We start from the raw sequence: 57,671 nt of genomic DNA, 5'->3' as shown, positions 1-57,671 counted from the left end.
AAAAACCAGCCGACATGTACGACGGTTAGCTCCAGAAAGACCAGCCACAGGCCACGCAGGATCAGGAACAACGATTGTCTGAATCGCGACTTGTTCTTTGACAGCCCCAGCGAGGCACCCACGCCGGCGAGCAGGATAAAGATCGAAGGGCAGAAGTGAGTGATCCAGCGAGTGAAAAACAGCGCGACGGTTGTTTCACCGAGATTGAGCGGGTTGACCTGCTCAGCCTGCAAGAATTCTCGAACGTGATCCAATGACATCAGGATGATGGCGATCCCGCGCAGCAGATCGACCACATCCAATCGTCGCGAATCTGTAGTCGGACTGATGACCAAGTCGGAATGGGGATCGACAGACATAGTCCTCACGTTAGATCAAAAGAGCGAATCGATTGGATTGGAGAAGTGCGAACCGACATGAAAAACATCGCCGTACAAGGTGCCTTGCACGGCGATGTGTAATGAGATTTCGACAACCTCCCTGTTGTGACAGGGGCACGAACATTGCGACCAGGCCTACTGACCTGCTCGCTACGCATTCATCAATGTGTCAGTTCAGGTTTGAAGCTCCGCTCGCTCGGCGGCGAATGCCTAGAATTCCCCAATGACTTCACTGCCATTTCGCGTTCCCAGGGCCTGATAGATTGGGGTGCTGATGCTGTAGTTCAGAAACCGAACCGCTCCATCCCCCATGAGGAAGTGCGATCCGCCCGAGTGATAGCTCCAGAATTTTTGATTTGATGCACCAGAATCTGGATTGTCCATCGCGTTTCCTTGCGAAAAGGTGTTCATTTCGAGGATGTGATCTTTTCGGGCCGAATACAGCGGGGGATAGCCACGTCCGCACAGTGGCCACCCGTAAGTCAGATCCTTATTAATTCCGCGTTCTCCCGCAATGCACGTGTTGGACGATCCATCGGTCATGTCCCGAATTCCAATTTTGCTGTTGTTGAAGAAAGTGCCTTCATAACCTGACAGATCGGTGCAAGGGCCGGACCAAAATGCCCCCTGAGTGCAGTCCCAGTTCAACGACTTTCCACACACGCCGAGATAGCTTCCGACAGCGACTTTCCCGTTCACGATCGAATTGGCCCCTGATCCTGTACTGCCGGTGAAGACGCTTCCGGATCTTGGGTCGGATGGACAACTGAACACAGCTTTGGGTGACTTCCAGGTGTAATCAATCGTTGGGTTAGCCGTTTCCTTCGAGGCGCAGAAACCATTGCAGCGGTCGCCGAACGCGAAGTCCAATTGGTTGTAGTCGTTGGCAAGATCGAGGTAGGGCAAACAATACGCCATCCAGGACCAACCGCTGCTTGAGCCTGGCGCAGAACTGACGAACAGATTTCCAAGTGGGAATTGGCCATGCACGTCATGGTAATTGTGTGTCGCCAGTCCAAGCTGTTTCAGATTGTTCTTGCACTGAGTTCGACGAGCGGCCTCGCGTGCTTGTTGGACGGCCGGGAGGAGCAGGGAAATCAAGACGGCGATAATGGCAATGACGACTAACAACTCAATGAGCGTGAATCCGAGGAGCGATCGTCGATTCCGTTTCATGGAGTATCCCCTTGTTATAAATTGTGGGAAAAACGAGAGTCCGCACTTCTTTAACGGCGAATGAAATTACTCGACGTCAATTTCCAGGTTTGTGGCTCCCTTGGCGGGAACCTCAATGGTGCCCTTCAGCTTCTGCGGCTGCTTGATGTCTTTCAGAGGCGTTCCTTCCGCGGGAATTCCGGGATAGGTCGTCACCAGCACTTTGTACTTCTTGCCAGGAGTCGGCCCTGATTCCTTGGGAATCGTAAACGCGCCGTCTTTCACTTCGGTCATGGTTCCCGTCGAAACTCCGTCATCCGCCTCGAGATAAAGCGTTGCTTTATCAAGTAGCGGGTCGCCTTTCTTGGTGATCTTTCCAGAGATTGCGGTGCGATCTCCATAATTTGGCTTGCCGCATCCTACCGAAGCGATCACGAGGGCGACTAACGACGTCGCGACAGTTCTCCACGATTTCAATCGTGACCGCTTGAAGGAAAGATCGCGAGGGGATGCGTTTTGTATTCTTGATTTTAAACTCAAATATGGAACCATCATGCAGATCATCCTAATAATCATAACTTGGCGATTCCTGGCTGTATCAAGTCCTGCATCTAATATCACCGGTTCACACAGGTTCGAATGTTGTTTTTATTCTGCGTAGCAGACAATGACGAGTCGGTTGCTGGCTCGAAATTGGGTGAGTCATCGAACCGGGTAGGCGGGGCAGCGTGTCGATGTGGCCGTCCTGTTTATTCCCTTGCCGTCTCTTGAGGGACGCTTGCCGTCGTTCGCTCCATGGACGGACGTGAACTGGAAAGCGCACAAGGTTGTGGATGCACGGAACCGTCAACCAACCAACGCAGGCCTGAGAAGTTTCGACCAATTGAGAAACAGACCCTGAAGTCGATCGTCATTCGGACGATAAAATCGATGAAGACTAAAGCAACGAACAACGATATTGGGTCAAATTGTTGCTTGGGCGAGAGCTATCGAGGACGCCACCGCCATCGCGAGCGAATTTGAGATCCAAATCGAACAGTCCAGGTCTCGCTGTTCGACAGATTTCCGGCCCGAAACCACGTTTTGCGAAGAATTTGCGAAGTCGCAGCGGAGGATAACAGTCAAAATTGATGCGTTCAAGTCGGCTCTTCAAAAAATCACCGTTCTTGAGCGAAGTGTTATGTTTGTCTCGCAATTCTGTCGCCGAAATGGGTTGGAGCACGGAAGTGTTCCGCGTTATTAACGCTCGCTATGATTGTCGATGGTGCCGCTCTCCGGTCGGAAATGACACGTCCTCGACTCACCGTGGGATCGTCTTTCAGCCTGTTGAAATAAGGGGGACAGGCACCTGGACCTTGACGGTATCATGGGGTATTGAATCCAGGCGGAGCCAGCCCCCGTTACTTCAGTAGGCTGTATGAGGGAGAGTCGCATGCGCCGCCGACTGAACGCCGTTGTGGTATTTGCCTTCGTTGTTGGAGTTGTTCTGGGCAGTTGGAAATGGTGGCAAGGTTCCCCGCGGCCGAACTTGCTCTTCGTTACGCTCGACACCACACGAGCAGATCGCTTGGGATGTTACGGCTATCGCTTGGCAAAGACGCCGTTCCTTGATCAGTTGGCGGCGCGCGGTGTTGTTTTCGAGAATGCGTACACCGCCGTACCAATCACGCTGCCATCGCACGCCACGATGTTCACGGGGCTGATGCCTCCTGAACACGGGTTGCGGATCAATGGCACAAACCAACTGCCCGAGGATGTGACGACTCTCGCCCAAGTTCTGCAGCGCCGGGGATATCGAACGGGTGGCTTCGTTTCGTCGTTAGTGCTCGAATCTCGCTTCGGTTTGTCGCGCGGTTTCGATTGTTATGACGATCGGCTCGGCTCGGGGGCTGGGGGCGTCGAGTCTGAACGCGTTGCCGAACAGACCGTTTCCGCCGCGCTTTCGTGGCTCGGGCTGGAATCAAGCAAGCCATTTTTCTGCTGGGTCCACCTGTATGACCCACATGAGCCCTATCGAGATCATGCAGAGGATTTTGGTGATGAATTCCGGTCGCGGCCGTATGATGCCGAGCTGGCGTATGTCGATCAGCACGTGGGGCGGATTCTCGAACGCCTGCGACACTCGCGACAGGATCATTCGACTGTCATCGTTGTCGCTGGGGATCACGGTGAAGGTCTGGGCGAACATCAGGAATCGACCCATGGCTATCTGGCTTACAATTCGACGATGCGTGTGCCGCTCATTGTCGTCGATCCACGAAGCTCCCAATCAGGTCAAAGTGTCACCGACCCCGTCTCGTTGGTGGATCTGTTGCCGACCGTCTTGCGGCAATTGAGGATCACGGCGCCGCCAGGGCTGACCGGACACGAACTGCCACTGTTTTCTTCCCTTGAACGGGCGGGGCGATTCGCCTGTTACGGTGAATCGGAAGCTCCCTACCTGGAAGGGGGGTGGACGCCGCTACGCACCTGGACGACTTCACGATGGAAGTTCATTCAGTCTAAACGCCCCGAGTTGTACGACTTGCTGAATGATCCGGGAGAACTGAGAAACGTTCTGGCCGATGAGCCCGATGAAGCGGCGCGTCTGGAGCAAGAATTGACCGATTGGGAGTCGCAGCGAACGCTTCGCGTTGGCCGCGCCGCCGTTCTCAGCCAGGACGAACAGCGCGCTTTGGCGACATTGGGCTATACCGCAGGAAAACCACCAGCGACACCGGCGAGTGACTCCCAGCGGGACATCAAAGATACGATCGTTTACGCCGAACAAGTTCATCAATGCATGCACCTGATTGACCGGAACGATCTGCAAAATGCCGAGAGAATTCTCGAGGCCGCGGTCAAAGCTCTTCCTGATTATCCGAAGGCATGGGGAACATTGGGGATCTGCTATGCCAGGCAAGAAAATTTCACTCGGGCAGAGGACTGTTATCGGAGAGCGTTGACGCTCGATCCGCACCAGAATTTTGCGAGGATCGCTTTGGGACGCACTTTGCTTGCGCAGGATCGCTTTGACGAGGCGAGGGAAGAACTTCGTGTGGCTGTTCGCCGAGAACCATCCGCCGTTGATGGACAGTTCTTTCTGGGTGAAGTGAGTCGCCAGTTGTCGCAGTGGGAGGAATCGATTGCCGCTTATACCGTCGCGATGAAGTTGGCTCCCGATCTTGTCGAAGCGCGACTCGGGTTCGCGGACGCACTGCGCGGCGAGGGGAAAACAGACGCTGCGGCGCAACAGTATCGTGCGATCCTGAAGCAGCATCCCAGGTATGTCGCGGCCGAAATCCATTTGGCAGAACTTTGGGTACAATCAGGACGTGACGACGAAGCCATTCGCGCCTATGAAGGCATTCTTGAACGAGATCCGCACCACATTCAGGTCCTTGTTCATTTCTCGCGGTTGTTGTCCACGAGTCCTCAGACGACTTTGAGAAATCCGTCGCGCGCCAAATCTCTTGCCGAACTGGCTTGCCGACTGACGGACCATCGCGAAGTGGAGACGCTGCTTGCTTTGGCTGCCGCGCAGGCCGCCATGGAACAGGTTTCGCAGGCTGTGTTAACGGCCCAGGCGGCGTTGGCCGTTGCCCAAGATGGCGGGCGGGCGATGATGATTCTCAAAGCGCAGCGGGAACTGGCTCAGTACGCAGCGGCATCTTCGAACGCGAACCACGGTGATCCCGCCCGTCCATGATTAGCGGTGGACTACGTTTGTTTCCATGGGTCGTTGACTCGACTTGATGTTCCATTCGTTCCCCCCGTCGAATGAATTTTGGTGCGGAAAGACGACGCGGTCTTCAGGTCCGTTCCCGGGCTGCTAGAATGCGACCTGTCGAACTGTTCGTGGAGTGTTGCTTTGCGCTGGATTCGTGTTGCTCCTGTCACGGCCGAGGTGGTCATCGTCTGCGTCGCTCTTTACTTGGGCTGCGTCGTTCAATCGATGTGGAGCCATGAGCGGCTGGATGACGCCCAACGCATTTGGGGGGCGATTCAGTCGCGAACATTCTTCGATCTTCATGATGGCATTCATCGAGTTCCGGAATTGGAACTCAATGGACCTTTTGATATTTGGGAAGGTGAGTGGTGGCGGATTCCTCTGTCGTCGTTTCACCACGACGATTTGTTCGTTCTGGTCCTGAATCTGGGGGTGACAGGTTTTCTCGGGCTGCGACTCGAAAAGTACTGGGGCCACTTCTCGTATGCGATGTTCCTGGTCGTCGCCGTTTGCCTTCCCACAATGGCCGAATTGGCCGTGGGGCATGCGAGCAATGGCTTATTTGGCGTCAATGCGGCGATGTTCGGTGCGTTTGTCGTATTGCGAGAATTCGATCGAAGTGTGGGCCAGCTATTTTCCCTACAGGCGGCCTATCTGGGGCTTTGTGGCATGCTGCTTGCCTTCGGCGTGCAAGTGATCGGCGGCCGAGATCTGCCGGTCCTCAGTCTTTTGGTCGGCTTGTGCTACGGTGCCGTCGTCGGGGTGGTATTCGGTGGCCCGCTTAAGCGGTTTGCGATGGCCCGAGTCGCGCTGGTCCTTCTGCACTTCTGTCTCGTGCCAGCAATGTGGAGTGTCGTGCATCCCACTTGGTCAGGGCGGTACTTTTGGTATCGCGCTGTGACGACTCGAGATTTGGAACAGAGTGAGCGGCGCCTGGAGCGGGCGATTCATTGCGATCCCTCTCTAACGGCGGTTTGGCTCCGTTGGTCTCAAAGTGCAGAGCTGCGACATGATCCGCTGGAAGCCTGGAGTCGTCTGGTTCGGGGACTTCTCGCGAATCCAAGCAGTTCCCCCCTGATGGAAGGAACGCGAAGGCTCTGGAGGAGACTTGGTGTGATTGAGCGTACCCGGGCGACTGAGATTCTCGATCAGTCCTTCGGCCAGTTGAGCGGCAGGTGGCTCGCGCAGATCCGGTCAGATGGTGTGTCTGTCGTCGCGAAAAAGGACGGCTTTTCGGAAGATGCCGGTCCGCCGGTGGACCTTCGCGAGTTCGCTTTGGATCAGAAGCTGGAGCTCCCTGACCTGGACGTATTTACAGGTTGCTTGAGCGGGGCCGGTTCTAAGGCACCGATTGAGCAGGATGAGGCCGTGGAAGGGAAAACGCTTTAACTCTTCGCCGCAACGAGACGATACGTTTGGTCTACCGGACAATGAACGATTTGCTTTCCGGGGTTTCAGTTCCAGAATTTGAGATTCCGGGAAAAAAAGTCGAATTTCAGAAAAATGTCGGTAGACTGATCTGCAAGAACGATCGAACGCAATCTGATCAATTCGCCACGTAGCGAAACTTTTTCAGCAGCGGAATGTTGCACACCGTTTCGTGTCCGGGAAGACGATTGAATTGGTCGAGTTCGAGGCGATACACTTAGTGGACTTTCAGGACGAGGGTTCCGACCGCGCACACAAGAGTTGTGCCACTCAGTAGTCTCAGCGGAATTTCCCCATATGAGTTATCATTTGTTGACCGGGGCCACCGGCCTGCTCGGCAACTACCTGTTACGTGACCTTCTGCTTCAAAACATACCGGTCGCCGTGCTGGTGCGACCCAATCGAAAACAGACGGCACGCCAGCGGATCGAAGCTGCGTTGTGTGCATGGGATGTGGAATTGGGTCGACCATTGCCGCGCCCCGTCGTGTTGGAAGGGGACATTGCGCTTCCCGACCTTGGACTGGATGCGGTGAACATCCGATGGGCTGCCGAATACTGTTCGGCCGTCATCCACAACGCCGCAAGTTTGACGTTCCACTCGACCAGCAAAGAGGGCGAGCCGTGGCGTTCCAACATCGGCGGTACGCGAAATGTGCTGGACTTCTGCCGTAATACCGGCATTCGTAAGTTCCATCATGTTTCGACGGCTTATGTCGCCGGATTGCGACAGGGGCGCGTACTTGAAACGGAGCTCGACGTCGGACAGAAGTTCTCGAACGACTACGAGTGCAGTAAGCTGCAAGCGGAGACGATGGTTCGCGAAGCCGACTTCCTGGACGAGCCGACCGTCTTCCGGCCCGGGATCATCATCGGTGATTCTCAAACCGGCATGACGACCACGTATCACGGTTACTATGCCGCGCTGCAGCTCGTTCATACGCTGGTTCGGGCCTTGCCAACGAACGAAACAGGCTTGGTCGGTGGCGAGAAAACCCGCTTAACCCTAACCGGCAACGAAACCAAGTATCTCGTTCCCGTCGATTGGGTTTCCGCCGTGATGGCACAGGTCATCACGCACGCGATGTGGCATGGGAAGACGTACCATCTGACGCCGAAGCACCCGGTAACGGTTCGCCTGATCCGCGACGTCCTGGAGCAGTCGGCCGGCTTCTACGGTGCCAGTTTCTGTGGAACGGATATGCAGCCCGACGATCCGTCGGAGTCGGAATTGTTGTTCTACGAACATATTCGCGTTTACAACTCGTATTGGAAGATGGACCCTGAGTTCGATCTCACCAATACTGAAATGGCCGCTCCGAATTTGCCCTGTCCGCACGTCAATCGTGACTTGCTGGTGAAGCTGTCACGTATTGCGATCGAAAGTGGATTTCCAACCCCCAGCAAGAAGCCGCTCGAGCCTCAATTCGATGCCGAAGGGCACTTGCAGCATCTCATCGAGCAGGCTGGAAACGTCTCGCTGGCTGAGTCGGACGAACGTTTGCTGGGGCTCGAAATCGTCGGACATGGTGGCGGCCAATGGCAATTGGTCGTCCGAGGCGACGAACTGATTGGCGTCGAAACGGGGATCCATGCCGATCGCCTGGCAACCTGCCAGCTCGACATCGATACGTATGCGGATCTTGCAGGCGGTCGAACGACATGGAAGCAGGCATTCAAGAACGGTTCGGCCCAATTGCATGGCAATGGGCGCAGCCTGAATGAGTATGCGACAATCCTTGATCAATTGGTGGCGCAGCCCGTGAAGTAGTCGTCGGTGCGATTGATCGGTTTCACGAGAGGGCTTCGTCCATCCATCCGTGCGTCGCGCGGCGGCGGTTTTCACGGTGAAGACCGTTGCTGCGAAGCGAAGATCCGTGACGCTGGCCGATAGCCTGCAGTGATTCCTGCCGAACTTGAGACAAGCGAGCCCCGATCCTGCGACGATCGGGACTCGCTTGTTGCTTTTATGCCCCGGGAATTCCGTTTCGAACGATTGTAACGATCGAGTTTGATTCGTCGGACAAGCGTGATTGAGCGTGCCGATGTTTTTTATGGGCGGATCGCCTGTCACAGCGAGGGATTCGTCATTGCCGTCGTGGCCTGATGAGTTGGCGTGCATTATTTTGATCCGTCAGGCAACGCATCGAAACACGATGCAGTGTCCACGCCATACGAGATCACGGCTTTGGTTCGAGCCGGAGACGCCAGTCGCGCGTCATTCCGACCCTCTGTCTCTAATTGAGACTTGGATGCATTTGACCAAGATTTGAGATGGAGCTGTCTATGCGTAAGAGTGGTCTATTCAAATGTGCAATCGTCGCCTTGGCGATTGCTGGTGTTGTCTTTCCGAAATCGCAAATGCTGGCGGCGGAACAGGCACGTGTGAACGCGATGAAGATTGTGCCTTCAAGCACGATCTTTGATGTGCGACTTGGAGCCGATGGAAAGTTCCAGGGACGCGTTGTGGATCATTCCGGCACCCCGATTGAGGGCGCCAAAGTGGAAGTCAAACGCGGTTCCACCGTTGTGGCGCAGACCGTGACGGACCGAGAAGGCGTCTACTCCGTGAAGAACCTAAGCTCGGGCCAATACCTCGTTCGCTCAGGTTCAACAGAAGGGGCATATCGGTTCTGGTCGGAAGAGACCGCACCACCCTCTGCGAAATCGCAGGGCCTGCTCGTGATGGGTGAGAACGGGGCTCGTGGGCAATACGGCGTGATGGATCTCAACGGTATCATCGTCGCGTCGTCGGTTGCTGTGGCACTGGCAGCCAGTATCACGGCTCTGGTCATCGCGACCAATGCGAAACGATCCGCCGACAATGCTTTCCATTCACCTTGATTGGTGAATGATGCGTCACGCGTCTGCCTGGTGATCACCCCCTCGGTCTCAGCAGTTCGTTTTTCCCGCGACGCATCATCGCGGCAGCAGACGTGAATGAATTTTCAAAACACTTCGCAATGGATGACACCCATTGCGAGGTGTTTTTTCGTCTTTGGCGTTCAATGTTTCCGGCCTTGAAGGGGCGATCCTGACGCGGATGACGTTCAGGCCAAGAGCTTCAAACAGCGGTTTCGGTGGAAATCATCGCGGCATCTGGCGGCAGTTTTCGCAGGTCGTGAAGGGGGAACTCACAGAATCGCCCTGTGCGATCCCCATTTTTGTGTCGATTCTCTCATTCCTCACTCGACGCATCTGTCGCGACGAGGAAAATCACGATCTGACCTCGTATCGACCACCCATGACGCGCGTGACTCGAACTCGATCCGCAAAATTGAATCGCGTTTGGGGGGGCTTGTCGCGACCGAGAAGGATCCGTTAATGAGACGCACATTCAACTTCCTGACGACAGCCGCTGTGGCCTTGGCGACGATTGGCATCGTGGTCCCACAAGTGAGCCTGCTGGGTGGTGAGACGACAGTTGCCCCGCGTGTTCGAGTGGTTGCACCGAATTCGATTCTTGACGTCAAGCTGTCTGCCGACGGGACGATCTCGGGCCGAGTGATCAACCCGAACGGCGAACGCGTTGTTGGCGCCGCCGTCACGGCGAAGCAAGGGGCCGTCGAAGCCGGTCAGTCGGTAACGGACGAGCAGGGACGCTTTGTACTGCGCAACTTGAAAACGGGAATCTACGAGGTCGGAACGGGAAATACGGTCGGACATTATCGCGTCTGGACCGAAAAATCGGCCCCTCCTTCGGCGATGCCTCATTGCCTGCTCGTCGTCGGTGAAAATGGGGCTCGCGGTCAGTACGGGCTGTCTCAAACAATCGTGGGCGAAAATCTTGGTTTGATCCTGTTGGCGTCCACAACCGGACTTGCACTCGCCAGTTTGATTGTAGCTTTGCATGCGGATCGGGTTGCGAGAGCGGCGGATGAGAACAGCAAAAAGTCTCCCTGAACCAGACGATTTGCGTCCCGATTCTCAGAAGACGCTTCGCAACGCGTTTTCGCAAATCACATCCGCGATTCATCGGCCTGATGGCTGTCCTCGTCGATAGGTAGGCGGAGTCATGCCCTCAAACGCAACGATCGATTGCTTCCAGCAACTTCTGTTCTGAGTCGGATTCAGATCAGTTGCACGGTGAACCTGGGTTCGCGCCGATCAAGTTTCAGGGCTGGGAGATCGACTCATCAGTGTCATCTGAGGCCATTGGATGCGCGTCGAGGACCGTTGATTGAGCTCGGGCGGTTTCCTTCGGATGGTGCCGCTGCGCTTCGCGTCGCCCCAAAATGTGACCGGGAATCGATCCGACCGCTGCCCCCAACGTGGTGGGTACCGTTGTGAACGAAACCAGGTCGCCGCCCAGGTGAGCCCCGTACGCCGGGTAAAGGAGCTGATATCCCTCTTCAACATATTCGTCGTGTTCATCACGCAGGTATTCGAGGGCATATTGCGTCGCGACGGTATCGTGCCACATGGAAATCAGCGGCAAGGAATTGACGGCCATATAAGTGCCAGGGTATTGGCGAGAATTCACATCACGTGCCCGACTGCCTTCTTTGATGGCAATGGCCGGGGCATCGGAGTAAATCGAGATGGTGTCCGTATACGGGTTGTAGTGATCCGTTCCAAACAAGCGGCCCGGTAAAATCGTTTCCTCTAGCCAGGTGAGTGTCCCCAGCGAATATCTCCACCCCCAGCCCACGGAATGATTGGCGGTCAGCCGTTTCCATTCATCGAGTGGCGCGTATTGGTTGATTCGGACTTTCGTGTGACTCAGTTCTTGGTCGTTGACGTACTGCGCAATCGCCTGTTCCGTATCGTCCGAGATACTGTGATTGTCAACGCGCGTGTCCCACAAGATGATTTTGGAGGGGATGCCGAACACCCAGCCGATGCCATCGACAAGTGGTCGTGGCTGCCCCCGTTCGATCTGTGGACGCACGCAAACTTCAGCTGAGGGGGACTTGCCCAGTCCTGACCACGACCCCAAGCCACTGGCGCACCCCATCGTGGAGATCAGGCAAGCCGTCAGCAGCAGGTATTGAGTGGAGGGGCGCATGTCCGGGTCTCGATTCGGTTGCTGTTTCGGTTGCTGGGGGGGCAAGGGCGTCAGAGGGATCGAGGCATTCGAAAAGCGGCATGGAGGCGATCAACATCGCGCCATTGATGTGTGGGGATGGTCAATTGACGATGTGGTAGGTCGCTCTGATCAATCATTCGTCCTCCAACCAGTTGGATTCGTGGTTGGTGAATTGGATGTTCCCCGTGGCTGGCCGTTTCTCGGGCGCGATCGGCCGAAGATCGACAAGTTCTGTTTCGTCGGTGAATTCCTCTGCTTCTTGCTTGGATTTACGCTCTGCAGATCGTTGTGAAATCGCGATCTGGCCGGTGGCGTGTCCACAAGTTGCTCCGGCGACAGAGACGAGCATTCCTTCCCAGAACGGCATCATTGTTCCCGTCCCTGTTGTTGTATGAACACCAATCTGGGGGTAGACGACCCGGTAGGTTTCATGCTCGATGGACCAGTCGTCATTCGTCTGCGCATAGCCGAGTACGTCGTTGACGCCGGTCGTATGACGCCAGAGGGACACAATGGGGAATTCGTTCAACACGGCATAGCTGCCGGGAAGCGGCCGCGCATGAATGTCTTTGGCGAACGCCGCTTCGTGAAGCGCAACGGCCGCCACGTCAGAATTGATCGAAAGCGTATTCGTGAATGGATTGTATTGGTCGCCACCCAGGACGCGCCCAGGCAGCAGCGTGTAGTGGGCCATGCTCAGCAGACCGACGGAATACCGCCAGCCGAAACCAATTCGATCGTTCTCACGCAGGCGGCGCCATTCGCCCTTCGGGTCATATTGATTGACCCGAACGAGAACGTCACCCAGATCGTTGTCGATCATGTAGGCGATGAGCTTTTCCTTGTTTTCCTCGGAAAGCTCGTGCTTATTCACGTTGGTGTTGAGTGACAGGGCTCGCGACCAGATTCCCGTGAACCAGGCGATGTTGTCCAGGCACTTTTGAGGTTTCCCATATTCGAAGGTGACCTCGGTGGACGAGTCTTCACTGGCGGCGTGAAAACAACCGCACTGATAAGGAACCGAGGCGCATCCGCTGCCGCCGATGCCGACCATCAGCGCGAACCACGTCAGAAGCGTTGTGGAAGTCGCCGAGAAGACATACGTCGTCGCATCAGCCACAGTCACTCTTTCAATTCGGACTTGACCACGTTTCGGAAACAGCCGGAGGGGCGAACGCCGCAATGCAACCGATGGCGGGACTGATACCGATTCCACGACGACTCGACAATTCTGACTTTCCCGTTGGGAAACGAACCACGACAGGGAACATGTCCCTCGTGACTGTATCGATTGTCCCTGTTGTCCTGGGCCATTCGTGATTTCTTTCATCGGCGAGACGGAGTACTCGACGAAAAACCAGTTGTCATGGGACCTGAAGAATGCCGTATTAGTACAGGATCAGAATTGAATCAGGCAGAACCTGCCACACTCGCGAGGAGATACCCCAAAAAATGCCATTGAAGTAAGTCCACACTCACTGAATGGTGGACTTGGCGAGCGGAAAATGAGAAATGCTCGCGAACTGTCAAAGCGACGGCTCGCGAGCATTGGATGTCGACGAAAAAAACAATTTGCGGGCGTTACCGTCGGGCGACCGGATGCTTCAGTGGCATCCAGGCACCGTTGTGAGCGCTGCTGGCGACACATTGCTGGATGAAATACATCCCTTCCACGCCATCGTAGACGTTCGGATAAATCGTGTTGAAACGCTCAAATGACTGACCCGCCGCCCGTTTGACCATATCGTCGTACGCAAAGCGGTAGATATTGGCGAATGCTTCGAAGAAGGCTTCGGGATGACCGCTCGGCAAACGGCAAGCGGCTTTCCCAGAAGCGTTCATGAATGGCGCATTCGGGTCGCGGGTATAGATTGCGTGTGGATGGCCGTTGCGCCGGAACGTCATTTCATTTGGGTTTTCCTGTCGCCAGGCGATCGCGCCCTTGGTTCCATCAACTTCGATGAACAGATCGTTCTCACGACCGTGCGAAATTTGACTGGCGGTGACCGATCCAAGTCCACCATTTTCGAATCGAACGACGGCATGACCGTAGTCGTCCAGTTTCCGGCCCGGTTCAAACGCTTTCAGATGGCAAGACACTTCGGCGGGTAACAGTCCCGTCATGTATCGGGCCAGATTGTACGCGTGTGTTCCGATATCGCCGAAGCAACCCGCCGCACCGGATTTTGACGGATCGGTACGCCAGGCGGCTTGCTTCTGGTCCGACGATTCCAGTCGAGTCCGCAGCCATCCCTGAATGTAGTTTGAGCGAATGGCTTGGATTTCGCCCAGCTCGCCACCCAGGATCATCTCACGTGCCTGACGCACCAAGGGATAGCCAGTGTAGTTGTGCGAGACCGCAAACACCGCCCCAGACTTTTCGACCAGCTTCGCAAGTTCTTCGGCTTGAGCCAGGTCGAACGTCATTGGCTTGTCGCAGATGACGTTGAATCCCGCTTGCAGGGCGGTCTTCGCGATCGCGAAGTGCGTGTGATTCGGTGTCGCGACCGTGACAAAATCGATTCGCTTGTCTGCGGGGAGTGCCGCTTCTTTCTGGCAAAGTTCATCAATGGAAATGTAGGCACGATCGTTGGCGATATCATACGCAGGAGCGGACGCCTTCGCGCGGGCGGGATCAGAGGAGAGAGCGCCGGCGACAAGCGCCGCACGATTATCCAGCACCGCCGCGGTGGCATGCACGCGGCCAATAAACGAGCCCTGTCCGCCGCCCACTAAAGCCATGCGAAGCTTGCGGTTGAGCGATCCGTTGGTCGTCTCCATGTCGTATTCCTCATTTTCGTCGAGTTGGTCGCTGGAGAGTCGCTCCAGCATCGGGATCGGCCTGACTTCAAACGCTTGGCGGTCACAACAGGCCGCCTCGCAGTGGAACGCCGCATCCACTACGAAGTTTCGTCACGGATGATTTTCGTGAATCTGGCGTCTGCCAGAGATCTTTGTCTTCCGTCTGCGGATTCGCAGCATATCGGCTTGATTCCGAGTTTTCCAACGAATGTCATGGACCATTCGATGCAGCAAGGGGCCTTGTTGAAACGATGGGGGCGGGCTTTGCGTGGATTTGAAAATAAGACACCCTTGGAATGACTAGGTGCCGATCCCCCTCGATTCCCTCGGCTGCTACGATGTTCGCGGACTGTTCCGTTTCCTGAAATTTTGTTGACTGCAGGGCTCGTCTGGTGCGCGTTTTTGTGTCCGAATATCTCGTTGGCGGCGGTGCGGACGTTGGCAGCGCGAGCGAATCGATGCAGCGCGAAGGGTTGGCGATGCTGACCGCTCTCGTCTCCGACTTTGCCCAGATGCCGGGTTTCCAGGTTGTTACGACGCTGCAACAGGGCGTGCGGGCAAATCTTGACGGCCAGGTGATTCACGTTCAGGGGCCTGCTGACGAATCGAACGTATTTGAGGAATTGCTGTCCGTGGTAGACGCCGTCCTCGTCATCGCACCAGAGACTGACGGGATTCTCGCGTCCCGCTGTCGACGAGTGGTCGAGGCGGGGGTGTCCTCGTGGAATTGTTCGCCTGCGGCGATAGGCCTGTGCGGCGACAAGTTGCGGTTGGCAGTGCATTTGCAGTCACGTGGCCTGCCGACAATTCCCACCGCGCTCGCGGATTGGGATCGAGGTTTTCCCAAGGATTCGCCGCCGCTAGTCCTGAAGCCCCGTGACGGCGCCGGTTCCAATCTGACGTTCCTGGTGAAGAGCACGCAAGATTGGCATTCTGCCGCAGAGCGATACCGGCAGGCCAATCTGGCAGATCGTGCACTGCGCCAACCGTTTGTGTCGGGCAGTGCCCTGTCGACCGTGGCTATCTTGGGCCTGGATGGACAGTGGCGTACTTGCCTACCGATTGGCACGCAGCGGCTCTCCAATGACGGTCGTTTTCGCTATTTGGGCGGAGCCATCCCCGCCATGATCTCCGCTGAACAAACCACTCGGATTGAGTCGTTGGTTCGTGCGACGTGTCAGACAATCCCCGGGCTCGTGGGATACGTTGGCATCGATTTCTTGCTGACAGAGCAGGGGGATGTCTCGATTGTTGAGATCAATCCACGCCTGACGACGTCCTACGTGGGGTATCGGCAACTGATTTCGAATCGATTGCCCGAGCTTTGGTTGTCCACGGACCCTCAGGTGGCATTTGTTCACTCTTGTGGGCCGATCGAATTTGGCATCGGCTGAGATCACGAAAAAATCAGCGAACACGACAGGGGCCGCCCGAGAAATGGGCTATTGTTTGGTAGTGGAAGTCTTGTCCTCGTCGAGCGATGCGTGTATCCGCTTCAACTTCCGCGAACCGATGGAAAAGCGGTGAAACCGCCGGAACAAACACGGTACTGAATTGTTTAGAAAGACAAGGACAACGTGAGAGACCTGAATGGCTCGGCGGGAATGTCAGTCCATGGTACAGCTACGTAACTTGTTGATTGTGATTGTCGCGGTCGAAGTGATTGGAATGTCTTCGATCGATCGCGGGATATCGTTCGTGGCGTCGCAGCTCCAAGCCGCTCAGCCGAAGACCGTCCCCGGGAATCGGAAACCAAAACAAAAAAAGAAAGCCGAACCCGCGGTTCACGCGCCACTACGCTCACAACAGATTGCAAAGATCGATGCTTCGACCCGCAAAGCCGCGTTGGCGTCAGCGGCGAGGATCGATGAACTGATCGATGCCAATCTGCTGAAGCATCAGGTTTCACCGAATACGCCGACGAGCGACGAACAATTCTTGCGTCGCATCTATCTAGAGATTGTCGGCACGATCCCGACGCTTCAGCAAACGAGAGCGTTTCTGACGAGTCCTGATCACGAGAAACGCTCCCGGTTGATCGATTCGCTTCTCAGTCAAGAAGGGTATTCGAGCAACTTCTACAACTACTGGGCAGATATTCTGCGACTCAAAGATGGCCAGATCGCCAACAATGTTCCAGGCCGTCCCTACTGCGAATGGGTGAAAGTCAGCCTTGAGATGAACATGCCGTATGACAAGTTCGTGTACGAGATGCTGACGGCAGAGGGAAAGATCTGGGATGACCCCGCGGCAGGATACATTCTCCGTGATTCCGGGATGCCGCTCGATGCAATGAATAACACGGTCCGAGTCTTCCTTGGGACCCAGATCGGATGCGCGCAATGTCATAACCATCCGTTCGATCGATGGACTCAGAAAGAGTTCTACGAAATGGCCGCATTCACGTTCGGCACCACAACCCGACGGGGTGCGGGGGATAAGAAGTTTGGTGGCGGCAACGTCGTCAACAAACTGAGAACGGACCTTAAGAAGGTCGATCCGAAGTTCGATGGCGGTGGAAAATACAATCGACTGCTGGTCAGCAATCTGGCGGAGGTCTATGACCGTCCTGCGAAGCTGCAGTTGCCCCATGACTATCAGTACGATGACGCGAAGCCCAAGCAGGCCGTCGATCCGAAGACCATTTTCGAACCTCAGGCGAAGCTGGAGAAAGACGAGCCGCCACGAATCGCGTTCGCTCGCTGGCTGACTTCGGCCGAGAATCCACGATTTGGCAAGACGATCGCCAATCGTCTTTGGAAGAAATCTTTTGGTGTTGGGCTGATCGAACCGATTGATGACATCAAAGATGACAGCCAGCCCGAGAATCCGGAATTAATGGAGTTTCTCACCGCAGAAATGGTCAGAGTCAAGTTTGATCTGAAGGAGTATTTGCGGATCATCTACAACACCAAGGCGTATCAGCGCGAAGCGGCGCACGCCGAGGTGAATCCCGGCGACGAGTTCCATTTCCCCGGCCCAATTCTGCGACGAATGACGGCAGAACAGGTCTGGGACAGCTTTATCACGCTGGCTGCCTACAAGCCGAACGAGTATCAGGCCGAGCCTGCTTCCGTCGAGGCGAAGCTCGTGAATATTGATCTGGCAACGGCAACTGCCGATCTAGTTTACAAACGCGATCAGCAACTACGATCTGCTGAACTGAGGAAAACGCGTGAAGCGCGTGATAAGGATCATTCCTATAAGGGCACGCTGCTGGTGCGTGCCTCCGAATTGCCCTCGCCCCGGCCGCCCGGACACTTTCTGCGACAATTCGGTCAGTCAGATCGTGAATCAATCGAGGCCTCATCCGTCGATGGTTCGGTTCCTCAAGTCCTGCAAATGTTCAATGGTCCGATCACGCACATGCTGCTCGAACCAACCTCTGTGCTTTGCAAGAACGTCTTCGTCGACAAGTCACCCGAGGCGCGGGTCGACATTGTGTTTCTCTCGATCCTGGCCAGAAAGCCCTCGGCCGAAGAACGTCAGGCGGCTTTGGGCGAAGTGAAGGCGCATGGTGACGCTGGTTATGGAAATGTGGTCTGGGCACTGGTGAATACGCGTGAGTTCCTGTTCATCCAGTGATCGTACGGATGGTGGGACAATCGTCCTAATGTGTCGTGTCTTGGCGGTCCGTCCAATGTCGTGAGTCATGAATGATGTTCAGCGAATTTCAGTCGTATGTGTCACGTCGATTGTTTATGGAGCAAGCTGCCCGCACGTTTCTGGGGGTGTCGCTGCTTCCCGGTGCGGCCCTGAGCGCCGCCGTGAAAAAGGATGCCGAGCCATCACCGCCTGCGCATGATGGCAAAAAAGGGGGAACGGCAAAGCACGTGATCTTCCTCTGCATGAACGGCGCGATGACGCACTTGGACACCTTTGACCTGAAGCCAGGCCGCGAAACTCAGGGCGAGACGAAGGGGATCGCGACGAATGTTCCCGGAATGCAATTTGGCGAGACGCTGCCCGAACTGGCCAAAGTCGCCAACGAATTGGCGGTGATTCGTACGCTGCACACCGAAACCGGCGATCACGACGGCGGGCGCTATCTCCTGCGTACCAGTTACAAGAACATCGCCACGATCCGGCACCCGGGGATGGGAGCTTGGGCACTCAAAATTCTCGGACGACAGAACAAAACACTTCCAGACAATGTGTTGATCTCGGGCGATGCCCGCCATCCGGGGGCCGGCTTTCTCGAGCCCGCGTACACGCCGATTCCCATTGGCGATCCCAACGCGGGACTTCAGAACACCGTAACGCCGAAGTATCTGACCGAAGCGTCATTTGAGAAGCGGCTCGAACTAATCAACAAGTTCGATAGCGGCTTCCGTAAGAAATACCCACAGAAGCAAGTCGACGCGTATACCGAATTCTATCGCCAGGCGAATCAACTCGTTCACAGCGAAGAACTGAAGGCGTTTGACCTCAATCAAGAGAAGCCCGATGTCCGCGACAAATACGGTCGTGACCAATTCGGCCAGGGATGTCTGCTGGCACGGCGGCTGGTGGAGCACGACGTGCGTTACATCGAAATCGGCTTGGGTGGTTGGGACATGCATACCGACATCTACCAGAACGACAAATTGCCAGCGCATGCCGCGAATCTTGATCGAGCCGCCTCTGTCTTGATTCAAGACCTGAAGTCCAAAGGTCTACTCGAGAAAACATTGGTGGTTTTGGGAACCGAATTCGGGCGCAGTCCGCAAATCAATGCGAACGGAGGTCGCGATCATCACCCGGGTGTCTTCTCGGGATTCTTCGCAGGCGGCGGAATTCGCGGGGGCTGCTTCTATGGCCGCTCGGACCAGGACGGCTTACGGCCAGAAGAAGATGGCGTCACGATGTCCGATTTCAACGCGACGATTGCCCACGCACTGGGGCTGCCTCTTAAGGAAGAGTTTCATTCGAAATCAGGCCGCCCGTTTAAAGTGGCACACGACGGCGACCCCTTGCTGAAGCTCTTCGCCTGACAACGCGCCAGGCGAGCCGAGAAACGTTCAAACAAAGGGGGCTGGCTCCGCCAGGCGCCTGTTTCCTTTGTTTGAACCCAGGCCACTTTCCTGCTCGACAGAAACCGGGATCGTATGAGGCACTACCAATGCGGAAGCTTGGTAGCGAGGAACGAGGAAATGCATCTTCGAGAAACGAAGACTAGAAGATCTGAGAGCGAACGTTTCCCAACTCGCCTGGATTGGGTGTGTGTGTCTGGTTTGCGTTCATGAATGCATGCGGAATTTCACCTCGCAAATCGATGTTGATGAGTTGGCACACAAAACTCACTCGGATTTGAGTTTCGCCAGCGCCTCTGATGCCACACGCGCGACTTCACTGTCTTCGTCCATGCGGGCTGTTTCCAATCCCGCAAGAATCAAATCGCTTTTGATTCCCGACTGCCCCAGCGCAATCGCGATCTTTTCGCGGACAACCGGCTCGCTGTCTTCGAGCAGGGGAATCAACCGGTCGACGCACTGAACCGACATTGCGGGCCATTTCGCGAAGGCACTCGCCACCGCTTCGCGAACTTCGCCGCGATCATGTTCCAACCAAGCCGTCACGCGTGGGCGGAATTCACGTTCGATTGTTTGCTGGTCCAAGTCGGCCTCGGTCAGCGTACTAATGACGGCAGCCAGCATCAGTGCGGGGGTTTCTGCTTCATCCAGACGGGCAAACAGGGAAGGAAATGCCAGTTCCGCTCGACTCGACTTTTTCCGGATCAGCGTCCGGGCGGATTCGAATTGAACGTCAGGGTCATCGTCGCCAAGCAAATTAACAAGTTTGGCTTGTGTTTCGTTCGATGTCTCGATTCCTTCACGACCCAGCAGCCGGGCGGCCATCGCTCGCACCATCGAATCAGCGTCATCTAATGCGTTATGGGCGATTCGGTTCGTTTCATCCGTTTGGGCGAGCAGGCTGATGGCCTGCAAGGCGCGCAGACGGTCTTCGGCGGCCGGGGACTGCTGAAGTTGTACCGTCCATTCACTGACGGATTGATTGGAAAAAGGAAGTGGCAGTTTGGCCATCCGGGGGCTTTCGTTGTGGAATTCTGATGCGACTGGTGTCGCGAAGGTTCTGTTGTTCACCGCGATCGATGCCGTGTAACACCTGGAAAATGGCGTCTGTCGGGTGTTCCAGCGAATTTGGCCGGAATCTAGACCTCGACAATCGTGGTTTTGAATGACACTCTACCCAATCGCGCGGGGGCTCGCATAGAATCCCCGGTCCGACAACTTGCGTTTCCCGTTCAGCACGGATGCGACCTTGGCCAAAAAGTCTACGAAAAAAAACGCCGAAACCGATGTCTCGAATCCGGAGGTCTCAAGCCCTCCGACTCGGAAGAAAGTGGCACCTGAAACCGTGGCAGTCCAGACGCCGACGGAATGGGATGCTGCGCGGGTTGAGGCTGAAACTCAGCGTGTGGGAACTGACATCTGGGAACATCTCTCGCGGCGGCGGCCGTCGATGTTCGAGCGGCGCTGGTGGGATGACCGCATTCTCGGCGCTGCCATGGCCGACGAATCGCTCAAAGTGCAGATGTTTCGCTTCGTCGATGTGCTTCCTCGCTTGAAGACACATCGCGATGTCACGCGGCACCTGCAAGAATACTTTCTGGAAGTCAAAGAACACCTGCCACTTGCGATCGAGATGGTTCGGTTCGGGGTCGAACACCTGTCTCCCGATTCCGTGCTGTCGCGAGCCTTGGCCTACAACGCTCGCGGAAACGCGGCCCGAATGGCTCGGCGGTTTATTGCGGGTTCAAATGTCAGCGAAGTCTTGACCGGTGTCACTTCGCTCCGCAAGCAGGGTTTTGCGTTCACGCTCGATCTCCTGGGCGAAGCCGTCATTTCCGAGGCCGAGGCCGAAGCGTATCAGCGGTCGTACCTGGAGCTGATCGACGGTCTGGCGCCAGTGGTCAATGCGTGGCCGGAAAATGCGCAGACCGACTACGATCACGAACGTGCGATTCCCCGCGTGAATGTTTCCATCAAGCTGTCGGCACTCGTCAGTCACTTCCGTCCCATGGACGTTCTCGGGACTGCGGCGGCCGTCAAAGAGCGATTGCGGCCACTGCTGCGCAAGGCTCGGGAAAGCCACGCATACGTCCATGTGGATATGGAACAGTATGCCTACAAAGATCTGACGATCGACATCTTCAAGCAGACATTGCTGGAAGACGAATTTCGTGATTGGGCGGATGTTGGAATCGTCATTCAGGCATATCTTCCCGAGGCTGAACGCGATGTGATGGGACTATTGGAATGGGCCCAGGAACGCGGTACGCCGGTTTGGATCAGACTGGTGAAGGGGGCCTACTGGGACTACGAAACCGTCATCGCCCAAAGCCGGAACTGGCCGTCGCCCGTCTTCGAAGAAAAGTGGCAATCGGATGACAATTACGAGCGTTTGACTCGACTGCTGCTCGAAAATTACACCGTGTTGCAGCCGGCGTTCGGCAGCCACAACCTACGCAGTTTGTCGTACGTCATTGCGACCGCAAAGGAGCTGAATGTCCCCGACAGCGCCTTCGAATTGCAGATGCTGTATGGGATGGCCGGTGAGCAGGCCCGGGCATTCAGCGAATTGGGCTACCGCGTTCGAATTTACACACCGTTCGGCCAGTTGATGCCGGGAATGGCCTATCTCGTAAGGCGATTACTCGAGAACACGTCGAACGATTCCTTTTTGCGACATAGCTATGACGAGAACGTCAAGATCGAGGATTTACTGATGAAGCCGGCCAGACTCGCGAGTAGCACCCCGAAGAAGCAACCTGTGCGACCGGAATTCGTCAACGAAGCGATTGCGGACTTCTCTCGTGAAGACGTCCGCGAGGCCATGCTGTCGGCGCTCGATACCGTCAGCGACGATCTGGGCAAGGAGTATCCGATTGTCATCGGGGGAAAAGCGATTCACGCGCGCTCGATGATGGTTTCGCTGAACCCTTCGAAGAAGTCTCAAGTCATTGGCCGGATCGCATCGGCGACCGCCGACGATGTCGTGTTGGCCATCGATACCGCCCGACGTGCTCAGCCCGCCTGGGCAAAGACCGAAGTGCAGTATCGCGCCGAGTATCTCGAGCTGATGGCCAAGGAAATGCGCGAACGTCGGTACGAACTGGCGGCCTGGCAGGTCTATGAGTGTGGAAAGCCCTGGGCGGAAGCCGATGCCGAAGTCTGTGAGGCGATCGATTTTTGCGTCTACTATTCGCAGCAGATGCGGTATCTCGACGCGCCGCTGCGGACGGACTTGCCCGGCGAAGAAAATTGCTATTTCTATCGTGCCCGTGGCGTGGTCGCCGTGATCGCTCCGTGGAATTTTCCGCTGGCAATTCTGACGGGCATGACCGCAGCGGCACTCGTCACGGGGAATACCGTGGTGATGAAGCCGTCTGAGCAGTCCTCTGTGGTTGCGACGAAACTGCTGGAAATCATTCAGACCGTTGGTATTCCCGATGGCGTTGTCAGTTTCGTGCCCGGTGTCGGCGAAGAGATCGGTCCCGAACTGGTGGGCAGTCCCAACGTCGATATGATCGCCTTCACCGGATCGCGGCCCGTTGGCCTCGCCATCAATGAACAGGCTGCTGCGTCGCACATTTCGCAACTGGGCGTCAAGCACGTCATTGCCGAGATGGGCGGCAAGAACGCCATCATCGTCGATAGCGATGCCGACTTGGACGAAGCCGTCGTGGGGGTTGCTCAAAGCGCCTTTGGGTATGCCGGTCAAAAATGCTCGGCCTGCTCGCGCGTGATCGTGCTGGAAGACGCCTACGATGAATTTCTCTCACGATTGGTGGAAGCTGCCAAGTCGTTGAAAGTGGGGCCCGCGGACGATCCCGCCACCGATATCGGCCCTGTCATCGACGAAGACTCGTACAACCGAATTCTGAAATATATCGAACACGGTCAGACCGAGGGCCAACTTCTCTACGGCGAAGTCGATGCGAAGCTGGCTTCGAAGGGGTACTACGTTGGCCCCCATATTTTCGTCGAAGTTCCACCAGATGCGAAATTGGCTCAACAAGAGATCTTCGGACCGGTCCTGGTTGTGTTCAAGGCAAAAGACTTCAACGAGGCTCTCACGATCGCCAATGGAACCGACTATGCACTGACGGGTGGCTGCTACAGTCGCAGTCCCGCGAACCTGCGACGGGTCCGTCAAGAGTTTGTCGTGGGCAACTTGTATCTGAATCGCCCGATCACGGGTGCTCTGGTGGCGCGGCAGCCGTTCGGTGGTTTCAAGCTGAGCGGTATCGGAAGCAAGGCGGGCGGACCAGACTACTTGAAGCACTTCTTGATTCCGATCAACGTGACCGAGAATACGCTGCGTCGTGGTTTTGCTCCTCCGACGAGCGAAAGTGAATCGGGCGCGGACGAAGCCTGATGACCGGCTCGTCGGGTCGCACGCGGGACGGCTCAGGCCGGTTGTCGGAGAGGGATCGAATTGACGATCTCTAACGCCTGGACAAATTCAGACAGGCGTCCGATCGGATTGAGTCCCCCGAGTGCGCGACGACAAAACTGATCGATCAGAATTTCGGTTTCTGTCCGCTCGTCGGTCAACGATTCGTCCGCGGATTCCGCAGCCGTTTCCCAGCGAATTTGTGCGCGGTTCGGCAGAGTCGCGGTACCGCGTTCGCATTGAACACGAATCAATGCGTTGTCCGCGGGTAAGTGCCGTAGCGTGGCTGTTCGAGGTGTCGGCATTGCCCGTCCATTGGAACTCGTACGAGCGGCAAACGTGAAATCAATCCCTGCTGTTGATTCGCCCGAAGGGGCGGGCGAGATCGTCGGAGCCTGTCCCATCAAGTCAAGGCACCAGTCAACGAGCGAAGCGGTCTCTGTGGCGGGGTGTGACAGGTCGGCTTCTATCGCGATTTTGACAACAGGGCCAAGCCGCGTTGCAATCAGTTCGCGCAGCCGACACGAAGCCGGGGTGAATCGCTGGCAGAGTTCGGGGATCAGTTGTTCCGCCGCATTGGTCCGTAGCCCAGCAGCGTCCCCGTGATTGACTGAGTTTCCGAGTGCCGCGACAGCATTGGCCGCATGACTGAGCACCTGGCTAGATAAGAACGCAGGTTTGTTGCCCCGAATCACCAGATTCAAAAAGCCTGTGGTACACCAACCGGGATCAAGGATGATCAGTCCCTGCAGTGTTGGGCGGCGAAGAACCTGTGTCAGGCTATGAGCGACTTCTGCACCATAGTCGCTGGCAATCGATTTGGAGCGACCTTCAACCGGGTCGTAGACCATTCGAATGGTCAGTCGATTTCGCAATCGACTCAACGGCTCGCGGTAGTGCTGCTCCCAAATCGGCCCCAGGCCGATCAGTCCCAGTCCAACTCGATCACGCCGCGACGTCTCAGACATTCGTTGTGTTCGCCGTGGTGAGAGTGGATACGAGCCCGGAACAAAACGTCGATTTTAGGACGATGTGCCCGGTATTGACAGTGCGCCACGTTGTTTCTTCGGCGTTCATCTCGTGGCGTCGGACGATCACAGCCTCAGGTCTTTCCTGATGCGGCGCGAGGCCATCTCGACTCAGGTGATGGTAGCTCCTAGAATAGGGTTCTGCCTGCCACTCACATTCGGAACGGCCGATTGATGGATATCGACACCGATTTTTCTTGTGATCCCGAGTTTTGCAAATTGCTTGCACGGCGGGAAGATGTCAATCTGATCGGTGCGGCACTTGAGCTGGCACGCGATGCTCAGCCGAAGCTTGATTTTGAACACACACTCGGCTGGATTGCGAAACGTTCTGTGGAACTGCGCACCCATATTCATCGCATGCGCAGTGACCGCGAAATGCTAAGTGAACTCGTGCGATGTCTTGCGGGAACGCACGGTCTGCACGGTGATAAATACGCCTTTCAGCGTGCGGAATGCAGCTACATCAATCGCGTGGTGGAAACAGGCGTCGGCATTCCCATCAGTCTCTCGATCGTCTACGTGGCCGTGGCGCAGGGCGCCGGACTCGATCTCGTCGGTGTCGCCGCCCCCATGCATTTCCTGACTCGCTTCGACACGATCGAAGGGCCGCTTTTCGTCGACACATTTCACGCGGGGCAAATCCTCAACTACGACGATTGCGTCGAATGGCTCGAAACACTCAGCGGTCTTTCTAGCGAAGAAATCGACCAGGCGCTCGAACCGGCGACACCGCGTGAGATTATCATTCGCATGCTGAATAATTTGAAAGCTTTGCATGTGACTCAGGAAAGCTGGGAGCAAGCGTGGCTGGTTCAAAGGCGTCTGCTCGCGCTCCATTCCATGGCGTTCGATCATCGCCGTGACCTGGCATTGATTGCCATCAAATCGAATCGACCAGGGGTCGCGATCGATCTGCTGGAAACGTGTCTCAAGGATTGCTCGCCCAAAGATCGCCCGATGATCGAAAACCACCTGCAGATCGCCGAGCACCAGTTGTCGAAATGGAATTGATCTTCGCCGCCAGTCTGACGGGGTAACCGTTCACAGGCTGGGGACTGGCTCATTTTTCTGCGGCAAAGGGATCGGTTGCTCTGGTCGAAGCACTGTGGATTCCAATCAATCGGGAAGATGTGCCTGTCCCCCTCACTTCGGACAGCGAACGGCGACGTCTGACGGACCCCGCGCGCAGGTTCTTTGCAAAGCGCAAGATGCTGGGCGGCTGTGAAACGCACCTTGACTCCTTTGCCGGTCTTTTCGGCATCCACTGCGCATCTTCGCGAAGAATTCCGCCGGATCTTGGACGATGGTTGTTGCTGCGTGGAACAGTGGTCACAATCTGCGAGCATGATCCAGATTCAGGTTCACGTTCAATAAAGGGTTGTCGGTTTGAGCGCGCTGATTGCGATTGAAGGAATTGACGGTTCGGGGAAGGGCACCCAGGCGGCGCGATTGCAGGCGCACTATGTCTCCCAGGGGTTGCGTGCGGCACTGCTCAGTTTTCCACAATATCAACAGACCCGGTTCGGGGCCAAAATCGGCGACTTTCTGAATGGGCGGTTCGGCAGTCTGGATGTTGTGCATCCGCTGCTCGTGTCCCTGCTGTTCGCCGGAGACCGTTTTGAATCCAAGGATCTGATCGAACGTTCGCTCGCGACAAACGATGTCGTGATTTGTGATCGATACATGGCGTCCAATATCGCGCATCAGGGGGCGAAGGTCTCCGATTCAGAACGCGCGGACCTTATCGACTGGATTCAGCACCTCGAGTCGTCGATCTACAAGCTTCCCCAGGCGCAATTGACGCTGTTTCTCGACGTACCTGTGCCCCAGGCACAACGGTTGATCGCCGCCAAGTCACAGCGGACGTACACCGACAAGGCAGCTGATCTTCAGGAAGCGGATGCGCAATATCTGCAAAATGTGCGGAATGTCTACACCCAGCTCGCGACCAGCCCCGACTGGATCACGATCCCATGCGTCGCGAATCAGGACGTCCGCTCAATGGACGCCATCACCGCGGACATCGTCGCCGCAGTCAGCGCCAGTGGAATTCTGCAGACGTGACGATCGCTCTGATCAACCGTAAAGGCCGGGGGGACTCGCGCGTCGTCGCTTTGGAACTGTTTTCCAGGCGTTGATAGGATATGCTGATCGTTCCCGTCTCTCTTGCATCGTTTCTCGCGACAGGAGTTCATCGTGAATCAGATCGAAAAGCATTGGCGCGGATCTCGCTTCGTCGCGGCATTGGCGCTGCTCGTCGTCTGCGGACCAACCCTCTTTGCAGAGGATACAAAGTCTGGTCCGGCGGCACAGACGGTGGCGCGATGCGGCAAGGGTTGGCTGGAGACGATCGAAGGATATCCCGTCCTGCATCTCAAGGGCACTCCGTACGAGATGGGGTATCAGCATGGCGCCCTACTGCGCGATCACTGTCGACAAAACATGAAATCGATTTTGGTCGATAAGGCCGGCAGCCTGAATCTAGTCGAGGTCGGTCCGCTGAAAGTCACGCCACGGACGGCGATCGACATGATCGTGGCGATCCAGCAGCCACACGTTGCCGGGCGTTATTTCGAAGAAATGGAAGGATTGGCCGCGGGGTCAGGTCAGTCCGTCGCCGATGTCCGTGCGGGTAATTTTGTTCCAGAGCTCTTTCATTGCAGCGGCTTCGCATTGGCCAAAACGGCCACAAAGAACGGCAACATGCTACATGGTCGCGTACTCGACTACGCGATTGATTGGGGTCTGCAAGATCACGCTGTCGTGATCGTCTATGAACCGGAGGGCCGCTTACCTTGGGTGAATGTCAGTTACGCCGGGTTCATCGGCTCGGTCACCGGCATGAACGCCGAACACATTTCCGTCGGTGAGATGGGGGGGAAGGGGCTTGGCCATTGGAATGGGCGTCCCATGGCGCTGTTGGTACGCGATGCACTCGAGACCGCCAAGTCGCTCGACGAAGCGATTGCGACATTCCGTGATGGTCCGCGGACATGTCAGTACTATTACGTGCTCGCTGACGGCGAAACGAATAATGCGGTCGGGATGGAAGCGTCTTGGGACGTGTTCACGTTGATCCTGCCGGGCGAATCCCATCCGATGCTGTCGAATCCCGTCAAAGACTGCGTTCTGATGTCGGCCGGCGATCGTTATCAGGAATTGTCCCGGCAGACGACCGCCGGACACGGCAAGTTCACGATTGAAAGCGCACTGCACCTGATGGATCGCCCCATCGCGATGGAGTCGAATCTCCACAACGTGCTGTTCGAACCCGCGACGACACGGTTTTGGGTTGCAAACGCCTCGTCTGACAAGAAACCGGCTGCGGAGCAGAAGTATTCCTCGTTTCAGCTTTCAGAATTGCTGAACCGGAAACCAGACTCAAACAGTCCCGAGCTTCTGCTGCCTCAACGAACCGCGGGATTGCCCTCCGAAAAGGGCACGCGGTCCGTCAAAGGCGGAAACTGAGAACAAGAGACTTGTTTCAGCATGGCGTCCCATCATCGTGACAAGACGCCCGAGCGATCATTTCTTCTTCGCGGACTTAGGAGCTTCTTTCTTTTCAGGCTCTTTCGTTCCGCCCGGTGATGGCAATTCCTCGGCGTCATCACCTTCGTCGATCATCTTCGAGCTCAGTGTTCCATCTTCGTGGAAGACGAGTTGATACTTGGATTTGCCGATTGCCACGTCAATCACGTAGTCGGCGCGCTTGCCGGCGGCGACGCGCGTGATGTGCTCGACTTTGGCTCCCTTGGCTTCTTCTTTTAAGGCTTTCTGGACGGCCGGGGGGCAGTCTTCCAGTTTGGCTTCCGTGCGAATCGCGTTCAGGACCTTTTCGAGAACCTGGCCGTCTTCTGCGACGGAAATGTCATAATCATTGCCAGCCACGCCGACGATGGCGCGGAAGAACAGGGGGCCGTTCAGACTCTTCCCCAGAAGCTCGATCTTGGAGCCCTTGGTTTCTTCCTTGAACGTCTTCTGCACGGCGGCCGGTGCGGTTTCGAACTTGATCACCCCGGGCTGTTGTTCTGCGGGGGCGGCTTTTGCCTTACCTTTTTCATCCGCGGCCCGCAGCGCGACCAGCGTTGTCGCCAACACGGCGAAGCAGACGAGCGGCGTCCGCAGAGTTTGGAACTTCATCGCAAATCCTTTCGTGATTCCATGAGCGGGACCAGGCGGCGACGCGATCTGTGCGAGCCATCGCACACGTCGCACAGTCCCATTTCAGCCGATTATTTATCCGATGACGCCCTGGCTGCAAAGAGAATTGTTCGGCTGGATGCGATGCGAATGTTCAGGTGTCGCGGGCTGGGTTTCCGTCGTAACGGCGTTTGCGATGACTGTGAGCCGGTTCCCGTCGCTGGCCGAGTCGTTTGGAACGAGTGTTTCGCGCACCCTTCCCAAACAGAAAAAGGGCTTCCGCCAAGGACGGAAGCCCCTCAAATTCACGCGAGTCCGTTATGACGTCGCCATGCGCCGACCCAAACGAGTCAAAGTCTGCCGACTTCGTTTGTGGTCAACGCATCGCGGCACGCCATTCTTCAATCGGCACACCGTTCTTCAATTTTGTGCGTCACAGGCTATCAGCCTGTTGAAGTAACGGGGACTGGCCTCGGCCCGCTTAAGAAACGCCATGACATCGTCAACGCCAAGGTGCCTGTCCCCCCTTACTTCAACAGGCTGCTATGCCGGTGGATTTCAGGCTGCAGAAGACCGTCAGTTGGAAATCGTACGGCGTTCCGTCTTCACAGGCTGTCCCTGCCAAATCGTCGTAGCGGCTGCAAAAGAACGTTCAGCTCTTGGCGGCAGCCAAAACGGCTTCGTAGTTCGGGTGATCGGCGATTTCCGGTACGTATTCGACATACGTGACCTTACCAGCCCCGTTCACGACGAAGATCGCGCGGGACAGACAGCGATCAAGCGGTCCACCCGAAATCAACACGCCATAATCACTCCCGAAATCGGTGCAGCGATGAGCGCTCAGCGTTTTGACCGTTTCCACGCCTTCCGCTCCGCACCAGCGCTTGGCACCGAACGGCAGGTCCATGCTGACGACCAGGACTTCCACGTTCGACAGCTTCTTCGCTTCGTCGTTGAATCGCTTGGTTTCTGCGTGGCAGGTGCTGGTATCCAGCGAAGGAATCGTGGCAATGATTCGCGTCTTGCCCGCGCTCGATGCGAGCGTAATGTCCGCCAGGCTATTGTCTTGCAGCTTGAATTCCGGCGCTTCATCGCCAACTTTCAGGGCACGGCCCTTGAGGTCGACCGGATTTCCCTTAAGAGTCGTTGCTCCAACTCGTTTCATTGTCTAGTCCTTATTTTGTCAGTCACGAGAAGACACGTCGCACTGGCAGCAGTATCTCAGCTACCCCCAGACTTTCAAGCAGCCCAAGTCACTCATCCCAGTCACACGATCCGGTGGTCGCCACGTAACCCCTTCATCAACCAAACCGGAATTCGTCTCACGGCTTATGAATTGCCGCATCAGGCCGCTTGCGACCCAGGATTTTGCGACCGAACTTGTTTTCATCACGAAATCGTCGATAATCAACCAAAGATTCCGCATCTCCACAGAAAACGAGTTTCAACGAGCTCACCTCCAAGGTGTAACTCATTGTCTCTCATCAGTTTCTGTTCCACGATCGGTTTCAATCGTTCTCGTAGCTCAATTGGATAGAGCGTCGGCCTCCGAAGCCGAAGGTTGCTGGTTCGACTCCAGCCGGGGACATTTTTTTGTCCGCGTCGCATGCTGGGCTTCGAATAGGTTCGTCGTTCTCGCGATGCTTTCTGCGCCAACAATTGAAGCCGCATCAGCTTACGCCGAACGCTGTCGGTGGCGGTTCAGAGACGAGGCGTTATCGCTTCAATTGATGCCACATCTTTCAAGTGATGGGCAATTCAAGCTCGTCAGCACCTGCCAAATCTTGTTCGGACTCTCGCGATGACGATTAAGGCGAGAGAAATGCAGAGCCTTAGTATCTTTTCGTCTCTTGTTGTGAAGAGTTGGAAACCAATTTTCTCTCTTTCATGAGCGATTCCACATTCTGCCTAAATCGCCACGCATGATGGGCTATGAGGTAAGCGCGATCCGAGTCGAAAACGCCTTTTTTTGCGACAATTGCATCAAACCATGCGAGAGTGTGTTGGCGTCCCGTTCAGCACATTTCAAAAATCTTATTGGGACGATTGTTCTTTTTCAGATGATGCCCTGTTTTACGGAGGGCATGGTCGGCGACTGTGGCTAAATTGCGATCCATATTTGCGGGAAAGCATGATTTCGAAATTTGACACGTAACGTTTGCGGAGATTCAGGGATGGGAACTTGGAGTGTAGATTCGTTTGGCAACGACGTGGCATGTGACTGGGCCTATAGCTTGGAAGATGTCGACGATCTCAGTTTGATTCGGCAAACCCTCGAAACTGTGCTCAATGGATCCGATGATTACTTGGACGCCGATGTCGCATGCGAAGGACTTGCGGCATGTGAAGTCATTGCCCGTTTGAAAGGAAATTGGGGCGTTCGTGACCCATACACTGAAACGATCGATAATTGGGTTGCATCACACAAGGTGAAGCCACCGGAGAATCTTATCCAAATCGCACTTACAGTCATTGAGCGTGTACTCGCTCCGCAGTCCGAATTGCTCGAGCTTTGGGAGGAAGGAGATGCAAGTGAGTGGCACGTCGCTGTCAATGATCTGCGAGAGCGTGTGCGGAATTAAGGTACAGCTCAGAGGTTGCACGTGGGCGCTTGAACCCGGCCCATTTTTAAAGGGATGGCGGCGTATTTGGGCTCCCTGTATTGAGTCATTCATTAATGCTGCAGGCGACACTTAACAGCAATTGGTTGTGGTCTGTGATGGCTCGGGCTATGCAATTTGCGTTAGTCACATCGGCCGATGCGGCGTAGGTGCTAACTTGGAGCTGCGGCAGAGATGTCCTCTTCGACAAGCGGTGGCCACTGTCAGCCCGTGCGTTTAGGTTCTCGATTCGTAAGCCGCGTATGCGCGCGCAATTGCCCACACTTCACACGCTCCGAGATGAGGATCGTCTGGTTCCAATTGTCGCATTTTGTCCCGAACATCGATTGCTGTTGCGTAATCGGAGATCAGGCCGAACTCAGTTACAATTGACGGATCGAACGCCTCGGGGATTTGTCCGCAGTTGGTCAGGGTGCTGTTGCCGAGGTATGAGTCCATGATGTCGTAACCGCAATGTTTGAAGCCTGAAGGAATGACTTCTGAACCATTCGGACTCTCTAAGATGGCGAGGATCTGGTGTCGTGATGAATCGATTGGCTGTCGTGTCATCAGATACTCCGCATCACGAAAAAACATGATCCGGAAGTCCGCATGCACGTTGTAAGTCCAATCCTCGTCACGGAGGTTTGTGATGACCTGCGGGCACACACCCAAATCGAGAGTCACCATCTCAACGATGTCCCGAAAGCCCGAGAAGGCGAGATAGTCTTTCCAGCCGGGTGCGACTTCGGGCCTGAAACGTTCTCGCAAGGTGTAAAGCCATTCATGCGTCATTTCGTGACAATCGCAAACGGCGAGAAACGCTCCATGGCCACCGAAACGCCCCCCATCAAAGGCGAATGAACATTTTCTGGCGTTCGAAGTAGCGGACGCAGGCGTAGATCATTCCGAAATAGAGGACGAAGGCCAGCAGGCAGTACCACAGTGGCGCGTCGCCGGGCAGAAGGTTTTTGAAGCGAGAATGCGCGAGCTCGTTAATGCAATAGGCCAGAAGTGGGTTGGTGCCGAACGTTCGAAAGATTCCGATCTCAAAGTGTCGGATGTCAGAGAACCACACGAATGCGGCGTAAAGGAGGAAGGACAGGCCTGTCGCGCAGAGGATGTACGACAGCGTCGGAAACTTCTTGCTCATCATCCAATAGTTTTCCAGTCGTTCATCGCCTGGGGGCGGGGCGATGAAGGGGGGCTCTGCCAGCAGGCTGAGCGGGCTGCGATGGTTCACACCGGACAGTGACGGGACCATGGGGGATTCGGCAAACTTGATGTCCGTGATGTTCGATCGTTGAGGCGTGCCTCCGTCGACGATGTCGTACAGGCGGGTTCCACACGAAAAGATGTACCCCAAAACGGTGAAGAAGACGCCGTATCTCAGCAGTCGCACAATGACGGCCCAGCGTGTCCCGTCCGTCATCACCACATCGTAGGCGATCGTCCCGCCCAGCATGACGACGCCCCAACACAACGGTCCGAAAAAGCCACCATCCCAACTGCGACTTGTGCCCGTCTTCCAGATTTGGACCATCCAGTTGTCTTCGAAGCCCAGGACGAATCCCCAATTGAACCAGTAGCACAGTAGCGCATGGACGAGCGCCAGGCCGAACATCGCGGCGAGGCGAATGTGCATTCCCAGGGGGACCAGAGGCAGGATCACCAGTTGAGACATTCCGATGATGGCAAACGTCTCCCACAAGTTGCTTTTGAGGTGGCGGGCCAGTGAGACTCGCCAGTTTGCAAAGAATGATTTCCGGAATTCGGGGTGGAATAAGGATGTTTTTGCGGGGTCGGCCGGCTTGGCGTTGCTTCGTTCTTTCTCACGCTCGGCGCGGCGTCGAAGTCGCTCGTCGTGAATCGCGACGTCCTGCTCTTCAGGCGTCATCTGCTTGAGCTCATCCCGGAACTCTTGCGCGGGATCACGAGGCCGGCCTCGCCGCCGACCTCGTGGTTGTGATTCCGATTCACTCGGTGGTGGGTCCGAGGGATCGCGGAGCGTCTCGGGAATCTGTTGGAACTGGCTCCAACTCTTGTAGTCCCCGGCGATTCCATACAGCAGTGTCGAGACGAATACGAGCAGCAGGCTCCGTCGCACATACGACCAGCAGGTTGCGAGCCAGCTCATCCGCTTGAGTCTTCGCAGCATTGTCAGCCGGAACGAGAACCCCACCATGAACATGAAGTTCGCCATGATGGTGTCGGCATAGCTGAGATAGTTGTCATTGTGTTTGAAGACAGAATGGACGACCCCGAATCCACCCACGAAGTTGACGAAAATCATGGCCGCGACTGCATAGCCGCGAAATTGATCCATGGAAATGACGCGATCAGGGGAATCAGTCGTCAGCGGCGCGTCGTGTGCCATCGTGTTTTGGTTCTGTAATTGGGGAAGGGCGTTTCTGGAATACGATTGCCAGCAACGGCAATCATTTTCGAGTCAGAGAAGGGAAGACCCGGTTTCATCGGAAACTAGCGTCATGGTTGCGAAAACCTCGCACGGTGTCACGCGTCTTCGGCGCTGAAAATGCATTAGTTCCCAATCCGAGAACGCTGGCCAATGACGGCATCCGCGATGCAGGGCAGAGCGAACGGAAGGTGCAGGGGGCTCGAACGAGTCTGTTCCCCAAGCGTGCTTCGGACGGGGTGATTCACGTCAAGTGGCGAATGATAGGAGTCGGATTCCGAGAGATCATCTCTCGGTCGACATCGATCCGTCAACGAATCGGCCGTTCGGAATTCAGGATCAATCTGCGTTGATCGGAGGACGAGTCTGACGTCGATCGTCGATGGGCACATCATCCAACTTTGTACCGACTGGCAAATCTTCGTCCATGTGTTGCTCGAGCCATCGTGCGACCGGGTTGTCATGGCGGCGGAAAAGTTGACTTGATCGCGATCTTCGAACGACTCGCTCTCGTCGTGCGGAGGTGATCCCCGGATCTCTGGTGTCGGATTCGATCCACCTGGTCAATGTCGTCTCATTTCAGACGCATTCGTAAATGCGCGAGACTCTCGGAGGATTGGCAAAGTCTGTCTCGTCGCCAACAGACCGCTGGAATTCCGCGCAAGTTCCACCTGATGCGTTTGCTCACTGCGATTTGCGGATTTCGTGGCCGATGGTTTTGGTGCAATTCAACGATCGTCGTGTGACGTGTGATTTCAACGGTGATTGCTCTCATTTCAGAACGAGGAGGGAACCTGCATGACTGTGACGCGTGTTCAATTAACTGTGTTCATGTTGCTGACGATGGCGAGGATCGGTGCAGCGGACGAGTCCACAGTTCCTGTTTTTAACCTGACGTCGATCAACACCACAGCGCCGGTGTCGCCTGAGTCCTCGGCCGTCCCGTTGACGAGTGGTAGTCCCAAGTTGTTTGGATTGATTGCGCAAAGTGATCATGGGTTCTCCGACTTCATCAGTCCGATGACGAATCCCGTGTATTTTGAAGATCCGCGAACATTGACTGAAGTGCGGCCGATCTTTGTGAACCACACGATTCCGAACGCCCTGGGCGGTGGTAGTGCGCAATTGATTGCGATGCAGGCCCGAGCGGCGTTGACCGAAAATCTGTCGATCATCGCGACGAAGGATGGTTTCTTCTTCTCACAGAACGGCCTCATGAGTGACGGGTTCGCCGACGTCAACGCCGGGCTGAAGTACAACATCTACAAGGACTATTGCAGCCAGACGATTGTGAGCACCGGCTTTACGTATGGGATTCCACTCGGCAGCCATCAGGCTCTGCAGGGAAAAGGAAACGGAGAATTCAATCTGTTCCTGACAGGAGGCCAGCAGCTTGGTGACAACTGGCATCTCGTTTCCACGTTCGGAGCGCGGCTGCCAGCCAATACGGATGTTCAAACGCAAAGCACATACTTGTCGAGTCACCTCGACCGAAAGTTAGGAAACAGCGGTTTCTACCTGTTTACGGAAGCGAATTGGTACCACTGGCTCTCCTCGTCCAATTCTTTTGCCGCGCCTGTTGAAGGGCTGGATCTGTTCAACCTGGGCTCCGTCGGGGTGGCAGGCAATGACATCGTGACCGGCGGCTACGGCGTGAAATACAAGCCAAACAAGAACCTGGAACTGGGTGTCGCCTATGAGATTCCCTATACCGATCGTCGCGACATTATTCAGAATCGTCTGACTGTGGATCTCATTTTGCGGTACTAATGGTGAACCCGATAGACGTTGACAGGTTCGATTTTCACTGTTGATTGCATCTGATCACCAGAGAGTTCCAAGCGGGCTCTCTGGTGTTCTGCCATCTCCCCGTTTGATTCGCAGTTGCTCGTTGAATCGGCAGTACAATTTCGACCTCGCATGTCGGTAGCGACATTGCGAGGTCGTGTTTTTTCCTGTGTTCATTTCCTTTGCGGAACAGGCGAACGGTTCCCAAATCCCTATGGAGTCTTGACAAGCGTGCTCTTGTTAAATAACTTTGCAATGCAAAGCGGCGTGTTTTTGAATTGTTGAAGTGATCTTGATTAATCGAGTTTCAAGATACTGTATTGCAAAGTCGATCGCCTGAATCGGGGGACGTCATGCCAGCGAATCTTCCTATTGCACTGCGTTCTGCGAAGCCCGCGATGCTGGTGGTGGTGCATGATTTTTCGTCCGTGTTTCTTTCCGAGCTCGGTGAGATCGTAGACGGTCTGGTGCCACTTGTAGGCCGACAGATCACCGCGGCGATCGTTCCTCGTTGGCGAGGAAGTCGTGCATGTCTTCACAATCCGGCATATCGTGAGCTCTTGACGCGTTGTTCCGAACATTTGCTTCATGGATGGACACATCAAAGCGCCGCACGGCTGCGGCCCGTGTCGCTGCTGACCGATTCCGCCGACGAATTTCGGGGGCTCGATGAATCGACGATTCTTGAGCGACTCGAGTTTGCCCAGGCCGATTTTCGAGAGCAGACTGGCCAACGGGCCCAGGGGTTGCTGCCTCCTGCGTGGCAACTTCCCATCGCCGCGTCGCGAATCTCGTCACTGAAATTTGTGGTGCGTTTTGATCGCCTCGAATCGTGCGAGCGCGGCGTGATCGCGCCTCTGGCCACCTGGTCGTGGGACTGGGGTCAAATTGGCTGTCTTGGTTATGGAGGCGAATGTCTGGGGCATCTCATGAGGCGCGTCCGCCGCGCGTCAATTCCCTGCATTGCCATTCATCCGGTCGACGTTCGTCGCGGATATTTTGTGCGTGCCTTGCGACTCATTGAGTCCTTCGTTCGAAGTGGATATCGCCCAATGACGGCCTCCGAAATCCTGTCTCACGCGGAGGGCGCGTCATGAGGTGGATCGCCGACGTCGTGATGAAGCACCGAGCGCGCGCCCTGTATCGCCGAATCTCTCCACATCTGCCCATGGTGGGGATCATCGCCGATCTTGGGTCTGGGACCGGGCACAATGCGGAACTGATCCGGCAGCGAACAGCGTTGCGAGTCACTGAGTATGATGTCGCTGATCTGCACTGGGTTGGTCCTGGGCCGACTCTTCTCGCAAACAACTCGGTTCCTACGCACGATCATCATTTTGCGTCATTGCTGTTGCTGTATGTGTTGCAGTACCCGGAATCCGTTGCGCCCCTCTTAAGTGAGGCTCAGCGGATTACTGAAGGACCTGTGATCGTGGTGCAATCGACGTATACGGGCAGGTTGGGGCGGTTTGTGCTCAGGTGCCGCGAGTTCTGTTGGGGCAGGGCGGCATTCCACATTGCGGCGTTCTTACGGATTGTTGAGTGCCACGACTGTCCGCTTGTTCCTTGTCGCTATTGGACGCGTGAGGAATTGCTCGATGAGTTCCGTCGCTCAGGTTTCGTCGTACGAGCACTCATTCCCTCGAATTGGCCCGGCTTAAGCGTGAGTCGGGATTTGTTTGTCCTGGAGGCCCATCGATCATGAGCAACTCGACAGTGTCGGTCATCGTCCCGGCTCGCAACGAGCAGCGTCTCATTGGCGAGACGCTCGAACGCATTCTGGATGCGGCGCGACAATTCAATCCAACAGCCGTCGAGGTGATCGTTGTCGATAACGCCAGTACCGATGGTACCTGGGAGACTCTTCAGCAGTTCTCTGTGCGCGATGGCGTAGTTGCCGTCTGCCATCAGGCGTTGGGTGCCGCACGTGCACGAAATCATGGTCGAGGAAACGCGACGGGCGAGATCTTAGTCTTCGTCGACGCCGATACCTGGATCGAGTCGGATTGCTTGCGTCGGATTGTTGATCATTGCCACCGCGACGGAAAAGAAGCCGGAATCATCCGACTGGCGGGTTCTGACGGAGGGCTCAGAGCACGAGTGTGGTGGTTCTTCTGGGAGCATGTGCGCCGCCTGCCACTTCCTCGGGCGAAAGCGATGCCTGCCGTGATGTTCTGCACGGCCACCGTGTTTGACGAGTACGGTCCCTTTGACGAAGAGGTCGCGATTGGCGAGGAATGGCCGATCCTGGCAGGCCTGTACCGCCACCGACCGGATCGGTTCATCTACGATCGTTCGATGACGGCGTTCAGTTCCAGTCGCCGCATGGAGGCTCTGCCGTTTGGCTATCTGCGCACATTCGTCAAGTACGTTTGGGCCATCCTGCACAAGAGTGGCCGTATCTACTATTCCGATGCGATTCGCTGAATGGTTCACCAACGTTTGATGCAAATGCGTCATGAATGCCGCCGCCTGCTTGGGATGATGTTAGGGAAGGTTCGCCTGCATCGAATCGAGTTTCTTTCCGTTAGTGGCGTCGACGTCGTTCGAAAGCAGCGTCGGTTCCTGGCGTGCCTGATCATCCCCTGGGGGAACGCGTTTCAATGGCTGACGGGAAGCCCTCATTTCGCGCTGCCGGTCAGGCAGTGGCTTGCTTGGGAACGAGCCATTGACGCATCCACGCGTCAGGGTCTCGTGCTGATCGAGTCCAGCGGCGCAATTGAGCGAGGTTCGGTGCTGGTCTGTCGGCATGTCCCGGGTGACTCACTCAGCCGAATTCTGGCGGACTGTCGGTACTCACCAGCACAGAAGCTCGACGCGATCCGATTGGCGCTGACCGCGCTTCGTCGATTGCACGCCGTCGATGCCGACTGGGGGAACGGAACGTATCGATCGATCAGTCACGGTGATGCCACCGCCTGCAATGTGATCGTGGACATGAGGGCGAACTCCGCCTGTTGGATCGATTTTGAGACCCGGCATGATCCGCAGCTCGCGGAGGTCGATCGTCAGACGGACGACCTCCGTTCATTGGTTTACACTTCTGCTGCACATCTGCCTGTTTCTAGTTTCTGCGAACTCGCCGACGTTCTGCTCCAAGTGGACATTGATCGCGAGACACACCAGCGTTTGAAGCAACGACTGACGACGGAATGGATTCATCTGACGCCATTCCAGTTGGCGCAGTCTCCGTTGAGATGGTCCGTCGCGATGGCGCTGCGTACGGCGCTGCTTGAGGTCTGCTGAAATATTGGGGACTGGCTCCACTCAGACTCGAAAACGCCATCACATCATAAACGCCACGGTGCCGGTCTCCGTTATTTCAACAGGCTGCTTGGGGCGTTGTCTCGCACGTGGTCGATCGACGATGCTTGTCTGGGGTGCCCCACGTGGCAATTGGCTTAACTCGCCGATTCTTGCGGCAAATTCATGATTTTCTCCGTCGACAATTCGCTATGCTCATCGTGTTGAACACGTGCTGGTCACTGTGTCTCCGGTGTGAGTCGTGCGAATGCGAGTTCGGGATTGTGTTGTCGTCGCTTCGTTGCTGGTGAACGTGTCGTATGTTTCCGCGGCACCTGTGGATGTGGAATTCACGTCCGCGAAGCAAACCTTCGTGAAAGAAATGAAGAAGCCCGCTGCCAACACACGTGCGGCGGCTGTTGCGACGTTCGCCAAAATTCCGCGTCCAGGTACCGCCGAACTCTTGTTGAAACGAGGTTTGTTCGATTCGGAATTGAAGGTCAGGCTCGCGACCCGCGCGGGACTACGGCAACTGGCCGATGACGCAACGGTCAGTGGCTACTTGATCAACGAATTAAAAAAGTCTATCAAGAAGTCGATCGCCAATGAAATGACACTGGAAATGCTTCGCGCGCTCGTGGCGAGTGATATTCCCGAGCGGCAAGTGGAACTCATCAAGTTCATTGACGAATTTCTGGCGACGCCCAAAGGCAATCTGCTGGTGCCGATCACCCTGATCGACGAATTCGCTGATCAGAGCGAAGATGACTACACCGAGCAGCGTGAGCAGGACCCCGCCCGCGCCGTTGCGATTCTGTCCAGGGCGAAGGTGTTTGAATCCCATTTCGGTTACCGCCGGACCATCGTACAGGCGATGTCGAAGATTCGAAAACTCGAGGCAGTCGACTTCCTGATCGAACTGCTGCCCAAGACCGAAGGGCTGATTCAGGCAGATATTGTCAGCTATTTGACGGCTGTTACGAAGCAACGGCTTCGTGCGGATGCTGCCGGTTGGGCCGAGTGGTGGGAAAAGAATCGAGACACGTTCGAGTTTCCCGACGGTGAAATCGAGCCGGATGACGACGACATTGCGAGTGATCAACTGACATACTACCGGATTCCGATTTGCGCGAAGCGGATCGTATTCGTGCTGGATTCGTCAGGCAGCATGCACGGCACTCCGATCCTGGCGGCAAAGCAGGCGTTGATCAACGCCATCGACGCGCTGCCTGAGGTCGTCCATTTCGGTGTGGTGATGTTCGATCGGCAGGCCGATGCGTGGCAACCCCGGCTTGTTTCGGCGACGGCTGATGCAAAGAAAAATGCGGCTCGAGCGATCGTCGCGCGGCCGTTGGCGCCTTTGACTGCATCAGGGGCCGCATTGAGTGTCGCGTTCAAGCTCGAGCCAGAAGCCATCTACTTTCTGTCCGATGGTGAGCCTACCGACGATCAGCCCGGTTCGATCGTGAATGCCTGCAGCGAACTGAATCGCGTCCGCCGCATCTCGATCCACACAATCGGCGTCACGACCGCTGGCGGCCACGGCGGCCTCTCGATGTTCATGAAGCCACTGTCGAGTCGAAACTATGGCAAGTTTGTGCTGATCGATTGACAGGGGCATGAAAGAACGTCTGCTACTTTCGTTTCAATTTCGTCCCCAAGCCGAAATTTTGAAGTTGCGTTCTTTGCTTGATTTCCCCTCGTTCCCAAGCTCCCGCGGTGGGGATGCTTCGTACTCATTAGAAATGTCTACGTCGGTTCGTGTTCAATTTCGTGCTCGACAGAAAATGAAATCGCAAAAGGCGTTACCAAGCGGGAGCTTGGTAACGAGGGTATCCATGCGAGGAAATCCCCTCTCGCGGTGCCATCTATGAAAATAGAAGATCTCTTGTAGGAATGACTTGCTTGCTCTATCTTCTATTGAAATCGAAGTTTTGTCTGGATTGGGAATGAGGGCAATCATGGTGCGGCCGAAGACGACTCATCCCACGGAACTGGAACTGCAAATCCTCAAAATCCTCTGGGGCCGATCACCGCTTGCTGTGCGTGACGTGCGCGAAGCACTCGAGGCCGGGGGCCGTCCGCTCGCGCATACGTCCGTCATCACGACGCTGAATGTGATGGTCAGCAAGCGATATCTGAAGCGGACGATGCAGGGGAATGCATGTTCTTTCACACCGATTGTCGCACGCGAAGAGGTCACGGGACGAATGCTCGGAGATGTCGTGGAACGCGTCTTCGATGGTTCCGCCAAAGCCGTGATGCTCAGTCTGTTCGAATCGTCGGATCTGGATGACGACGAGTTGAAAGAGTTGCGGCGGATCCTGAATCAAAAAGCGAAGGAGCGTTTAAAATGAGTGGCGACTCGATGTTCAATTCGTTGGCTTCGCAACTGCCGTGGCTCTCCAGCTCCGTTTGTCTGTACCTAACGATGACGCTTCTGCATTCGTTGTGGCAGGCGAGCTTGATTGGGGGGCTGTTTGTTGTGGTCGATTTTGGGCTTCGGCGAAGGTCGGCAAATGCACGCTATTGGTCCGGTGTGGGCGCGTTGGGACTGATCGTCCTCTGTTCGCTGGTCACGTTTGGATTGCTTGCATCTGTCAACGAGGTGAGCGTGGCAGACGGCGTTCCCGGGTCACAAGTTCCAGGGCAGACGTCTTCAACGATCTCCAAGATGGATGGATTGGTGCCTTCCGAGAGTTTCGCATCGATGCTCGCGGCCGACGCCATCTCTATTAACAGGGGGCCTGCTCGACAGGGGCTGACATTCGTGGGCTTTGCTCCGTGGATCACCGCCATGTACCTGTCCGGCGTCGCGGCCATGTTGTTAAGATTAGTTGTTGCTGTGGCCGCCAGTTGGCGTATGCGTTGGAACGCGGTCGAAGTGATCGACGATCGCCTGCGTGAAATTGTTTGCCGGACAGCCGAGCGATGGGGAATTCGGGTGGTGCCCATCGTGGCACATTGCCATCGCATCTCGGTCCCGGTGGTGACCGGAACACTCCGTCCGCTGATTCTGATCCCGCCCGCGCTGATGTCGGGACTGACTGTCGCGCAGGTCGAATTGGTCCTGGCCCACGAGTTGGCGCATCTTCGTCGCGGTGACTTACTGATCAATTGGCTGCAGCGCGTGGTTGAAGCGATCTTCTTCTTTCATCCGGCGGTCTGGTACATCAGTCATCGAGTCAGCATTGAACGCGAATGCACGTGCGATGACCTGGTTGTGGCGTCTGGCTGTTCTGCCCTTGAATATGGCGAGGCCCTGATTCATCTCGCGGATGTTTGTGGCTCGCGGAAAATGCCGGGTGGTGAGAGTGCGGCGTTGCTGGCTGCGACAGGAAAACGTCCCTCTCAACTGAAATACCGGCTGCTTCGATTGCTGGGTGAACCCGCACCGCGTCTGAATCGGGTGAGCGTCGGGGGGCTCACGATGACCGCCCTGTTGTTTGGATTGGGGTTGGCCGGATTGCTGCATCCGCTGGAAGGTCAGTCTTCAGACCGCAGAAAGGAATCTGTCGAAGTCGCACAGTCGGATGATCCCACGCAAGTTGCTGAGAGTTCGACGACGTCCGTGACACCTGCCCCCGATCCTGAACGCTTCGAACGATCAGTCGAAACGGAGTTCTCGGACGGACTGTCCTGGTACGAAGTCGGCCCGATCTCGAAAATCGTGGTCGAAGGAAATATCACAATTCCTGAATCCGCGATCACCAAGCAAATCAAAAGTCGGCCCGATCATCCGATAAATTTTGAGAAAATCAAAGACGACGTTGATGTACTGATTCGGACTCGCTGGTTCTCCAGCGTCGAACCAATGCTGCGCCCATGTGAGCGAGGGACCGCTCTCGTCTTCCGTGTGATTGAGCGGCCCATCGTGCGTCGTGTGGAATACAAGGGCCTGAAAAAGGTGAAGCAGAAAGTCTTCGACGCGATGACACAACTGAAGCCGGGGAGTCCTTTCGATGTCCGTTCCAACCGCGAATGCGCACGGCGGATCGAAGAGTATTACCACGAGAAAGGCTTTGCGTTCGCGACCGTGACCCTCGAGAAGGGCAGTGACCGTGACAATCGTGAAGTCATATTCGCCATCAATGAAGGGCCGAAAGTCCACGTTTCGACCGTCAAGTTCGATGGAAAGCACGAAGTTGTCGACGGAATCGAGCAGACGAAGCCGCAATCCAAGACGCGGATTTTGCAGCTTTTCAGCGGAAAATATGATCTGTCGACCATGAAAGAGGACATGGATGGTATCAAGCGGTACTACCACAGCCTGGGTTATCTTGATGTGTTGATTGAACCCGGTTTAAAGTTCTCCGAAGACGAATCGAATCTCGAAATTCACTATGACGTCAACGGGGGACTGCGATACAAGATTCGCGAGATCGAAATTGAAGGAAACAAAGTCATGTCCAAGCAAGAGCTTCGAAACATGATGAAGGTCAATGTCGGTGATCACTTCGACACGCGCGACATTGACCAGGATGCGGAAAATGTGAGGCGCAATTACCTCGAACAGGGACGCTGGTTCTGTCGCGTCGATGCTGTGCCCAAGCGAGCCGAAGAAAAAGGTGTCGTCGATCTTGTGTTTAAGATTCACGAGGATCGAGTCTATCGCGTACGGAACTTCAAATATCCTATTCTGGGAGATCGTTCCGCCGCCCCGACCAATCTTGCGAGTGAAATCCCGCCGATGCAACCTGCGCTGCTCAGTTTCTTTCGCGCATTGTTGGAACGTCAAGATCAGGATTCTGGTAGGACCCGCACGGCTCCATTTCCAGGCCCGCGCCCGACGTTGATCGAGTGGGCCAACGAAAAGTCGAAGCGATAGTTGGAACAATTTCGTGCGGGCGGCCGGGGAGTCCGTCCGACCTGCCGGGGAATCTCGTCCACCAACCGAGAATTCCCGGAGATCGTCACCGAATCGGATAAGTTCCGAACCCCTAGATTCCAATGCTGGCCAGGGTATCCATGAAGCGATAGGCCAGACCGGTGGCAATGGGGGCTTCCGTCTCCGCCGTAATGGCCGCTTCTTTCAATCGTGTGCGAGCGGAATCGAAGGATTCCACCGACTGTTGTTCATCCAAAGCACGCGCGACGTCGCTGACGGCTTCTGCCAAGCGCGCAGTCTTTTCACTGCTCAGTCCCGTCGTACCGAGTTCTCGGCCAATTTCATCCAGCAAGCTGGCCAACGCCGTTTGGGCGTCGGGCGTCAAATGGCTGGCTTCCCGAAGTGACGCGGCAAGCTGTCGCAAATTGGCATGCGTCTGCGCTTCAAAGGTCATTTCCGCGGTCGACTGTACGGTCATGATTCGACTCCTCTCAGTAAAATTGATTCGAAGCGATAAAGACCTCCGGCACCGTTCGACGCTTCTGCGATGCGCCTCGCATTCCGTCAAGAGATGGTCGCACAATCAGTCTGTATGAGAGGCGGATGGGCGACGCTTGATGAGGGGAAAGCGTCTTCGGGACGTGCACACGGCATTATAGCAACTGTCGGACCGATTCACGCAAGCTTCAACATCTTGCCAACTGTGCTACAACATGAAAAAGAAGTTACCGTTCACGAGTCAGAGAGGGGCACCGATCCGATATTCATCGGCAACGGGTATCTCGGTTGCGAAAACCTCGCCTGGTATCACGCGTCTTCTGGGATGAAAATGCGTCAGCCCCCAACCCGTGAACGGTGACAAAAAAGGAGGCGCCCGATGTCTGAAGTTTTCCCCGTCAACGATTATGGCCCTATTATGCCGGGGTTGGTCATGGCGGGTGTTGCGATTGTCCATGTCTTTCTCGCCCAGTTTGCGGTGGGTGGCGGAATTTTGCTCTGCTATTTCCAGTGGCTGGCGATGACCGGACGCGAAATCCATGCCCGACCATTCGTCAAAGGCTATTTCAAGCTGCTAGTACTGATCAGCTTTGTGGTTGGTGCTCTGACGGGGGTTGGAATCTGGTTTACGGCGATTCAGGTCAGTCCCGCGACAATCGGTTCGATGGTCGACCACTTTCACTGGTTGTGGGCCACGGAATGGACATTCTTTTGCCTGGAAATCGTCGCGGGATACTGCTTCTATCGGTATCACCAGCGCCTGAACGATCGAGCAGCGATGACGCTACTCGCCATTTATGCATTTGCGTCGTGGGTCAGTCTGTTCGTGATCAACGGAATTCTGTCATGGCAGCTAACCCCCGGAAGATGGCTCGAATCACACCGGCTTTTCGATGGATTCTTCAATCCGAGTTTCTGGCCGAGCCTGTTTTTCCGCACCGTGGTCGCGATGACGCTGGCGGCGCTGGCGGCCTGCGTTGTGATTAATCTCATGAACTCGATCGATCGAGACGGTCGGCGCGCGCTCATCAATCGAGCCGCTCATTTGCTGGTGCCGATGGTCGCGATGCCAATCCTGGGAATTTGGTTCTTGGCGGTCATGCCCGAGGACAGTCGCAGTTGGGTTCTGGGCGGCAGTCCGGCGATGATGCTCTTTCTCAGTCTTTCGATCGCCTCGTCTTTGGCGATTGGCAGCTATGCGATTCTGGGCTTGGTGATTCAGCGACTGTACGTCAATGGGGCAACGGCGTCGTTGCTGTTGCTGCTGGCGTTCGGAGCGACCGCCGGGGGTGAGTTCGTTCGGGAAGGTTCACGCAAACCGTACTCGATTCGGCACGTCCTGTACTCCAATTCGATTCTGCCGGACGAAGTGGCTCATTTGCGCGAGGTGGGTTGTACAAGCAACGATCCTTATCCACTGCGCAATGACGCGGGCTACGCGAATGACCAGGTACGTCTGGGCGCGAAGGTGTTTCGCCGTCAATGCAGTGTCTGCCACACGATGCAGGGCACCAATGCCGTCGCTGAATTGACGGGGGCGTGGGACGCGAACCAGATGCGGATGAATTTCGCCAAATTGCAGCATACAAAACCATTCATGCCACCGTTTGCGGGGACCGCTCGTGAATTGGAGTCACTGGTTCAGTTTGTGCGCTGGACCAGTCGGAACGACCGCTCGAGTCGAGACTGGGAACTTAGCGAGAATCCGGAAACGCTGGCTCAGATTGAGGTGTGGTTGAACGAGGCGGGGACGGCTCCGGGGGACTTCAAGCAAAATCACCGCCGTGGTGTCAGCCGTGGACATTAATTGCGGGTTTGTGGTGCGAGTCCTTCTTTTACTGGTGAATCAACACGCGGGCGACGACGCTGACGCACTTTCTGGGCCTGACGAATGACTGCGATCTTTCCCTTTGGTTTCTCATATCCGACCGCGTTCTATTTGACGCTGTACGTCTTGACGTTTGTACTGCACCAGGCCTTCATGCACTATGTGTTGGCAGGATGCTTGTATGTGACCTGGTCGACAATCTTTCCTGGATTGATCGTGCGGCCGCGTGCGGCACAGCCTTTGGCAGCGACGCTACGGGACTGGATGCCGTTTATGCTAAGTGCCGCGATTACCGCCGGTGTCGCGCCGTTGCTCTTCATACAGATCGTCTATCAAAGTCACTTCTACACGGCCAATTTGCTGTTGTGGTGGAGGTGGATGATTGTCATTCCTGTTCTGATCACCGCGTTCTATCTGCTGTACTTGATCAAAAGCGCCTGGCTTTGGAATCGAGTCTACAGTCTTCGAGTTGCTGTCGTGGTCGCGACTTCGCTCTGCTTTGTCTTCGTCGGATTCTGCTGGACCGCCAATCATCTGATCGCATGTCACGGCGAACGCTGGGCCGAGATCTATGCGACGGGGCATCTGCCTTTGACGGCATCAATTGTGATTCCGCGGATGCTGGTCTGGATCGGTGGTTCGTTTGCAACGATGGCCGCATCGGTTGGGTGGCAGATCTGGCGGCAAGAGGAACGGATCGATCAGAATCCGGATCGCGAGCCAGAGTCCTATGGAGAATTTCCGAGTTCTGTCCGCACGCTCGTACGCCTGGCAGGCGGAGGAATGTCGGTTGCGTTGGTCGCCGGAATCGTGACTCTGATACAGTGTGACGATGCCGCGCGCAGCCTGATCTTCGGGGCGTTGGGCTTACCCTATTTGTTGTTGGTCATTCTCGGTGTCATCACCCAGGCGCTTGGATGGGCTCAGCAATGGCGGGCACGGCAGTTCTGCTCGTTTGGAATGTGGGCGGTGTCGATCGGCTGTCTCGCGAGTCTGCTGGGTGTCTCCGTGATTCGTGAGGGGCTTCGATTGGGGGCGATCGACATTACCAGCCTGGCACCGCGGCATGCGGAAGCTTCCACCGTCGGAGGGTTCGGAGTATTTTTGGTGGCAACGGTAATCGTCGTGGCGGCGATTGCCTGGTGCATTCGAACGGTCCAGCGGGGCATGGTTCGTTGAGGTCTTCCTGCGATGGAACCGGGCTCCGAAGAAATCTTCCCTTGTAAGAATTGAGCAATCCATGATTCATGTGCTGGCCCTGATCGAAACGACGCCCGGTCACCGTGAAGATTTTTTAAAGGAATTCGCTCAAGTCACCGTTCCGGTGCGAAAAGAGAATGGCTGCATTGAGTATGGAGCCGCCGTCGATGCCGTCACCGATTTGCCGGTTCAGCAGTCACTGGGAGCGAACTTTGTGATGATCGTGGAAAAGTGGGAAAGCCTGGCGCACCTGAAAGCGCATCTTGTCGCTCCCCATATGGCCGATTATCGCATCCGGATTAAACCGTTCGTCCAGTCCGTCCGATTACAAGTACTCGAACCGCGTGCATAGCGAGCAGGGGGGGATGATGGTGTTGACGACGCCGTGACCAACCCCGTTCCTGTTGTTTCAGTCGGCGTTCAGGTTGTGTGCTCAGGCGTGCGAGCGGAGGCGAATGGTCCGTCAAATTCACAACCTTTTGTGAGACTGAATCTCAACTCTGACGCTCCTATCTTCGGTCAGCCGTAACATGCTTGACGACCGTCCAGCAATCTGCGAACGATCGATGTTCAGGCCGATTTACGGAGTTGACACTTGGTGGACTGACGTCTCTAATCGTCGTTGGAGGTAGGGCTTGCGGCAGGACCCTCGGGTCGCATCGTTTTGGGCTCTATTGTGACGGCAATGTCTTTACAGGTGAGGAGTGAGTTCATGCGGATGAGTTGGACTTGGATTGCGTGCGGCGTAGCTCTGGCGGCCGCCAACGTGTGCTTGGCACCGACAGCTGACGCTCGGCCCAATTACAACAAAGAGTTCTGGGAAGCTTACCCAGCACTTCTCAAGGCCCATGCCGACACGAAGTGCGATGCTTGCCACGGTAAGGAAAAGAAAGTTCGCAACGATTACGGCAAGGCCTTCGGCGAAGCTCTTGGCGGTGAAAAAGAAAAGGACGTTGAAAAGATCAAGGCCGCCATCAAGACTGCAGAATCCAAGGCCAGCTCGGTCGAAGGCAAGACCTTCGGCGATCTGATCAAGGACGACAAGCTGCCCGGCAAGGCTCCCTGATCGAAGAATCGCTTTGAATCCATTCTGAGCTTGATACGATGAAGACGAAGCCCGATTCTCCGAATCGGGCTTCGTTCATTCCACCTCCGACGAGTTTCCGCGTTCGTTCCGTCTTCGTTTCACCGCGACTCGAAGAGGAACGCGCTCTTTTCAACCACCAAAACGTCCAATCGACTCTCTTTGGACGTCACGCACGTCACCGCCATCCGATTCGCAATAACTCCCGAATCGACAAACCACACCACAGATCCGAACCACACCACAGATCCGAACCGCACGCAATCAGAGGAATCGCTCGATGCAGGAAAGTAACTCGTGGTTCCGCGTTCTCCTGGCCGTGTCTATCGTCCTGGCCAGTTCCGGCGGGTGGGCGAATGAAAAAATCATGCTTTGGCCCAGCGGTGCCCCCGGTGCGGTTGGAAACGCAGAAACGGATCAGCCCAACCTCACTCTGTACGCTCCTCCTGCGGACCAGTTGAATGGGACGGCGATCGTGGTCTGTCCTGGCGGCGGCTACCAACACCTCGCGGTGGGGCATGAAGGCGAAGAAATCGGGCAATGGCTCAACTCGCTCGGCGTGACGGCATTCGTCTTACGCTACCGTCTGGCACCCGCCTATAAGCATCCAACTCCGATGCTCGACGTTCAACGCGCGTTGCGAACGGTTCGCAGTCGAGCGGCGGAATGGAAACTCGATCCTCAGAAAATTGGCGTCCTCGGCTTTTCCGCTGGTGGTCATCTCGCCTCCACGGCGGCAACACACTTCGACGGAGGTGATGTGGCGGCGGCCGATCCGATTGATCGCGTCAGTTGTCGTCCCGATTTCGCGGTGCTGTGTTATCCGGTGATCACGTTCCAGGACGACGTCGTCACACATCGCGGTTCGCGAAAGAACCTGCTGGGGGAACAGCCCGATCCGCAACTGGTCGCATTGCTCTCGAATGACACGCAGGTGACCGATCAGACTCCTCCGGTCTTCTTGTGGCATACGACGGAAGACAAGGGCGTCAAGCCTGAGAATAGCGTGCGATTCTATCTTGCCTGTGTGAAGGCCGGTGTTCCCGTCGAATTGCACCTGTACGAGAAAGGTCCCCACGGCATTGGGCTGGCAAAAAAGCATCGCGGCACGGACCAATGGCCCGTCGCGTGCGCCGGATGGCTAAAATTGCATGGCTGGCTGAGCCCGTGACCGTATAATGCGCAGGAGCCGGGTTTCTTCGTCCGCATGATGCACGGCGAGGGGTACGTCACAAGACACCTTGAGACCCCGCGACCAGCTCTTCCAGCGCAAGGCGACCGATGCACGTTGAACATCCAACTTCGAATCCGATTTCGGCGGCAACGCCCCCACTGCGCGAAACAGAAGTCACTACGGAGGCGGGGCCTACCAATCCGAAGGGACGACGGCGAAGGACCTGGATTCGTTTTTTTGCCGACATCGTGCTGTATCTGTTGATCTACGTCGTCATCGCGGGAGTTTCCATCGGTCCCTTGTTCTGGATCTGGTATGGCGCGGTTTATGCCAATGGTCCCAAGTGGTTTGCCCGACTCTATCTGCCGCTCGCGCTCCTGTGCGAGATCTGTCCGCCGCTGGGCTGGTTGGTCAATGCCTGGATAAATTGGTGGATTCTGTAACGGTTTCTCGTCGTCACGGCGATTGTTCATTCGACCGGCCGGTCTATACTTTCTGCGTCACCGCGGATTGATGTTTCATCCGACTGACGGACGCGGGACGGACCTCTTTTTCATTCACGGCCGATCGTTTACGGGATATCCATGTCGCATCACAGCCGACCGTCAAATCTGCGAGAACTGCGAGAAAGTGGCTGGGTTTCAAGAACCGTCAAAGAGGAAATTCGCAGCAACTTTTTAAAAGCCCTCTCCAGCAGCGAGCCACTGTTTCCAGGGATCGTGGGCTATGAAAACACCGTGATTCCCGAGATCAACATCGCGTTGATTGCGGGCCACGATATGCTGTTCCTGGGCGAGAAAGGGCAGGGGAAAAGCCGTCTGATGCGGACGCTGGTCCGCTTTCTGGACGATGCGATTCCTTATATCGCCCACCCCGAAGCACCTCTGCATGACGATCCCTACAATCCCATCACAAGCGTTTGCCGCGACTTGGTGGCGAATGTTCCGCCCGAAGATGTTCCCATCGGTTGGTGGGCACGCGACGATCGCTATGTCGAGCGTCTGGCGCCGGGAACCAAGTTTGCCGACATTATTGGGGAAATCGATCCCGCCAAGCTCGCGGGCGGTACCAGCATGTCCGCCGAATCGGCGTTGCATTTCGGCTTGATTCCACGCATGCACCGCGGGATTTTTGCCATGAACGAACTTCCGGAGCTCGACGAACTCGTTCAGGTCGGCATGTTCAACATCCTTGAGGAACGCGATGTCCAGATTCGTGGCTATCCAATCCGTTTCGACATCGATGTCCTGATTCTCTTTTCCGCCAATCCGGCGACCTACAACCGCAGCGGAAAAGTGATTCCGCAGTTGAAAGACCGTATCGGGTCGGTCATCCATACGCACTACCCCGAAGACCGCGATCTCGGGATCGAAATCATGGAGCAAGAGACTGACATCGATCTGGGCGAACCGTTCCCCGTGATCGTGCCTCGTTTTATGAAAGAAATCATCGAAGAACTGAGCGTTGTCGCGCGTCGATCCAAATACATTGATCAGCAGTCAGGGGTCAGTGCGCGGTTTAGCATTGCGAACTATGGCACCATGATCGCCAGTGCCCGTCAGCGTGGGGCTCGTTTGGGTGAACGTCCCTCCGTTCCCCGAATCAGCGATCTGGGGCACCTTTATTCGTCGTCACTAGGGAAGCTGGAGCTGGATCTGATGGGCAGCCATCAGATGAGCGAACGGCAGATTTTGGATTCGCTGATTGCCGAAGCGATTCGCAATGTCTTTGAAGAGTATGTCGACAAACATGGCATGGACGAGATTGCGCAGATCTTCAGTCAGGGTGTGAAGATTGAAGTGGGTGACATGCTGCCGTCGTCGCACTATTCCGATCGCTTGAAACGCGTGCCACCGGCCTGGGACAAGGCGTTCGAAGTCAACGCGTCCAGTGACCCATCGGTGCGTGCGTCGTGCGTCGAGTTCGTTCTGGCCGGGCTCTATTCGAAAGAAAAAATCTCGCGCAGCCAGGCACGCGGTCAAATCCGGTATGAAACCTGAAAAGTCGAAAGAGGCTCGTCCGATGAGCAGCCAGCATCTGGGTGGCGTGATCCACACCTATCAACGGTACGATCCGTCAAGAATTCCCGGCCCTACCGTACCGCCGCCCGACCTGACATCGGCCGCGTTCGAGCACATGCTGGAATACGGCAGCCTGCGTGAGCTGACCGACGAAGAGCTCGCGCGGGCCGTTAAGCTCGATATCCGACAAATCGCGGGGCTGGGGCCCAGCCTTGAGTCCCTGCAGAAGATGCTGCAGGAACGAAAGCGAAAGATCCTGGAAACCTGGGAAACGAAAAAGGTTGTCGAAGAGGTCAAGCGGCAATATCTGAAACAGGCAGGCAAGACAACCCCTCCCGATGAACTGAAGTCCGCCTTTCAGAACGCCGTCGACGAAGAGCAAATTCGCGACCTCGAACGTCTGTGGTATCGCGCGGGAGACGACCGTTCCCGATTTGCCCGGCAACTGGTGCAACTGGTTGATCGACTTGGCGACAAGTACCAGATTGACGAACTCGCCTCGAAATACGAATTCACCGGTCGGAAACCGCTCGACGTCGATCAGGCCCTTGCGGTCAAAGAAGAACTGGAAACGATCGATCGACTGTTGAGGCAGTTGGAAGAAGCCAAGAAGTCGGCTCAGATTGCCTTGATCGATTTGTCGGAACTCAGTCAGTTCGCTGACAGCGAACAGATGGACGAATTGTCGCAGTTGCAACAGCAGGTGTCGGAACTCGTCCGTCAGATGGCGGAACAGCAGGGCCTTGAAAAGACGAGCAAAGGCTATCAACTGACGCCTCAAGCGTATCGCATCTTTCAGGGAAAGCTGCTGGAACAGATCTTCAGCCAGCTCCAGGAATCGCGAACGGGCCGCCACTTGGGGCCGATTCAAGGTGAAGGGGCGGTCGAGCTGCCAGTGACCAAACAGTACGAGTTTGGTGATTCTGTCTCGCAGATGGATATTCCACAGTCGCTGATCAATGCCATGATTCGTGACCCGGCCCGTCCCTTGCGGTTGAGGTCAGATGACATCGTGATTCATAAGACGCGCAACAATCCCAAGTGTGCGACGGCCGTCTTGATGGATATGAGCGGCTCGATGCGGCACGGCGGCCAGTACATCAACGTCAAACGGATGGCGTTGGCACTTGATGGACTGATTCGGCGCGAGTTTCCCGGAGACTTCCTGCAATTCATTGAAATGGCCAGCTTCGCGAAACCGCGGCATTTCAGCGAAGTCGCGTCGCTACTGCCGAAGGTCGTCACGATCTTCGATCCGGTCGTGCGCTTGCGGGCCGACATGAGCCGTGAGGATATCACCGAGTCGGACATTCCTCCGCACTTCACGAACATTCAGCATGCGCTGCAGCTTGGACGGCAATATCTGTCGACTCGCGATACGCCGAATCGACAAATCGTTCTGATCACCGATGGCTTGCCGACAGCGCACTTTGAAGGACCGTTCCTGTATCTGCTTTACCCGTCCGACCCGAAGACGGAAGCGGCCACGATGCGTGAGGCGATGTTGTGTCATCGCGAGGGGATCGTGATCAACATCTTCCTGCTGCAAAGCTGGTCTCAATCGCACGAAGACATTCGGTTTGCGCATCGCCTCGCCGAAACCACCAACGGCCGCGTCTTCTTCACCGCCGGCAGAGACCTCGATCGGTTCGTCGTCTGGGACTACGTCAACCGCCGCAAATCGATTATTGGATAGCGGCGTGTTCACGTTCATGCATCGGTGGCAGGTTTCCAAAGTGATTCCGCCGCCGCGAATCAAGTCAGCGTAAGGCTCGCATCAGTCGTCTCAGTGAACCTCGCGCGACGTTTCAGCTCAGATTAGTCCGTGCTGCTGGCAGGGGCATCTCATCGAACCTGCGGATTACTCGCCGTGCCAATTTCAAACGGTGCTGCACAGGACCTCTTCGATCGCATCAAGTAGCTTTGTTGCGTCGAATGGCTTGGCAAGGGTTGAGCAAGCACCGAAGTCGATCATCGCATCAAGGAAATTGGGCAATCCGACGCCACTACCCCCGCTCATTGCAATCACTTTCGTGCGAGATTTCCGACGGCGAAGTTCGAGAATGACCTCAAGTCCATTATTGTCGGGCATAAACACGTCGCACAAAATGAGGTCGTAGTTTTTCTGTTGGCAATACCTCAACGCTTCGCTTCCATTCGTAGTGCAATCCGTTGTGTAGCCCGCGCTCTCGAGCACGATTCGAAGGCACGACAGGATCTGAATGTCATCGTCAATAACTAAGATAGATGTCATTCATTCGCATTCTGTGGAGTGGTGATGAAACAATTGGCGTTGAATCCGTGTCGATTCAAAATTGCCAAGACATCCTAAACTCCAAGGTCACTGTCCTCGTTGTTCAGACATGCTGCTTGCAGGACGGCACTCTCGAAGAAATGTTCACAAAGCAGGTCCGCTTCATCTTCAATCGAAAGACTATGAAGGGAGCTTGCGTCGGGGATTTCCTGATAGAAAGGGAGAATTCCTGAGACTCATCCGTTGGAGCTTCATTTATCCGGGGCTCCAGCAGCGTGGTGCATCTCAGACGTCGCTCCAACGTTTGAATAAAAAGTGTGTTCGTTGACGCGTGTGATACCCAATAGAATTCGGGCAGACTCCCTACCTCTTTGGGGACAACTATGGCGTTGACTTCCAGCAGTAATCGCTTTTCAGATGGTTCCCATGCGCCACTACGCCAAGATCCTCGGTTCTGTTACCCAGCATCACGCGAACGTCTCGTTTGCCAATTGCACGAAGACCGCTTTTATGACAACTGGCCCGGATTCTGGAATATCTCGCATGCTTACCATTTCGGTTCTGTTCTCGTGGCGTGCAAATCGACCTCTTGTGTTGGCGACGTTGCACTTCACGACCAGATGGAAGTTTTGATGCCGGTTCAATCTCGTTGAACATCTCGAAAGCCCTCGAAGGACCGATGAACGACGACGTCACGCGGACCAAATGATGGATAATGAATCTGGTAATTTTGGGCGGAGCATGCCATTGCGCGGTTCTGCAAAAATCACCGTTTTATATCGCCGAAGATTTACACCAAACGTGCCCTGATGTTTATTAGGACTGGATGGCGAGTTAACCCTCACCATCGACGTTTCACCTTCAACGAACTGGCCTTCGTTGGAGGTTTTTGTGTTGGTTTGGACTGCAGAAAACGAGAGATACCGAATCGTTTCGATTGCGAATTATTTGGGTATTGTGGGTTCATACCTCGAATTCGCTCGCATTCGTCGTTTTCGCGGCGTGAGTGATTATTCGCTTGTCTTGAAAAACTTTGGATAACCGTTGAGTTGAATTCGGTCTGCGGCGTAGTAAAAGCCAAAACAGGCTTCGCAGAAGGCATGGCTAGAATTCACGGGATATCGTTCAACCCAATCGGGGACCCAATCCCAAGTCGAGAGGTTTTCAGGTCGCTGGATTCGCCGGCAATGAACACATTGAACGATCAATCCGTGCGTGTTGCGGTAACGCTCGTCCGCTGCCGCGAGTTCGACCTGCTGATGTACCTGGGAATGGATGATCAGAAATCCCTTCAGGCCTAGCGGATAAGCGATCATCAGAAATTCGCGGAACTGTTGCTTGGAAGAGCATTCATAACGGTGCTGCCACGGGCGACCAGTGGCGAGGCACTTTGCGAAATTCTTGTCGTAAAAAGGTCGCAGGGTGTCCCCAATCGCATCCTGGATCGAGTCTCCCACGGACCAGTTTGTATCGATACTCTCATCACCTCCGTTTTGGGATGAGAACTGCCGCCACGCCTGATTGACATACGTCAATCGCCAGTCTGACCGCATCGCGTAGATTGTATCCGTTGACGTGTGCAACGTCGGCATTCGAAACGAGCGCAGGAGCGACTCAATCTCGGGGTCTTGAATCAGAAGCGTCATCGCACGGTCCCAGTGAAGATGCTCGGACCTATACAGGTTCCGGCCGCAAGCGAGTGCGGGGCAAGTATCGCCATTGCTGGGGCGCTTGCAAGGCCGTTTTAGGGGGCGTTTTAGGGGGCGTTCGCGCCTGTGCTTGACGTAGCAAAACGCCAATGTCAGGCAGTCTTAACTCGGCTTGCTGGATTTTGCTCTCATCGACACTTCGAACTGCCGGACGCGGATTTCGGTGGGAATAGGGGGGCGCGACATCGTAACGACTGGCAATTGCTCGAACGAATTTTTAAGGACGGCATGCAAAGGACCGCCGTCGGTACGAACTTCATAACTGTCGTGGGGCACGTGACGAATTGGCCAAGCAATTAAGGCATTCATTCACCATTGCCAGCTCTTTCGCGTTTGACGGGCCGCGCATCGAATTAATGCGGGTATCGCTGTAAAGACTGCTCCGCTCCGCTGCGATGAGAAATCTGAGTGATTCATTCGACAGTGTGCCGACACTCGAATGTGTTGTTCGAAAGTCGTCGATCTCCTTCAACGTCACACGCTCGTTCCGACAATCATTTCCGTTGATTGAGCTAATCATTGGATTGGGCCCTCGAAAGTCTGGACGCATTGGTAGACGGGGTATATCTTTGTGGTGCAATTTCATGCAGACACTACGGGTTTAATCGGTGATTCGCCATAATTACTCGCGAAATATTGAGCACGCGCGAATGATCCCAAGATTTACGTGGAACGTCGCTTTTGCGGCGTGGTGATGCACGTCCAGCAATTTCGTTGGGGAAAAGTATCAAAGTAACACGCCTCCATCCCAAAAAGCGTAATTACCTCTGCTTCATCTGACGTCAACGGCGACAGCGGCATTTCGGCCGCATCGACGACATGAAAGATTTCGTCCTCAATACTCCACCGCGATTCGAGATTTCGATTCACTGCCAAATCGCATTCGCAGCTTCTTAAATTTCCACCGTCAAATACGACAAGAGCGAAGCGCGATGTCCAACTAGCCATAAATTGACACTCGCGATTTTCGCGGGCGGCGAACGCTCGAATCACGCTCGAGATTTGGCATACTCAATCGCGATTATGAGACCGCGGGACAGAGCGATTTGACCATGCGCGCTCGTTCGCCGCGGCCCGGTCATCGTGTGTGCGGAAGGTCACATGGACAAATCGAACTTCACCAAGGCAGAGCGTCAGCAGATGCGGGATCTGGCCGGCCGTGCTTGGGACAATGAACTCTCACAAGAGTTATCCATGCTCGAAGCAGCCTTCGCCGAATGGCGAGCGGGAACATGCTCGGCGCATGACTTGAACGATCGGATCCACAAGTTTCACAATGGTCCGTCGCGGGAACTCTACAATTGTTATATGGGCTGTTGCGATTGGTTCATGGTGGCACGCGCTGTGAGATTGGGGCTGCTGTCGAAGACGGACCTCCCAGCGAATCTTCTGGCGAAGTTACTCCCGTCGATAGAGTTCGACGTCGACCGAACTTCGTAGAGCGAAGTGTCGTCTGACAGACCGCCATGACCGTTGCAACTGAAGTGGACCCCGTTTTTCGGACCAGCGTCTTAGATAGAAAGCGGAGTTTGGATCGAGGATTGTTGAGGCATCGTGTCGAGCAATTGAGCGGGAGACAACCGTGCCTCGGAGCAGACGTAAATTCGACGGACCATTTAAGGCGAAAGTTGCCTTGGATGCGATTCGTGGATTGAAGACGACGAGCGAATTGGTATCGATTCATAAAGTTCATGCGACGCAGATTGCACTTTGGAAAAAGCAGCTGTTGGAAGGAGCGATTTCGATTTTCGAGAGTCCTTCAGCGAGCAAGGCCACCACCGACGAACCGAGTTCCGCAGAGCTCTATGAACAAATCGGTCGACTGAAGGTTGAGCTCGATTGGCTCAAAAAAAAAGTGGCCGAGCACGGTGGCTGAACGTCGGTCTTGGATTGATCCGAGCGATCGCTTCGTGAGCATTCGTCGGCAGTGCGCGCTGCTGGGCCTGCATCGCTCGA

At 55.6% G+C, this 57,671-nt stretch carries 46 protein-coding genes and 1 tRNA gene (1 of these 47 cut by a window edge); 32 read left to right on the top strand and 15 right to left on the bottom strand.

The window, feature by feature from the left end; translation table 11 throughout:
• From OSO_RS0131415 to OSO_RS0131405, 3 genes are all read right to left on the bottom strand, one after another.
• Positions 1-359, bottom strand: partial view of an acetyltransferase domain-containing protein gene (locus OSO_RS0131415; protein WP_010586874.1) — the start only. It extends 838 nt beyond the left edge of the window; only the first 359 of its 1,197 coding nucleotides appear in the window; its start codon is at positions 357-359; the stop codon falls past the left edge of the window.
• Positions 360-590: 231 nt separating this feature from the next.
• Positions 591-1,556: a DUF1559 domain-containing protein gene (locus tag OSO_RS0131410; RefSeq protein WP_010586873.1), complete on the bottom strand. Its 966-nt coding sequence runs from the start codon at positions 1,554-1,556 to the stop codon at positions 591-593.
• A gap of 66 nt (positions 1,557-1,622) precedes the next feature.
• A complete protein-coding gene (locus OSO_RS0131405; protein WP_010586872.1) occupies positions 1,623-2,090 on the bottom strand; it encodes a hypothetical protein in 468 nt (155 codons plus the stop codon).
• Positions 2,091-2,967: 877 nt separating this feature from the next.
• Between OSO_RS0131405 and OSO_RS0131395 the strand changes: the two genes are divergently transcribed.
• The 5 genes from OSO_RS0131395 (at position 2,968) to OSO_RS0131355 (ending at position 10,574) form a co-directional block, all read left to right on the top strand.
• Entirely contained in the window at positions 2,968-5,223 is a 2,256-nt protein-coding gene (locus OSO_RS0131395; protein WP_010586870.1) for a sulfatase family protein, read from the top strand.
• Between the two features lie 162 nt (positions 5,224-5,385).
• Positions 5,386-6,633, top strand: a complete 1,248-nt coding sequence (locus OSO_RS0131390) for a rhomboid family intramembrane serine protease (RefSeq protein ID WP_157605559.1) — start codon at positions 5,386-5,388, stop codon at positions 6,631-6,633.
• Positions 6,634-6,969: 336 nt separating this feature from the next.
• Positions 6,970-8,442, top strand: coding sequence for an SDR family oxidoreductase (locus OSO_RS0131375; RefSeq protein WP_010586868.1), 1,473 nt, complete (start codon positions 6,970-6,972; stop codon positions 8,440-8,442).
• Positions 8,443-8,957: 515 nt separating this feature from the next.
• Complete coding sequence (locus OSO_RS0131365; protein WP_010586867.1) at positions 8,958-9,515, top strand: carboxypeptidase-like regulatory domain-containing protein; 558 nt, start codon at positions 8,958-8,960, stop codon at positions 9,513-9,515.
• 480 nt (positions 9,516-9,995) lie between these two features.
• The gene (locus tag OSO_RS0131355; RefSeq protein ID WP_010586865.1) at positions 9,996-10,574 is read left to right on the top strand and encodes a carboxypeptidase-like regulatory domain-containing protein; all 579 of its coding nucleotides are present in this window, start codon (positions 9,996-9,998) and stop codon (positions 10,572-10,574) included.
• Positions 10,575-10,785: 211 nt separating this feature from the next.
• Here the strand turns inward: OSO_RS0131355 and OSO_RS48845 are convergent, their stop codons facing one another.
• From OSO_RS48845 to OSO_RS0131330, 3 genes are all read right to left on the bottom strand, one after another.
• The gene (locus tag OSO_RS48845; protein ID WP_010586864.1) at positions 10,786-11,679 is read right to left on the bottom strand and encodes a hypothetical protein; all 894 of its coding nucleotides are present in this window, start codon (positions 11,677-11,679) and stop codon (positions 10,786-10,788) included.
• Positions 11,680-11,833: 154 nt separating this feature from the next.
• Complete coding sequence (locus OSO_RS48840) at positions 11,834-12,820, bottom strand: hypothetical protein (protein ID WP_050986223.1); 987 nt, start codon at positions 12,818-12,820, stop codon at positions 11,834-11,836.
• Between the two features lie 461 nt (positions 12,821-13,281).
• The gene (locus tag OSO_RS0131330; protein ID WP_029247677.1) at positions 13,282-14,481 is read right to left on the bottom strand and encodes a Gfo/Idh/MocA family protein; all 1,200 of its coding nucleotides are present in this window, start codon (positions 14,479-14,481) and stop codon (positions 13,282-13,284) included.
• A 425-nt stretch (positions 14,482-14,906) separates the two neighbouring features.
• Between OSO_RS0131330 and OSO_RS0131320 the strand changes: the two genes are divergently transcribed.
• The 3 genes from OSO_RS0131320 (at position 14,907) to OSO_RS0131310 (ending at position 19,475) form a co-directional block, all read left to right on the top strand.
• The gene (locus OSO_RS0131320) at positions 14,907-15,896 is read left to right on the top strand and encodes an ATP-grasp domain-containing protein (protein WP_157605557.1); all 990 of its coding nucleotides are present in this window, start codon (positions 14,907-14,909) and stop codon (positions 15,894-15,896) included.
• Positions 15,897-16,116: 220 nt separating this feature from the next.
• Positions 16,117-18,087 carry a DUF1549 and DUF1553 domain-containing protein gene (locus tag OSO_RS0131315; protein ID WP_010586859.1) on the top strand — a complete coding sequence of 657 codons (1,971 nt, stop codon included), beginning with the start codon at positions 16,117-16,119 and terminating at the stop codon, positions 18,085-18,087.
• A gap of 71 nt (positions 18,088-18,158) precedes the next feature.
• Complete coding sequence (locus tag OSO_RS0131310) at positions 18,159-19,475, top strand: DUF1501 domain-containing protein (protein ID WP_029247675.1); 1,317 nt, start codon at positions 18,159-18,161, stop codon at positions 19,473-19,475.
• A 306-nt stretch (positions 19,476-19,781) separates the two neighbouring features.
• Here the strand turns inward: OSO_RS0131310 and OSO_RS0131300 are convergent, their stop codons facing one another.
• A complete protein-coding gene (locus OSO_RS0131300; RefSeq protein ID WP_010586857.1) occupies positions 19,782-20,525 on the bottom strand; it encodes a HEAT repeat domain-containing protein in 744 nt (247 codons plus the stop codon).
• A 238-nt stretch (positions 20,526-20,763) separates the two neighbouring features.
• On the opposite strand from OSO_RS0131300, the gene pruA reads away from it, so the two are divergent.
• Complete coding sequence (gene pruA, locus OSO_RS0131295; protein ID WP_237729354.1) at positions 20,764-23,883, top strand: L-glutamate gamma-semialdehyde dehydrogenase; 3,120 nt, start codon at positions 20,764-20,766, stop codon at positions 23,881-23,883.
• 32 nt (positions 23,884-23,915) lie between these two features.
• Here pruA and OSO_RS0131290 read toward each other — a convergent pair whose 3' ends face one another.
• Positions 23,916-24,869 (bottom strand): Gfo/Idh/MocA family oxidoreductase, encoded by a 954-nt coding sequence (locus tag OSO_RS0131290; RefSeq protein ID WP_010586855.1) that lies wholly within the window; start codon positions 24,867-24,869, stop codon positions 23,916-23,918.
• Positions 24,870-25,103: 234 nt separating this feature from the next.
• Here OSO_RS0131290 and OSO_RS0131285 point away from each other — a divergent pair, with 234 nt between their 5' ends.
• The 3 genes from OSO_RS0131285 (at position 25,104) to OSO_RS0131270 (ending at position 28,400) form a co-directional block, all read left to right on the top strand.
• Positions 25,104-25,943, top strand: a complete 840-nt coding sequence (locus OSO_RS0131285) for a SirB1 family protein (protein ID WP_010586854.1) — start codon at positions 25,104-25,106, stop codon at positions 25,941-25,943.
• Positions 25,944-26,318: 375 nt separating this feature from the next.
• Positions 26,319-26,996 carry a dTMP kinase gene (tmk, locus tag OSO_RS0131275; RefSeq protein ID WP_010586853.1) on the top strand — a complete coding sequence of 226 codons (678 nt, stop codon included), beginning with the start codon at positions 26,319-26,321 and terminating at the stop codon, positions 26,994-26,996.
• 132 nt (positions 26,997-27,128) lie between these two features.
• Positions 27,129-28,400, top strand: a complete 1,272-nt coding sequence (locus tag OSO_RS0131270) for a C45 family autoproteolytic acyltransferase/hydrolase (RefSeq protein ID WP_010586852.1) — start codon at positions 27,129-27,131, stop codon at positions 28,398-28,400.
• Positions 28,401-28,457: 57 nt separating this feature from the next.
• On the opposite strand, the gene OSO_RS0131265 is transcribed toward OSO_RS0131270, so the two are convergent.
• Both OSO_RS0131265 and tpx read right to left on the bottom strand, forming a co-directional pair.
• Positions 28,458-29,072, bottom strand: a complete 615-nt coding sequence (locus OSO_RS0131265) for a hypothetical protein (RefSeq protein ID WP_157605556.1) — start codon at positions 29,070-29,072, stop codon at positions 28,458-28,460.
• Between the two features lie 652 nt (positions 29,073-29,724).
• Positions 29,725-30,237, bottom strand: coding sequence for a thiol peroxidase (tpx, locus tag OSO_RS0131255; protein WP_010586849.1), 513 nt, complete (start codon positions 30,235-30,237; stop codon positions 29,725-29,727).
• A 349-nt stretch (positions 30,238-30,586) separates the two neighbouring features.
• On the opposite strand from tpx, the gene OSO_RS0131245 reads away from it, so the two are divergent.
• Positions 30,587-30,660 (top strand) — tRNA-Arg (locus tag OSO_RS0131245).
• Between the two features lie 586 nt (positions 30,661-31,246).
• Positions 31,247-31,654, top strand: coding sequence for a DUF4259 domain-containing protein (locus OSO_RS0131230; RefSeq protein WP_010586847.1), 408 nt, complete (start codon positions 31,247-31,249; stop codon positions 31,652-31,654).
• Between the two features lie 255 nt (positions 31,655-31,909).
• Here OSO_RS0131230 and OSO_RS0131225 read toward each other — a convergent pair whose 3' ends face one another.
• Positions 31,910-32,467 (bottom strand): hypothetical protein, encoded by a 558-nt coding sequence (locus OSO_RS0131225; protein ID WP_010586846.1) that lies wholly within the window; start codon positions 32,465-32,467, stop codon positions 31,910-31,912.
• Positions 32,468-32,522: 55 nt separating this feature from the next.
• A complete protein-coding gene (locus OSO_RS48835; RefSeq protein ID WP_010586845.1) occupies positions 32,523-34,049 on the bottom strand; it encodes a heparan-alpha-glucosaminide N-acetyltransferase domain-containing protein in 1,527 nt (508 codons plus the stop codon).
• An 837-nt stretch (positions 34,050-34,886) separates the two neighbouring features.
• Between OSO_RS48835 and OSO_RS0131205 the strand changes: the two genes are divergently transcribed.
• From OSO_RS0131205 to OSO_RS48825, 8 genes are all read left to right on the top strand, one after another.
• Positions 34,887-35,858, top strand: a complete 972-nt coding sequence (locus tag OSO_RS0131205) for a hypothetical protein (protein ID WP_010586843.1) — start codon at positions 34,887-34,889, stop codon at positions 35,856-35,858.
• Between the two features lie 371 nt (positions 35,859-36,229).
• A complete protein-coding gene (locus tag OSO_RS0131200; RefSeq protein WP_010586842.1) occupies positions 36,230-36,973 on the top strand; it encodes a DUF2334 domain-containing protein in 744 nt (247 codons plus the stop codon).
• Positions 36,970-37,581, top strand: coding sequence for a hypothetical protein (locus OSO_RS0131195; RefSeq protein WP_010586841.1), 612 nt, complete (start codon positions 36,970-36,972; stop codon positions 37,579-37,581). Before OSO_RS0131200 ends, OSO_RS0131195 begins: the two co-directional genes overlap by 4 nt.
• On the top strand, positions 37,578-38,303 hold the full coding sequence (locus OSO_RS48830) for a glycosyltransferase family 2 protein (protein ID WP_010586840.1): 726 nt from the start codon (positions 37,578-37,580) through the stop codon (positions 38,301-38,303). Before OSO_RS0131195 ends, OSO_RS48830 begins: the two co-directional genes overlap by 4 nt.
• On the top strand, positions 38,304-39,122 hold the full coding sequence (locus OSO_RS0131185; protein WP_010586839.1) for a BUD32 family EKC/KEOPS complex subunit: 819 nt from the start codon (positions 38,304-38,306) through the stop codon (positions 39,120-39,122). It begins immediately after the preceding gene.
• A 265-nt stretch (positions 39,123-39,387) separates the two neighbouring features.
• Positions 39,388-40,731, top strand: a complete 1,344-nt coding sequence (locus OSO_RS0131180) for a vWA domain-containing protein (protein ID WP_010586838.1) — start codon at positions 39,388-39,390, stop codon at positions 40,729-40,731.
• 349 nt (positions 40,732-41,080) lie between these two features.
• Positions 41,081-41,476 (top strand): BlaI/MecI/CopY family transcriptional regulator, encoded by a 396-nt coding sequence (locus tag OSO_RS0131175; RefSeq protein ID WP_010586837.1) that lies wholly within the window; start codon positions 41,081-41,083, stop codon positions 41,474-41,476.
• Positions 41,473-43,947: a M56 family metallopeptidase gene (locus OSO_RS48825; protein ID WP_010586836.1), complete on the top strand. Its 2,475-nt coding sequence runs from the start codon at positions 41,473-41,475 to the stop codon at positions 43,945-43,947. The genes OSO_RS0131175 and OSO_RS48825 overlap by 4 nt, the downstream gene beginning before the upstream one ends.
• 112 nt (positions 43,948-44,059) lie before the next feature.
• Here OSO_RS48825 and OSO_RS0131165 read toward each other — a convergent pair whose 3' ends face one another.
• Positions 44,060-44,425 (bottom strand): DUF4404 family protein, encoded by a 366-nt coding sequence (locus OSO_RS0131165; RefSeq protein ID WP_010586835.1) that lies wholly within the window; start codon positions 44,423-44,425, stop codon positions 44,060-44,062.
• Positions 44,426-44,824: 399 nt separating this feature from the next.
• On the opposite strand from OSO_RS0131165, the gene OSO_RS0131155 reads away from it, so the two are divergent.
• The 8 genes from OSO_RS0131155 to OSO_RS0131115 all read left to right on the top strand — a co-directional run bounded on the left by OSO_RS0131155 (position 44,825) and on the right by OSO_RS0131115 (position 53,448).
• Positions 44,825-46,252, top strand: a complete 1,428-nt coding sequence (locus OSO_RS0131155) for a c-type cytochrome (protein ID WP_010586834.1) — start codon at positions 44,825-44,827, stop codon at positions 46,250-46,252.
• Positions 46,253-46,336: 84 nt separating this feature from the next.
• Positions 46,337-47,452 carry a hypothetical protein gene (locus OSO_RS0131150; RefSeq protein ID WP_010586833.1) on the top strand — a complete coding sequence of 372 codons (1,116 nt, stop codon included), beginning with the start codon at positions 46,337-46,339 and terminating at the stop codon, positions 47,450-47,452.
• A gap of 61 nt (positions 47,453-47,513) precedes the next feature.
• Complete coding sequence (locus tag OSO_RS0131145; protein WP_010586832.1) at positions 47,514-47,825, top strand: putative quinol monooxygenase; 312 nt, start codon at positions 47,514-47,516, stop codon at positions 47,823-47,825.
• Between the two features lie 360 nt (positions 47,826-48,185).
• Positions 48,186-48,539 carry a hypothetical protein gene (locus OSO_RS0131140; RefSeq protein ID WP_010586831.1) on the top strand — a complete coding sequence of 118 codons (354 nt, stop codon included), beginning with the start codon at positions 48,186-48,188 and terminating at the stop codon, positions 48,537-48,539.
• A 298-nt stretch (positions 48,540-48,837) separates the two neighbouring features.
• A complete protein-coding gene (locus OSO_RS0131130; protein ID WP_010586830.1) occupies positions 48,838-49,728 on the top strand; it encodes an alpha/beta hydrolase in 891 nt (296 codons plus the stop codon).
• Between the two features lie 110 nt (positions 49,729-49,838).
• Entirely contained in the window at positions 49,839-50,174 is a 336-nt protein-coding gene (locus OSO_RS0131125; protein ID WP_010586829.1) for a hypothetical protein, read from the top strand.
• A 141-nt stretch (positions 50,175-50,315) separates the two neighbouring features.
• The gene (locus tag OSO_RS0131120) at positions 50,316-51,731 is read left to right on the top strand and encodes a magnesium chelatase ATPase subunit I (RefSeq protein ID WP_010586828.1); all 1,416 of its coding nucleotides are present in this window, start codon (positions 50,316-50,318) and stop codon (positions 51,729-51,731) included.
• A 22-nt stretch (positions 51,732-51,753) separates the two neighbouring features.
• The gene (locus OSO_RS0131115) at positions 51,754-53,448 is read left to right on the top strand and encodes a VWA domain-containing protein (RefSeq protein WP_029247668.1); all 1,695 of its coding nucleotides are present in this window, start codon (positions 51,754-51,756) and stop codon (positions 53,446-53,448) included.
• Positions 53,449-53,631: 183 nt separating this feature from the next.
• Here the strand turns inward: OSO_RS0131115 and OSO_RS0131110 are convergent, their stop codons facing one another.
• Positions 53,632-54,006, bottom strand: coding sequence for a response regulator (locus tag OSO_RS0131110; RefSeq protein ID WP_010586826.1), 375 nt, complete (start codon positions 54,004-54,006; stop codon positions 53,632-53,634).
• A 1,010-nt stretch (positions 54,007-55,016) separates the two neighbouring features.
• Positions 55,017-55,652: a hypothetical protein gene (locus OSO_RS0131090; RefSeq protein ID WP_010586824.1), complete on the bottom strand. Its 636-nt coding sequence runs from the start codon at positions 55,650-55,652 to the stop codon at positions 55,017-55,019.
• Positions 55,653-56,816: 1,164 nt separating this feature from the next.
• On the opposite strand from OSO_RS0131090, the gene OSO_RS0131075 reads away from it, so the two are divergent.
• Positions 56,817-57,155, top strand: a complete 339-nt coding sequence (locus OSO_RS0131075) for a hypothetical protein (RefSeq protein ID WP_010586821.1) — start codon at positions 56,817-56,819, stop codon at positions 57,153-57,155.
• Positions 57,156-57,297: 142 nt separating this feature from the next.
• Positions 57,298-57,591 carry an IS3 family transposase gene (locus OSO_RS0131070; RefSeq protein WP_010582138.1) on the top strand — a complete coding sequence of 98 codons (294 nt, stop codon included), beginning with the start codon at positions 57,298-57,300 and terminating at the stop codon, positions 57,589-57,591.
• Positions 57,592-57,671 lie beyond the last annotated feature (80 nt).

The sequence above is a fragment of the Schlesneria paludicola DSM 18645 genome (assembly GCF_000255655.1).
GTDB lineage: Bacteria > Planctomycetota > Planctomycetia > Planctomycetales > Planctomycetaceae > Schlesneria > Schlesneria paludicola.
The sequence above is the reverse complement of the archived record's forward strand: the minus strand, read 5'-3'. Positions and strand labels throughout refer to the sequence as shown.

Excerpts from the sequence above, each read along its gene's own strand:
- OSO_RS0131410 (WP_010586873.1), bottom strand. The coding sequence starts at position 1,556 with ATGAAACGGAATCGACGATCGCTCCTCGGATTCACGCTCATTGAGTTG.
- OSO_RS0131405 (WP_010586872.1), bottom strand. The coding sequence starts at position 2,090 with ATGATGGTTCCATATTTGAGTTTAAAATCAAGAATACAAAACGCATCC.
- OSO_RS0131395 (WP_010586870.1), top strand. The coding sequence starts at position 2,968 with ATGCGCCGCCGACTGAACGCCGTTGTGGTATTTGCCTTCGTTGTTGGA.
- OSO_RS0131375 (WP_010586868.1), top strand. The coding sequence starts at position 6,970 with ATGAGTTATCATTTGTTGACCGGGGCCACCGGCCTGCTCGGCAACTAC.
- OSO_RS0131365 (WP_010586867.1), top strand. The coding sequence starts at position 8,958 with ATGCGTAAGAGTGGTCTATTCAAATGTGCAATCGTCGCCTTGGCGATT.
- OSO_RS0131355 (WP_010586865.1), top strand. The coding sequence starts at position 9,996 with ATGAGACGCACATTCAACTTCCTGACGACAGCCGCTGTGGCCTTGGCG.
- OSO_RS48845 (WP_010586864.1), bottom strand. The coding sequence starts at position 11,679 with ATGCGCCCCTCCACTCAATACCTGCTGCTGACGGCTTGCCTGATCTCC.
- OSO_RS0131330 (WP_029247677.1), bottom strand. The coding sequence starts at position 14,481 with ATGGAGACGACCAACGGATCGCTCAACCGCAAGCTTCGCATGGCTTTA.
- OSO_RS0131315 (WP_010586859.1), top strand. The coding sequence starts at position 16,117 with ATGGTACAGCTACGTAACTTGTTGATTGTGATTGTCGCGGTCGAAGTG.
- OSO_RS0131310 (WP_029247675.1), top strand. The coding sequence starts at position 18,159 with ATGATGTTCAGCGAATTTCAGTCGTATGTGTCACGTCGATTGTTTATG.
- OSO_RS0131300 (WP_010586857.1), bottom strand. The coding sequence starts at position 20,525 with ATGGCCAAACTGCCACTTCCTTTTTCCAATCAATCCGTCAGTGAATGG.
- OSO_RS0131290 (WP_010586855.1), bottom strand. The coding sequence starts at position 24,869 with ATGTCTGAGACGTCGCGGCGTGATCGAGTTGGACTGGGACTGATCGGC.
- OSO_RS0131285 (WP_010586854.1), top strand. The coding sequence starts at position 25,104 with ATGGATATCGACACCGATTTTTCTTGTGATCCCGAGTTTTGCAAATTG.
- OSO_RS0131265 (WP_157605556.1), bottom strand. The coding sequence starts at position 29,072 with ATGAAGTTCCAAACTCTGCGGACGCCGCTCGTCTGCTTCGCCGTGTTG.
- tpx (WP_010586849.1), bottom strand. The coding sequence starts at position 30,237 with ATGAAACGAGTTGGAGCAACGACTCTTAAGGGAAATCCGGTCGACCTC.
- OSO_RS0131230 (WP_010586847.1), top strand. The coding sequence starts at position 31,247 with ATGGGAACTTGGAGTGTAGATTCGTTTGGCAACGACGTGGCATGTGAC.
- OSO_RS0131225 (WP_010586846.1), bottom strand. The coding sequence starts at position 32,467 with ATGACGCATGAATGGCTTTACACCTTGCGAGAACGTTTCAGGCCCGAA.
- OSO_RS48835 (WP_010586845.1), bottom strand. The coding sequence starts at position 34,049 with ATGGCACACGACGCGCCGCTGACGACTGATTCCCCTGATCGCGTCATT.
- OSO_RS0131205 (WP_010586843.1), top strand. The coding sequence starts at position 34,887 with ATGACTGTGACGCGTGTTCAATTAACTGTGTTCATGTTGCTGACGATG.
- OSO_RS0131200 (WP_010586842.1), top strand. The coding sequence starts at position 36,230 with ATGCCAGCGAATCTTCCTATTGCACTGCGTTCTGCGAAGCCCGCGATG.
- OSO_RS0131195 (WP_010586841.1), top strand. The coding sequence starts at position 36,970 with ATGAGGTGGATCGCCGACGTCGTGATGAAGCACCGAGCGCGCGCCCTG.
- OSO_RS48830 (WP_010586840.1), top strand. The coding sequence starts at position 37,578 with ATGAGCAACTCGACAGTGTCGGTCATCGTCCCGGCTCGCAACGAGCAG.
- OSO_RS0131185 (WP_010586839.1), top strand. The coding sequence starts at position 38,304 with ATGGTTCACCAACGTTTGATGCAAATGCGTCATGAATGCCGCCGCCTG.
- OSO_RS0131180 (WP_010586838.1), top strand. The coding sequence starts at position 39,388 with ATGCGAGTTCGGGATTGTGTTGTCGTCGCTTCGTTGCTGGTGAACGTG.
- OSO_RS0131175 (WP_010586837.1), top strand. The coding sequence starts at position 41,081 with ATGGTGCGGCCGAAGACGACTCATCCCACGGAACTGGAACTGCAAATC.
- OSO_RS48825 (WP_010586836.1), top strand. The coding sequence starts at position 41,473 with ATGAGTGGCGACTCGATGTTCAATTCGTTGGCTTCGCAACTGCCGTGG.
- OSO_RS0131165 (WP_010586835.1), bottom strand. The coding sequence starts at position 44,425 with ATGACCGTACAGTCGACCGCGGAAATGACCTTTGAAGCGCAGACGCAT.
- OSO_RS0131155 (WP_010586834.1), top strand. The coding sequence starts at position 44,825 with ATGTCTGAAGTTTTCCCCGTCAACGATTATGGCCCTATTATGCCGGGG.
- OSO_RS0131150 (WP_010586833.1), top strand. The coding sequence starts at position 46,337 with ATGACTGCGATCTTTCCCTTTGGTTTCTCATATCCGACCGCGTTCTAT.
- OSO_RS0131145 (WP_010586832.1), top strand. The coding sequence starts at position 47,514 with ATGATTCATGTGCTGGCCCTGATCGAAACGACGCCCGGTCACCGTGAA.
- OSO_RS0131140 (WP_010586831.1), top strand. The coding sequence starts at position 48,186 with ATGCGGATGAGTTGGACTTGGATTGCGTGCGGCGTAGCTCTGGCGGCC.
- OSO_RS0131130 (WP_010586830.1), top strand. The coding sequence starts at position 48,838 with ATGCAGGAAAGTAACTCGTGGTTCCGCGTTCTCCTGGCCGTGTCTATC.
- OSO_RS0131125 (WP_010586829.1), top strand. The coding sequence starts at position 49,839 with ATGCACGTTGAACATCCAACTTCGAATCCGATTTCGGCGGCAACGCCC.
- OSO_RS0131120 (WP_010586828.1), top strand. The coding sequence starts at position 50,316 with ATGTCGCATCACAGCCGACCGTCAAATCTGCGAGAACTGCGAGAAAGT.
- OSO_RS0131115 (WP_029247668.1), top strand. The coding sequence starts at position 51,754 with ATGAGCAGCCAGCATCTGGGTGGCGTGATCCACACCTATCAACGGTAC.
- OSO_RS0131110 (WP_010586826.1), bottom strand. The coding sequence starts at position 54,006 with ATGACATCTATCTTAGTTATTGACGATGACATTCAGATCCTGTCGTGC.
- OSO_RS0131090 (WP_010586824.1), bottom strand. The coding sequence starts at position 55,652 with ATGACGCTTCTGATTCAAGACCCCGAGATTGAGTCGCTCCTGCGCTCG.
- OSO_RS0131075 (WP_010586821.1), top strand. The coding sequence starts at position 56,817 with ATGGACAAATCGAACTTCACCAAGGCAGAGCGTCAGCAGATGCGGGAT.